Source organism: Corallococcus sp. AB038B, from assembly GCF_003668955.1.
GTDB classification, from domain to species: Bacteria; Myxococcota; Myxococcia; order Myxococcales; family Myxococcaceae; genus Corallococcus; species Corallococcus exiguus.
Window position 1 is genome coordinate 262,755 of record NZ_RAWO01000003.1, and the last position, 57,671, is coordinate 320,425.

Here is a 57,671-nt window from a genome sequence, read left to right on the forward strand (position 1 = left end):
CGTGGCGGGTGAAGGCATCCCGCACGCGAGCCACGTCGGACGCGCGCACCTGCACCACCGCGCCCAGCTCCTCGTTGAAGAGGGCCGCCACCGCGTCGCCACCCAGCGGGGCCAGGTCCACGTCCAGGCCGCAGTGGCCCGCGAAGGCCATCTCCGCGAGCGTGGCCCAGAGGCCGCCGTCGGAGCGGTCGTGGTACGCGAGCAGCACGCCCGCCGCATGGAGTTCCTGCACCGCGGCGAAGAAGCCCTTCAGCGCCGCCGCGTCGTCCACGTCCGGGCACTCCGGGCCCACCTGCTGGTGCACCTGCGCCAGCACGGACGCGCCCAGCCGCTGCCGGCCCTGCGCCACGTCCAGCAGCAACAGTCGCGTGTCACCCGCCACGTCCACCGGCTGCGGCGTCAGCGTGACGCGCGCGTCCAGCACCGGCGCGAACGCGGTGATGATGAGCGACAGGGGCGCTGTCACCGCCTTCTTCTGGCCGTCCTCCTGCCACTGCGTGCGCATGGACATGGAGTCCTTGCCCACCGGGATGGCGATGCCCAACGCGGGGCACAGCTCCATGCCCACCGCGTGCACGGCAGCGTAGAGGTTCGCGTCCTCGCCGGGGCTGCCCGCCGCCGCCATCCAGTTCGCGGACAGCTTCACGTCCGACAACTTCCCGATGCGCGCCGCCGCCAGGTTGGTGAGCGCCTCGCCCACCGCCATGCGCGCGGAGGCCGCCGCGTCGACCAGCGCCACCGGCGTGCGCTCGCCGAGCGCCATGGCCTCGCCCGTGTCGGACATCAGCGACGACAGCGTCACCGCGCAGTCCGCCACCGGCACCTGCCACGGCCCCACCATCTGGTCGCGCGCGGTGTGGCCACCCACGGAGCGGTCGCCAATGGTGATGAGGAATGACTTGTCCGCCACCGTCGGGTGCGACAGCACCGCGTGCGCCGCGGCCTTCAAGTCGGACGGGATGCTCAGCGGCGCGTGCTTCAGGGGGCGCGACGCGAACTCACGGTGCATGCGCGGCGCCTTACCGAAGAGGATGTCCATGGGCAGCACGATGGGCGTGTCCCCCAGCTCGCGGTCCGTGAGCGTGAGCACCTGCTCCGCCGTGGCCTCGCCCAGCACGGCGAAGGGGGCGCGCTCGCGCTCGCACAGCGCGGCGAAGCGCGCCAGGTCCTCCGGCGCCACGCCCAGCACGTAGCGCTCCTGCGCCTCGTTGCACCAGATCTCCACCGGGGACATGCCCGGCTCGTCGTTGGGCACCTCCCGCAGCTCCAGCCGGCCGCCCAGATCGTTGTCGTGCGCCAGCTCCGGCAGCGCGTTGGACAGGCCGCCCGCGCCCACGTCGTGGATGGAGCGCAGGGGGTTCTGGTCGCCCAGCATCCAGCACTGGTCGATGACCTCCTGGCAGCGGCGCTCCATCTCCGCGTTGTCCCGCTGCACGGAGGCGAAATCGAGGTCCGCCGCGCTCGCGCCCTGCGCCATGGAGGACGCCGCGCCGCCGCCCAGACCGATGAGCATCGCCGGGCCGCCCAGCACGATGAGCTTGTCGCCCGCGCGCAGCAGCGCCTTCTTCACGTGGCCCGCGCGGATGTTGCCCAGGCCGCCCGCCAGCATGATGGGCTTGTGGTAGCCGCGCACCTCCACGCCCTCCGGCGTGGGCACGTGCTGCTCGAAGCTGCGGAAGTAGCCGGTGAGGTTGGGCCGGCCGAACTCGTTGTTGAACGCGGCGCCGCCCAGCGGGCCGTCCACCATGATGTCCAGCGCGGACACGATGCGGTCCGGCTTGCCGTAAGGGGCCTCCCACGGCCGCGCGTAGTCCGGCAGGCGCAGGTGGCTGACGGAGAAGCCGGTGAGCCCCGCCTTGGGCTTCGCGCCTCGCCCGGTGGCGCCTTCGTCGCGGATTTCACCGCCCGCGCCCGTGGCCGCGCCCGGGTACGGCGAGATGGCGGTGGGATGGTTGTGCGTCTCCACCTTCATCATGATGTGGGCCGGCTCGCGCACGGTGCTCCACTCGCGACCTTCGCCCTGCGGGAAGAAGCGCTCCACCTCGAAGCCCTCGATGACGGCGGCGTTGTCCTTGTACGCGGACAGCACGCCGCCCGGGCTCTGGGCGTAGGTGTTCTTGATGGCCTGGAACAGCGAGCGCTCGCGCGGCGTGCCATCCACCGTCCACGACGCGTTGAAGATCTTGTGGCGGCAGTGCTCGCTGTTCGCCTGCGCGAACATCATCAACTCCACGTCGGTGGGGTTGCGCTGGAGTTCCGTGAAGCGCGCCACCAGGTAGTCGATTTCGTCCTCCGCCAGCGCCAGGCCCAGCTCGCCGTTGGCCTTCGCCAGCGCCGCGCGGCCTCCGCCCAGCACGTCCACGCGCGTGAGCGGCCGGGGCGAGTCTGTGCGGAACAGCACCTCCGCGTCCTCCAGCCGGGGCAGCACCGCCTGCGTCATCCGGTCGTGCAGCACCGCCTGCACGCCCTCCGCCTCGTTCGCGTCCAGCTCCCGGCCACCGGGGCCGGTGAGGAAGAACGCGATGCCGCGCTCCATGCGGCGCACCTGCGTGAGGCCACAGTGGTGCGCGATGTCCGTCGCCTTGGAGGCCCAGGGCGACACCGTGCCCGGACGCGGCACCACCAGGAGCAGCGTGCCCGTGCGCTCGCGCTTCGCCGTGTGGGGGCCGTACTCCAGCAGGCGCCCCAGCCGCTCCGCCTCGTCCTGCGTCAGCGCCGCCGACGTGTCCGCGAAGTGCACGAACTCCGAGTAGAGGGTGGCCACCGACGGCACCCGCTCCCGGCAACGGACGAGCAGCTTGGCGAGCCTGAATTCGGAGAGGGCCGGAGCCCCGCGCAGCGTGAGCATGAAGGTCCTTGCGAACGGGTGACGGGAGGTAACAGCGGGGCCGTCCTTATCACCGCGCCTCGCATCACAACGTCCGGAGTTCGTGCCAGGACGCCCGCACAGCACCCAGGTGGGTGAACCACCGCCGACGTGGGCGCTCCTCCGGCCTCAGCCTCCTTTCCAACACTCCCAGTCATCCAGGAATTCACATGTCAGTCAGCGCTCCATGCTTTGCTCGCAAGGCTTTACAGACTCGTTTCGTCACACTGGGGGCATGTCATGACGCGAAAGAACCGCTGGCTCCTCGCCGGCCTGACGTTCACGCTGTCCGCCTGTGGAGCGGGAGGTCCTGACGTCGAGGCGCCTGCCGCTCCTTCTGAAACCCGCCTGGGAGACCTGAAGTCAGCGCTGGGAGCGCTGCCCGGCGCGGAGGTGCGGGGAGTGCACGCGGACGGAGTGCCCCAGTTCATCCAGGGCGCGCTGGGTACGACGGGCCGGCCCGTCTCCGGCGCCAGCGCATGGCAGGCGCATGCGCTCCTGGAGCCCACCCTGCTGCGCGTGCTGCCCGCCTTCCGGCTGACGGCGAAGGACGTGGTGCCCAAGCGCATCCACACAGACGAGTTGGGCAACACGCACCTGCGCTACACGCAGACCAAGGGCGGGCTCCCCGTGGTGAACGAGGAGCTCATCGTCCACCTGGACGCGCGGGGTCGGGTGTACGCGGTGAACGGCACCGCGCGTGACGGCGAGCCCGCGCCGGCCCCCGCCCGCATCTCGCCAGAGGCCGCGAGCCAGGCAGCGCTGACGGCGTCCCCCGCGGGCAGCAGCGCGGGAGCGCCCCGAGAAGTCTTTGTCCGGCCTGACCCGGACGCGTCCCTGGTCCGCGCCTTCGAGGTGGTGGTGTCCGGACAGGACGCGGACGGCATGCCCCTGCGCGACCGCGTCTACGTGAGCGCGGCGGACGGCCAGGAGGTGCTGCGCACGCCGGAGCTCCACGCCGCGCGCAACCGCACGGTGTGCTCGGTGGGCGGCACCAACAACGGCACGTGCAGGATTGAAGGACAGGTGGCCACCGGCGACACGGCCATCGACAAGACGTACGACAACCTGGGCCTCTTCTACGACTGCTTCCAGGCGAACTTCGGCCGTGACTCGTACAACGGCATGGGCGCCCCGCTGCTGGCGCAGGTGCACTACGGCACCAGCTACGTGAACGCGTACTTCGACGGCGCGAAGCTGGTCTGCGGTGATGGCAGCCTGCCCCAGTTCGGGCAGCCGTGCGAGGACCCGGACATCGTCGTGCACGAGTTCATGCACGGCGTCACCGAGACCACGTCCGACCTCATCTACAGCGGCGAGTCCGGCGCGCTCAGCGAGTCGCTGTCGGACATCTACGCCGCCACCTGCGGCAGCTGGGCCTCGGGCACCTGGAGCACCGCGACGTCCGTGTGGCACATCGCGGAGACGGCCTGGACCCCCGGCACGTCCGGGGATGCCCTGCGCTACATGAACGACCCCGCGGCGGATGGCTCCTCCGTGGACTACGCCCCGGACCTGAACGGCGGCACGGACGTGCACTACGGCTCCGGCGTGGCCAACCTGGCGTTCAAGCTGATGGCCACCGGCGGCATGCACCCGCGAGGCAAGACGCTGGTGAACGTGCCAGCCATTGGCGTGGAGGCCGCGGCCCACATCTTCTGGTACGCCAACATGAACCTTTTCACCCGCACCACCAACCTCTACTCGGCCAGGTTGGCGACGCGGGTGGCGGCGCAGAGCCTGGGCTACAACACCGCCGTCCAGGACGCGGTGGATGCCGCGTGGAGCGCGGTGGGCGTGGGCGTCACGACGACGCCCTCCTGCATTCCGCTGCCCAACAACACCACGGTGTCCCTCATCTCCGGCAACGCCTCGTCGCAGAAGTACTACTGCTTCGACGTGCCGGCGAACACGCCCTCCACGGTGAGCATCTCCGGCGGCACCGGGGACGTGGACCTCTACACGCGCTTCGACTTCGCGCCCTCGACACAGATTTACGACTGCCGTCCCTACCTGACGGGCAACAACGAGACGTGCAACCTGGTGGCTCGGCCCATCGCCGGCCGGCAGTACATCGTGCTCCGGGGCTACACCGCCTACAGCGGCGTGAGCCTCTCCGTGGCTTACTGACGCACCGGGCGCTTCCCCCCTCACCGCGTACCCGCTGTGAGGGTGGGCGCCCAGGGGGCTGGCCTCCTCCCGGGCCCTGGGCGAAGAATGCGCGCCCGGGACCTGTTCAGGTCCCGGCAAGGACGGAGGGCCATGAGGGACGAGCGCGTCATCTTCAGCAGCAGCGTGGACAGCCTGTACCGCAAGGTGCTGGCCCCTTCCCTGACGCCCGAGCTGGTGGACCGGCTGCGCGCGCGGGGGCTGAACCTGCACGCCCCGCTGCTCGCCGCGTATCCCCTGGCCGTCTGGGTGGACTGCCTGGAGGACACGGCCCACACGCTCCACCCCGACCAGCCGGTGGAGCAGGGCCGGCGCCTGATGGGCCGGCGGATGGTGGAGGGCTACGCGCAGACGCTGGTGGGCGGCGCGGTCCTCACGCTGGCCCGCGTGGTGGGGCCCATGCGCTCGCTGGAGCGCATGCAGCACAACTTCCGCAGCGGCAACAACTACACGGAGACGCGCCTCACCGTGCTGGGCCCCGCCCAGGCGGACCTCTGGTTCAACGAACCGGAGGCCCTGGAGGGCTTCGTGGACGGCGTGCTGGAAGAAGGGATGTTGCGCGTGGGAGTCCAGGGCTTCACCCTGCACCGCACCCGCCACTCGCCCGATTCCGCCACCTATCACCTGGAGTGGGCCGACCGGTCCTCCTGACACCCAGCCTTCATGTCTTCCATCCTCTCGACGCTGCCCGCCCTCTACCAGGACCTCCTTCCGGCCTTCTTCCGCAAGGACGCGCCCACGGAAGAGAAGGCCACCTGCTCCAACTGCGCCATGAGCCGCGCCTCCGCGCAGGCCACGGTGGAGTCCGTGGACGGGGCGGAGCACCTGTTCCGGCCGGACACCAAGTGCTGCACGTACCAGCCGAGGCTGCCCAACTACCTCGTGGGCGCGCTGCTGTCGGATGACTCGCCGCAGATGGCGGAGGGGCGCCGGCGCATCGAGGCGAAAATCGACAGCCGCATCGGCGTGAGCCCGCAGTGGGTGAAGCCGCCCGCGAAGTTCAACCACCTGTACAAGAACGCGCACCAGTTCTTCGGCCGCGCGTCGTCGCTGCGCTGCCCGTACTACGCGCTGGAGTCCGGCGGCTGCACCATCTGGGCGTACCGCGAGTCCGTCTGCTCCACGTTCTTCTGCAAGTACGTGGCGGGCCGGGACGGCCAGCGCTTCTGGATGTCGCTCAAGACGTACCTGACGCTGGCGGAGTTCCAGCTGTCACGCCACGCGCTGCTCCAGCTGATGCCGGAGTTCCTCCTGGACGGCCGCGACAAGGCGGAGGTGGCCACCGGCCCGCTGTCCGTGGAGGACCTGGACGACGCGGCGCCCCCGGCGAAGGTGTACGCCGCGCTCTGGAAGGGGTACGCCGGGATGGAGAAGGACTTCTACCGAGCCTGCTACGACGCCGTGCGCGCCGTGTCCCGGGACGGGCTGGAGCGGATGCTGGGCCTGGACGGCACCATCGAACAGAAGGTGCTGGAGAAGCTGTACTCCCAGGCCACCGCGCCCGCGCTGCCGCGCGTGCTGCGCTTCAACCCGGAGGCGACGGTGAAGTGGCTGCCGGACGGCAGCGTCGCGCTGGGCTTCTACAGCGAATACGACGCGGTGGCGCTGCCCGGTGAGGCCTACTCGCTGCTGGTGGAGTTCACCGGCCAGAAGCCCGTGGAGGCCGTCCGCCAGCACCTGCGCGACCACAAGCAGGCGGACCTGGATCCCGACATCCTCCTGGAGCTGCACCGGCACCGCATCCTCATCGAGCCTTGAGAGCGTCGCGCTTCAGGGCTGGCCCGCGAAGGCGCCCACGTCGTGAAGCCAGCGAGCGACCTTCTGGGTGCGCTCCCACGCGGGCTCGGCGGCGACCAGGTGGTCCGCCAGCCACGCGCTGAAGGCCGGGTCTCCCGCGCGCAGCCACGCGGCGGACTCGGCCAGCTCATGGGCGGCGGCCTCCCAGGCGCGGCGCACGGCGCTGGCCACGGCCATCAGCTCCACGATGCAGCGGGTGAACACCTCCATGCCCACGGTGACTTCGTTGGCGCTGTCGCCGCAGGACAGGGCCAGCGCGCGCAGGTGGCCCAGGTCCTTGAGCAACCCCTGCTCCAGCGCGGCGGCGGTGCCCAGCCGGGCCTGGGCGGCGCGCTGGAGCAGCTCCACGTCCTCGCAGAGCTGGCGCCAGGCCGCGTCGTCCCCCGCGGGGAAGCCACCCCGGCGGCGCAGGCGCACGCCCACGGCCTGCCACAGATTGCAGAAGACGAGCACCTCCTCGACGCTGCGGCGCACGTGGGGCGGGATGTGGTCCAGGAAGTCCACCACGGAGGCGCGGGCCTCGCGGATGAACGCGTCACCCCGGGGCGTGGCCTCCACCACGCCGCGCGCGAGTTGGAGCACGCGCCAGGCCCACTGCAGGGCACGCTCGGAGGTGGTGAAGAGCACCTCGATGCCGGTACCCAGGGCGCCCGCGGCGTAGCTGGTGTCGGCGGTCGTTGGCGAGGGAACGGAGGGCGTCCCCTCGACTTCAGCGCGCACGTCGGGCGAGCGGGAAGCCGGTGTCCCCGCGTCCTCGCTGTCGGTGACGGTCCCGGGCCCGTGCGGCCCCGGCACCGTGTGCTCGCGCCCCATGTGCTTCTTCGCCCTCGTTCGCCGGTGGAAGTCCCCTCCTTCCGAATATCGCACGCCCCCTGAAAGCCTCCAGGCCTGGATGCGGGGACGTGCGATGCACCACAAGGCGCCCACCCCCACAGCCGGGATGAGCACCTCGGGATGTCCGGCACTGCGCAACCCCTACGCTCAGTGCAGGGTCGGGTTGTGCTTCAAGCGGCTGAGCCGGTCATGCGTCTGCTTCTGGGCCGGCAAGAGCTGCTGACGCGCGAAACTGCGGGCCTCGCCGTGGAGCTTGCCCACGTCGCGATTGTAGTCCGCCAGGCCGTGGTCCTCGCCCTGCTCCAGGGCGTCGATGGCGGCCTTCTCCCCCAGCAGGTCCGCTCCGCCTTGAACCACCTTGGCGAAGACGCCCCAGACGCCGGAGCTCTCCGCCGGATTGCCGCCCAGCTTCTGGATGCGTTCCTTGATGGCGTCGACGCGGGCCTCGTGGTCATGGAGGCAGGCGTCCACCTCCGTGCGAGCCAGGTCGCTCTTGATGTGCTTGCTCGCCTGCCGGTAGGTCTCCACGGCGGAGAGCTCACCGCGCAGGAAGGAGTTCAGCGTCTCGATGTCGGTATTGGCCATGACGTCATCTCCTTGGTTCCGGTGAACGGGAATCGACTGGCGCAAAGGTGGTGCGCCTCACCGGCCCGGCAACGAGCGCTGGCCTCCTCGTCCGCTGGGCAGGCGTCCGGAGGAGCGCCACGGGGAGGGCGGCCGTGGCAGACTCACGGGCGGCATGTGGAACTGGGTTCACCAGCTGGCGGAGTGGGCACGCGAGGACACGCCGTTCGCCGTCGTGACGGTGACGGAGTGCAAGGGCAGCACGCCCGCGCCCCCCGGCGCGAAGCTGCTGGTGCGCGCGGACGGCACCTTCCACGGCACCATCGGCGGAGGCCACCTGGAGCAGTTCGTGCTTCAGGACGCTCGCGCGTGTCTGGCCAGGGGCGAGGCGCGCACGTTCCGCTATCCGCTGGGCGCGAAGCTGGGCCAGTGCTGTGGAGGAGTCGTGGACGTCTTCGTCGAGCCCGTCAACCACGGGCCCCAGCTGTACCTCTTTGGCGCCGGCCACGTGGGACAGGCGCTGTGCCGCATCCTGGAGGGCACCCCCTTTCGCGTGCACCTGGTGGACGAGCGCGCCGAGTGGGTCCAGTCCCCGCAGGTGCCCGCTGGCGTGGTGCGCCATGAGGAAGCGTGGGACGAGTTCGCGTCGCGCGCGGTCTGGGACGAGCAGCGCACCTACGTGGCGGTGATGACGCACCGGCACGACGTGGATCAGGACATCATCGCCTTCGCCATCCAGAAGCCGGCCCGCTACATCGGGCTCATTGGCAGTGACACGAAGTGGGCCCGCTTCCGGCAGAGGCTGGAGGCGAAGGGGATGCCCGCCCGGCAGGTGGGCCGCGTCCAGTGCCCCATGGGGCTGCCCACCGGGGGAAAGTCACCGCAAGAGGTGGCCGTGAGCATCGCCGCCGGGCTGCTCCAGCTCCATCATGGACTGGCCCAGGAAGCAGGCGCTCAGCCAGCGCCCGTGCCCCTGCTATCCTCGGGGGAATGAGCACCCCCTTCGAATTCCGGCTCAACGGCCAGACGGTCCAGGTCGACGACGCGTCGCCCAACACCACCCTGCTGGATTACCTGCGCGCGCGCGGACTGACGGGCACGAAGCAGGGCTGCGCCGAGGGCGACTGCGGCGCGTGCACCGTGGCCATGGTGGACCGGGACGTGGGCGGCCAGAAGACGCTGCGCGCGTTCAACAGCTGCATCGCGCTGTTGCCCATGGTGGCCGGGCGCGAGCTCGTCACCGTGGAGGGCGTGGGCAGCCGCGCCGCGCCGCACCCCGTGCAGCAGGCCATGGTGAAGCACTACGGCTCGCAGTGCGGCTTCTGCACGCCGGGCTTCGTCGTCTCCATGGTGGAGGCGTACTGTCGCAAGGACGCGGGCTCTCCGGAGGCCATCGCGGATCAGCTCTGCGGCAACATCTGCCGCTGTACCGGCTACCGCCCCATCCGCGACGCGATGGTGGACGCGCTCGCCATCCGCGACGCGAAGGGCGCGGGCCCGGGGCTTCCCGGTGTCTCGCTGGAGGGGCCGCCCTCCCCCACCCCGCCCCTGCGCTACGAGGCGCGTGACGGCCTGTTCCTGCGCCCCACCACCTGGGAGGACCTGCTCGCGCTGCGAGCCCTGCACCCGGAGGCGATGCTCGTGGCCGGCGCCACCGAGCTGGGCGTGGACATCACCAAGAAGTCCCGCCGCTACCCGTTCCTCATCTCGACGGAGGGCGTGGAGGCCCTGCGCGCCATCCGCCGCGAGGAGGACGGCTGGTACGTGGGCGGCGCCGCGTCGCTGGTGGACGTGGAGGACGCGCTGGGCCACGAAGTGCCGGAGCTGGCGAAGATGCTCAACGTCTTCGCCTCTCGGCAGATCCGCCACCGCGCCACGCTCGCGGGCAACCTGGTGACGGCCTCGCCCATCGGGGACACGGCGCCGGTGCTGCTCGCGCTGGACGCCCGGCTGGTGCTCGCGTCCGTGCGCGGAGAGCGGACGTTGGCGCTGTCGGACTTCTTCCTCGCCTACCGCAAGACGGCGCTCCAGCCAGACGAGGTGGTCCGCTTCGTCGTCATCCCCCACGCCCCGGCGAAGGACAGCGGGCTCACGCGGCACTCGGACAGCTTCAAGGTGTCCAAGCGCCGCGAGCTGGACATCAGCATCGTCGCTGCGGGCTTCTGCATCGAGACAGACGCGCTGGGCCTCGTGCGCACCGCGCGCCTGGGCTACGGCGGCGTCGCGGCCACCCCGGCGCGGGCGAAGCAGACGGAGGCCCAACTCGTGGGTCACCCGTGGAACGCGGAGGCCGTGGCCCGCGTGCGCGCCACGCTGGAGCGCGAGTTCACGCCGCTCACGGACCTGCGAGGCAGCGCGGAGTACCGGCGCGGGCTGGTGGTGTCGCTGCTGGAGAAGTTCGCGTCCGGCGAGCGCAGCGCCGCGCTGGACGGACGCCCCCGCTTCGCCCCGGGCGCGCCTGTCGCCACCGCGGACGCGGGCCGCGAGCTGCGCCATGAGAGCGCGCTGGGCCACGTGACGGGCAGCGCGCAGTACGTGGATGACCTCGCGCAGCGCCAGCCCATGCTGACGGTGTGGCCCGTGCTGTCGCCGCACGCGCACGCGCGCATCCTCCGCCGCGACGCCAGCGCCGCGCTGAAGGTGCCCGGCGTGGTGAAGGTGCTGCTCGCGGAGGACATCCCGGGCATGAACGACACGGGCCCCATCCGCCATGACGAGCCGCTGCTCGCGAAGGACGAGGTGCTCTTCCACGCGCAGGTGGTGGCGCTCGTCGTCGGCGAGACGCCCGAGGCCTGCCGCGAGGGCGCCCGCCAGGTGGTGGTGGACTACGAGCCCCTGCCCGCGGTGCTCACGCTGACCGAGGCCCTGAAGCAGGGCAGCTTCCACACCGAACCGCACATCATCCGCCGGGGCGACGTAGACAGCGCGCTCGCCTCCAGCCCGAACCGGCTGGCCGGTGAGCTGACGATGGGCGGCCAGGAGCACTTCTACCTGGAGACGCAGGCGGCCTTCGCGGAGGTGGGCGACGAGGGCGACGTCACGGTGACGTCCTCCACCCAGCACCCGTCGGAGGTGCAGGCCATCATCTCGCACGTGCTGCACGTACCGCGCAGCCGCGTGGTGGTGAAGGCGCCGCGCATGGGCGGCGGCTTCGGCGGCAAGGAGACGCAAGGCAACGCGCCCGCCGCGCTGGTGGCGTTGGCGGCGGTGCACACGGGCCGGCCGGTGAAGTGGATGCTGGACCGCGACCTGGACATGGTCGTCACGGGCAAGCGCCATCCGTTCCACGCGGCCTGGGAGGTGGGCTTCGACGCCACGGGCCGGCTGCTCGCGCTCAAGGCGGACCTCACGTCCAACGGCGGTTGGTCCCTGGACCTGTCCGAGTCCATCACCGACCGCGCCCTCTTCCACCTGGACAACGGCTACTACGTGCCGACGGTGCGCTACACCGGCCGCGTGGCGAAGACGCACCTGGTCTCCAACACGGCGTTCCGAGGCTTTGGCGGTCCACAGGGCATGCTGGTGATGGAGGACATCCTGGCGCGCATCGCGGCCGCCCTGGGCCTGGCCCCGGAGGCCGTGCGCCAGCGCAACCTCTATGACGGCGTGGGCGACACCAACACCACGCACTACGGCCAGGAGCTGGAGGACAACCGGCTGCCGAAGCTGTGGAGCGACCTGATGGAGTCGTCCGACTTCGCGAAGCGCCGCGCGGAGCTGGAGGCCTTCAACGCGTCCAGCCCCCGCATCAAGCGCGGACTGGCCATCACGCCGATGAAGTTCGGCATCTCCTTCACCGCCACCTTCCTCAACCAGGCGGGCGCGCTGGTGCACGTGTACCGCGACGGCTCCGTGCTGCTGTCGCATGGCGGCACGGAGATGGGCCAGGGGTTGCACACCAAGATCCAGGGCGTGGCCATGCGCGAACTGGGCCTGCCCGCGGAGCTGGTGCGCGTGGCGCACACGGCCACGGACAAGGTGCCCAACACGTCCGCGACGGCGGCCTCCAGCGGCTCCGACCTCAACGGCGCGGCGGTGCGCGAAGCCTGCATCCAGGTGCGCGAGCGGCTGGCTCCGGTGGCCGCGCGCATGCTGGTGCAGTTGCACGGGCAGGCAGTGTCTCCGGACGCGCTGGTGTTCGAGGACGGGCGCATCGCGGCGGCGTCGCGGCCGGACCAGGGGCTGCCCTTCGGGACCGTGGTGGAGGAGGCCTACCGCGACCGCGTGGGCCTGTCCGTCACGGGCTACTACCGCACGCCGGGCATCGGCTACGACCGGACCCTGGGCCGGGGCAAGCCGTTCCTCTACTTCGCCTATGGCGCGGCGGTGAGCGAGGTGGAGGTGGACGGCGACACGGGCATGAAGCGCGTGCTGCGCTCGGACCTGCTGGAGGACGTGGGGGATTCGCTCAACCCAGGTCTGGACCGGGGTCAGGTGGAGGGCGCCTTCGTGCAGGGCATGGGGTGGCTCACCGGCGAGGAGCTGAAGTGGGACGCGAACGGACGGCTGCTCACGCACTCCGCCAGCACCTACGCGGTGCCCGCGTTCAGCGACGCGCCCATCGACCTGCGCGTGGCCTTGATGGAGCGGGCCGAGCAGAAGGGCACCATCCACGGAAGCAAGGCCGTGGGCGAGCCTCCGCTGATGCTGGCCCTGTCCGTGCGGGAGGCGCTGCGCGACGCGGTGGCCGCCTTCGGAGCGCCGGGCGGCGACGTGGACCTGCCCTCGCCCGCCACGCACGAGGCCCTCTTCCTGGCCATCCAGCGGCGCAAGGCGAGGGGCGCGGGGCTCCCGGTTCCGGAGGAAACGCGCGAGGTGGCCTGAGCCGGGCGGCGGGTGCGGCAACATGCCACGGCAAGCTTTCCCAGCCAGTGCGTTAGACGGGGGCACCTTCCAAGGATGATTGCCATGCGCTCCCTGCTCCGCTCCCGCCTCCTCCTTCCGCTGGCCCTCGTGGGCGCGCTCGGCTGTGGGGACGACGAACCCCAGACGCCCGAGCTGCTGACGGTGAACCTGCCTGTCGTCGCCCGCGTGGGCACGCAGGCCTTCGAGTGCGGCAAGACGTACACGAACGTCGGGACGACGGGGACGACCTACGAGCCCATGGACTTCCGCGTGTATGTCCACAACGTGCGGCTGGTGACGCGGGACGGGAAGGACGTGCCCGTGACGCTGACCGAGGACGGCACGTGGCAGCACTCGGGCGTGGTGCTGCTGGACTTCGCGAACAAGGACGGGCTGTGCACGCAAGGCACGGCGGCGATGAACGCGGCCATCAAGGGCACGGCACCCCAGGGTGACTACACGGGCCTGCGCTTCACGGTGGGCGTGCCGGAGGACGTGAACCACGGCGACCCCACGACGCTCGGTGCGCCGATGGATGATACGGGCCTGCACTGGAGCTGGCAGAGCGGCTTCATCTTCACGCGCATCGAGGGCCGCACGCAGGGCCTTCCCCAGCACGTCCTGCACCTGGGCAGCACGGCCTGCGCGCCGCCGCCCGAGGGCCAGACGCAGGGCACCGCCGGGTGCGCGAACAACAACCGTCCGGAGTTCCACCTGGCCGGCTTCGACGTGACGAAGACCAAGGTGGTGATGGACCTGGGCACGCTCTTCGCGGGCGCCAACCTGGACGTGAATGCGCCTGGCACGGCCGCGGGCTGCATGTCGTCCCCCACCGACACGGACTGCGGTGCCCTCTTCCAGCCCCTGGGGCTGGCCTTCGGCGGCCAGGCGGCGAACCCGGCCGCGCAGACCTTCATCCGGGCCGAGTAGCAGGAAGGACGTCCGACGTGGCACGACGACAAGGACAGGCGTGGAAGGCCCTGGCGACGGTGGCGTTGCTGGCCGCGGGCTGCGCGGATCCCTCGGGGCCCACCGAGGAGCCCGTGCCCTACGACTGGAAGCTGCCAGCGGGCTTCCCCACGCCGCGCGTGCCGGAGGACAACCCCATGTCGGAGGCGAAGGTCCAGCTGGGCCGGCGCCTCTTCTACGACAAGCGCCTGTCATTGAACGGCACGCAGTCCTGTGGCTCCTGCCACGAGCAGGCCCGGGCCTTCACGGACGGGCGTGTGCACGCGGTGGGCAGCACGGGACAGGCGCACCGCCGCAACGGACAGGGGCTGGCGAACGTGGCGTACGCGACCAGCCTCACCTGGGCCAACTCCGCGCTCACCACGCTGGAGGCCCAGGCGCTGGTGCCGCTGTTCGGGCGAGAGCCGGTGGAGCTGGGCTTCGCGGATCAACAGGACGTGTTGCTGGAGCGGCTGCGCGCGGATCCGGACCTGACGGCCCGTTTCGCGGAGGCATTCCCGAACGAGGCCACGCCGGTGTCGCTGGCCACGCTGACGCGGGCGCTGTCCGCGTTCGAGCGTTCGCTCATCTCCGGCACATCGGCGTATGACCGCTACCTGTACGGCAAGGAGGTGGACGCGCTGAGTCCCGCGGCGAAGCGGGGCTTGCAGCTATTCCTGTCCGAGCGCCTGGAGTGCGACCACTGCCACTCCGGCTTCAACTTCCAGGACGCGACCGTGCACGAGGCGACGAAGGAGCCGGTGCTGCCGTACCACAACACCGGGCTCTACAACGAAGACGGCCAGGGCGCGTATCCCGCTGGGGACACAGGCCTCTTCGAAATCACGTTCCGTCCGGATGACATGGGGCGCTTCAAAGCGCCATCGCTGCGCAACGTGGCCGTCACCGGGCCGTACATGCACGACGGCAGCGTGGAGACGCTCTCCGACGTGTTGGACCACTACGCGGCGGGAGGCCGAGCACGGGCGGCGAACGGCGGACAACCGAGCCCCCTGCAGAGCGCCTTCGTGCGCGGCTTCGAGCTGACGCCCGAGGAGAAGGCGGACGTCATCGCGTTCCTGGAGTCGCTCACGGACACGCCGTTCCTGACCGACCCGCGCTTCGCGGATCCCGCCACCGTGCCGTGAGCCGGTATCGTCATCGGCTGTGATTCAGCCATGGCGATTCCTCGTGGGAGCCACCGTGCGGCGGTGGGCGGTGCTGGCCTGCATGGCCCTGCTCATCGCGGGCTGTGCTTCGGCGCCGTCACACTGCGGAACCTGGAGCTACGGCACTCCGGCTGCGCGCTCGGCATGGCGCCCCTGGGCTGGAGGGGTCCGGAAGGCTTCCGCTGGGCCTCATGACGACAAGGGATGGGCCTGTGGCAGTCGGCCTGTGCCGCCTGGCTGGCCCGATCTGGACCGAAGCGAACAGCGCCTCGCACCCTTCCTGGCCTGTGCCTCGCCCGCGGCCTTCGTGGCCATGCAGCGAGGGGTGGACATGCCCCGGCTGGTGGAGTCCCTTGATGATTGGGATGCCGTCCGGCTGGGAGCGTTGGGGCCGTTGGACGCGAAGGCCTCCGGCATCCTTCAACGCAAGCGCGCCGCTTTTCTCGTCAGCGCGGTCGAGAAGTATGGCGCGCCACGCGCGGAGGTGTTCGCCCTCTTCATCCTCCACGCCACCTTCGATGACGAACTGCGCGAACTGGTCCAGCGCCTGGCCCGCGACAAGCAGCTCGGGGAGACCTTGGGCGGCATGCCCACCGTGCGCGAGGAGTTGCTGCGCAGGGGACTGAAGGTCACGACGTATCCAGAGCGGGAAGAGCAGGCCGGTGACGTCCTGCGAGGCCTGGGACGCGCGGGGCGGGATGCGCTGTCCAGCACCGACGTGAGCGCGGGGGCCCGCTACGTGGAGTTCTCCGCGAAGCGTGCGCAACTACCGCCGCCGTACCAGGAAGCGCTCGACGCGGTGGAGCGGGCCCTGATGGCAGGGCACTTTTCACCGGGCAACGTGGTGAGGGGCGGCTTCGACCACCTGACGTTCGGTGTCCCGATGGGCTTCTTCCACTTGCTCGCGGGAACGGCCCAGGGTGCAACGTCATTGGCGAAGGGCCGGTACGAACAGGCCACGCGAGAGCTGGCACCTGCCGCGTTCATGGTCGCGCTGTACGCGGGAGGCAAGGGCGCACGGGCCCTGCGAAGAGAACAGCCTCCCTTCGACCTGGAGGCACTCAAGGCGGCGGTGGAGCGGCTGGAGGACCAGTTTGGGGTGAACGCCACGCGGGAGCTGCTGCGTCAGCTCCGAGCGAGCCGGGAAGGCGCCCTCCTCGCCGCCGAGTGGGGAGAAGCGGGAGCGCTCGCGCTGCACGAGGCCCGAGGCAATCCGGCGAAGGCCCAGGCCCTCCTGGCGGAGGCAAGCCGTGAACGCCCGGGCTCCGCACAGAAGAGCACCGGCAGAAGTGGAGACGCCGCCGCGCTCTCGAAGGACTTCGCGGGAGTACCGCCGGAGGTCTTGGAGGCACGGCTCGCGCAGGTGGAATGGGAGGCCACGGGGCCACGGCTGTCCCGCGATGTGTCCTTCCTGAAGGAGCATCCACCTGAGAGGGATGCACCGCCGGGAGCCGAAGCTCACCCCCTCTGGACCGAGTACATGAGTTATCGCGAGGCCCGGCTCGCGGAACTGGAACGGGGCATACCCGCCAAGGGTCCGCTGCGATGGGAGGGCTACCTGGAGCTGCGCGGACAGTTCATCCGCGGGCTGATGTTCGAGCGAGACATGGTCGCCCAACTCCGAGCGGATGCGGCACTGCCGCGGGCACAGCGTCGGTGGCTCAAGGACTTCGATCAGCCCCGCATCGAAACGCACGTGGGTATGACGAAGGCGGACCTGCGCTTCGCGGACGTGCTGGTCGTTGAAACGAAGCCACCGTCAGGCCAACCACCACGCATGGAGACCTTCAGCTTCAAGAGCCGCGACCTGCATCTGCTGAGCTTGGGCGAGCTGACAGCTCAAATGAAGGCGGACGCGCGTGGAGCGGTCCAGTATTACGGCGAGACCGTGAACATCCGTCGGCCAGGACTCGAAGGAACGGTGCGAATCCAGAGGGTTCACCTTGTCTATGAAGGTGGCAGATTGAAACCTGCCAAGGGAAGCACGCTCAAAGGCGCGTTGGAGTCCGTCCTTAGCAACGTCGCTGGCGTGGAGGTCGTAATTCAGTGACAGACGACAACCTGCTGCTCTCGTTCAATGGCGCCTGCAACACACTCGCGGATCACAACGGTGAATTGGCGCCGCTGCTCACCGCGCTTGAGTCAGGTGCAGGTCCATGGATGCCGGACATCACCCAGGGGAAACGGCGGCAGCCTTACACACGCACGGCGGTCGTGAAGGCCCTGACAGAATCACGAGATGAGCGAACCACCTCCGTCGGACTCCACCGCACGACGGGGCCCAAGCTGGACATGGAGATTCTGCTTCGCTTTCCACCTCTTCCTCCGAGCCTTCGCATCTGGATCGACGTCAACCCGATTGACCTATTCGCGGAGGAAGCCCGCTGCCAGGCGTTCGTGGAGATGGTCCGTGCATGGGCCATCCACTATCCCGTCACCCACGCCTCGGCTCACAGCGTGGCGGACAGGGAACTGGCGGACTTCCCCAATTTCGGCCGGGACGACGAGACGACCTACCAGGACGGCTTCGATAAGATCTACGAAGTCTGCTGGCTCAACGTCTTCGGCGCGAAGCTCGTGGACACTGTCGGCCGCGAGCGCATGCGCTCCACGCCCGCCCACCGCGTCGAAGAACTTCCCGACGGCTCCATCCTCCTCGTCACCTGGCCTACCGCCGCGGACTTCGCCACTGAGGCCGCCCGCGTCGCGCAGGCCCACGCGTGGGTCCACCTTCGGCCGGACCTCGACTTCGACACGGTGATGGCCATCCTCCGCGAACGAAGCGCGACCCTCGCCCCCGTCGAGCCCCGCTTCGCTCCGGACGTCGCCGCGCTGCTCTCACGCCTCCCCGAATACGTATCCCTGGCCCAGCACCAGCGGCGCATCGCGGAGCTCAATGCCTACGTCCCGCCAGAGCCAGACGAATGGCTCCCCCTGGACGCGGCCCTGCCGTCAGACGTGGCCGACCCGAAGGCCGCCCTTGATCAGTACGCATACTTCGCGGAACGCCTCGTGGCGCTGCTCCACACGCCGGTGCCCTCCGTGTTCAAGGCGTCCCCCGAATCCCTGACGGACATCGACGTCCACTTCTGGAAGGAGACCTTCCCGGACACCTTCGAGCGGCACAACATCGAGGCCATCGCCGTCCCCGCCGTGGGTGCCTACCTGGGCGAAGTGCTGGTCAAACACCTGGGCGGACAATGGCTCCCACGCAAGCAATGGATGGAAGCCCAGGTCCGAGTCGGTGACCGCGTGTGGCTGCCCTTCGCTCGCGCGCACCGCTACATGCGGTCCACGCAAGCGCTGTTGGACCACTCCCTCACCCAGCTCTACCGCGTCGCCGAACGCCACGCCCGCTACTGAGCGGGCGGCTTGAGGTCGTCCGGCAACCGCTCCAGCGGAGGACGCTCCAGCGCCCCCGGCCGCTCGATGCCAGAGGCCGTACCCGCGTCCTCCACGATGGTGCCCCCATCGCTCTGCCCCGTGGGCGGCGGCGAGGGCTTGTCCGAACAACCGGCGAGAACACCGACACACAACACGAAGATCCAGTGGCGCATGGTCGCTCCTAGTACTTCACCCAGATGACCGTGCCCGGATGGATCTGCGTGAGCGCGGTGACACCAGACTCCTTCTCGATGAGCGCCTGCGTGACACGGTTGAAGCTGTACGCCTGCGTGCCAGACCAGACAATGAGCGCGTCCTTGAACACGGTCAGGTCATGCACGTGCTCCTCCACCGTGTACTGGTTCCAGCCCGGCAGCCGAGAGGGCATCAGGTAGAGCGACGGCGCCGGGTTCTCCGAAGGCCCCGTGCCCGCGTCCCCATCGTGGTTGTGCTCACCGCCCGCGGTGCTCGTCCACTCCACCACCGTCAGCGTGCCAGCCTGCGTGCTGCACGTCTGCGTCGTGGGGAAGAACAGCGTGGTGAACGGCTTCGAGGGCAGCTTCATGCGCAGCCCCAGGTGGAAGAAGTGCGTGTCCGCCGCCTTCACGTTGCCCGTGGGCTTCGTCCACGTCACCGCCGTCACGTTGCCGGACGCATCCTTCTCCACCTCGGCCGTGCCGAACACGGAGTCCACCGGGCGCACGTTCGTGACGCCCTCCGGAATCTGGACCCGCATCTTGTATGTGTCCGCGCCGTCACAGCCGTGGCTCACCGTGATGTCAGCCTCGAAGGTCGCCCCGGCATAGGGAGGCGTGGCACCCGCCACCGCCGCGTGAGCGAAGACGGACGAGGACAGCAGCGAACCCGCGACAAGACACAGCGGCCCCAGGGAAGACTTCATCGGGTGACTCCGGGAAGAAAGGAACATCCCGGATATCAGCCTCCCGTGGCGCGAACGCTGCGGTCATTTGTCGCAGCGTCCGCACCGGGCATCCTCACGGCAGCGCGATGCGCCCCGGAGCGTTCTGGGCGCCCTGCTCGGTGTGACAGCTGTTGCAGTCCCCGTTGCTCTGCGGCGTGGCCATCATCCGCGACGTGCCATCCGGCCCTACCAGCCGCGCCCGGTACGGCATCGGGAAGGACGGCTGGAGCGTGGTGGACATGAAGTTGCCCGCGGAGTTCGGCACCAGCGTGAGCCGCACCTGATCCTCCAGGTCCAGGATCTCCACCTTCACGTTCGACGGCTCCTGCAGCCGCGGATCACACCCGTCCGCCTCGTGGAGCGTCGGGAACACCGTGCCCATGAAGAAGTACGCCACGGAGGGCGCCTGCTCCAGGTGGCAGCTCCGGCAGGCGATGCCGGGCGCCATGTAGGCCCCGGTGCCGCTCGCCTCGGACCAGATGCTCCCGCTCGCGCACGTCGTGGGCGCGGGACCAGCGGGCAGGCTGCCGCAGGTCCCCGCCGGCATCCCCGACTCCAGCCACCCCATGAGCAATGCCCGCTCCGCTTCCGGCATCGGCGGCTCGGAGGCCGGCGGCATCGGAGACTGCGCGTCCTTCATCCGCGTCAGGCTGCGCTGCCCCATGCTGCTCTGGGCGTCCACCATCGAGGCCCGCTGGAAGTCGGAGCGCGCCAGCAGCGCCATGGGCGCGTACGCCTTCGCGGGCGTGGTGTGGCAGTACGCACAACGCTCCGCGATCACGGCCTGAACGTCACAGGGAAGGCTGTCGGGGCCTGGATCCACCACGCCCGCGTCCAACACCACCGCCATTGCCGGCTCGGCGGAACACCCCAACGCGCCACACAACAACAGCGCCTTCCACGTCCACCGCATCACGTCCCGACTCCATCCCGGCATGGCTTCCACACTCCCGGGCGGCGTCTACCACGCGCGCAGTGCTCCCCCGTGCGGCAAAACCGCGCAGGGCCATGTCGGACCCACCCCGTATCCTCCTCAAACACTCATCAGACGAATTCAAGGAATCCCATTTTCACTGGCAATTCCCAGACACAGACAGCCGCCGGGCGATCCCACCGAGGCCAGACGCTCGCGGGGAGGCGGACCCATACACTCCGCGTGTTCCCGTCGCATGATCCGATGTGTCACGTTTACACGGACACCGCGCGCACTATCCCGCGAACAGGGGAGGTCCCCGGGTTTCCGACCTTGGGGGTCATTTGAATGTTCCTCCATTCGCGCGATGAAGTGACGGGCGGCCCAGACGCTCTCCGAATTCCGTCACCATGAAATTCGCACCCTGCTCTGCTCCTGAATCACGAGCTCCCCGCCGTGCCCGCGGGCCGGCAAGGCTCCAATGTGGGTGGGGGGGATTGCTCGCGCCCGCGCCAGGCGATACATGCGCGAGACAACGCCCCTTCACGGCGGGTGCTGATTGCGACTGACCTCTTGAATCCCTGTCTTGCCGGGAGACAGCAGCCCCCCGGCCCCTGAATCCGCGTCTCCGTGCTTCCCGTGCACGGAACACCCCCGCCTCCCAGGAGTCGCGTCAATGCCCACTGGAACCACGCCCGGTTCTTCCCCGGTCCCCGAGTTTGCGTTTTCCACCCTGGTTGAATTGCTTCGCGTTCGCGCAAGCACCCAGGGCGACCGTCGCGGATTTACGTTCCTGCTGGACGGGGAAACGGACGAAGCGCACCTGACGTACGCGGAGCTGGATCAGAAGGCTCGCGCGATCGCGGCGGCGCTCCAGGCGCGCGGCGCCCAGGGCCAGCGGGCGCTGCTGCTGTATCCGCCCGGGCTGGACTACATCGCCGGGTTCTTCGGCTGTCTGTACGCGGGCGTGATCGCGGTCCCCATCTATCCGCCGGACCCCATGCGCCTGGCGCGCACGCTGCCGCGCCTATTGGCCATCAGCCAGGACGCGCAGGCCACCATCGCCCTCACCACCGACTTCATCTACGGCATGGGGGAGATGCTCTTCGAGCAGGCGCCGGAGCTGCGGGAGCTGCACTGGATCGCCACGGATACGCTGGACGCGGAGGTCGCCGAAGGGTGGAAGGACCCCGGCGTGGCCACGGACACGCGGGTGTTCCTCCAGTACACGTCCGGCTCCACGTCGTCGCCCAAGGGCGTGGTGCTGACGCACGGCAACCTGCTGCACAACTCGAAGCTGATCCACTCGTGCTTCGGTCACTCGACGCAGAGCCAGGGCGTCATCTGGCTGCCGCCGTACCACGACATGGGCCTCATCGGCGGCATCCTGCAGCCGCTGTACGGCGGCTTCCCGGTGACGCTGTTCTCGCCGGTGGACTTCCTCAAGCGCCCCATGCGCTGGCTGGAGGCCATCTCCCGCTACAAGGCCACCACGAGCGGCGGGCCGAACTTCGCGTTCGACCTGTGCGTGCGCAAGTCCACGCCTGAAGAGCGCGCGAAGCTGGACCTGAGCCACTGGGACCTGGCCTTCAACGGCGCGGAGCCCATCATGCCGGACACGCTCCGGCGCTTCGCGGAGGCGTTCGGTCCGCAGGGGTTCCGCTCGGAGGCCATCTATCCCTGCTATGGCCTGGCGGAGGGCACGCTCATCGCCTCTGGCGGTGACAAGCGCGAGCTACCCGTGCAGCGCACCGTGGACGGGGGCGCGCTGAAGGACAACCGCGTGGTGGCGAAGGAGGCGGCGAGCCCCGGCGCCCAGACGCTGGTGGGCTCCGGCCGCAACCTCACGGATCAGCGCCTGGTCATCGCGCATCCGGAGACGGGCGCGCCTCTGGCCGCGGGCCAGGTGGGCGAGATTCGCGTCGCCGGGCCCAGCATCGCGCAGGGCTACTGGGGCCGCGATGAGCAGACGCGGACCACCTTCCAGCAGCCGCTGGCCGGAACGGGTGATGCAACGCCGTTCCTGCGCACGGGTGACCTGGGTTTCCTCGCGGACGGCGAGCTGTTCGTCACGGGCCGACTGAAGGACCTGATCATCATCCGCGGGCGCAATCACTACCCGCAGGACATCGAGCGCACGGTGGAGTCCGCCCACCCCGCCATCCGCCCCGGCTGCACGGCGGCGTTCTCCATCGAGCAGGACGACGAGGAGCGCCTGATCGTCGTGACGGAGGTGGACCGCCGAGCGGTGGAGCGTGACGGCGTGGACCTGGACGCGCTGGCGCAGGGCATCCGGCAGGCCGTGGCGGCCGGACATGATCTGCAGGCCCAGGGCGTGGTGCTGCTGGGGCCGGGCGCCATCCCGAAGACGTCCAGCGGCAAGATTCAACGCTTCGCCACCCGCGCGGAGTACGTCGCGGACACGCTGGAGGCGCTGCACAAGAGCGTCATCGCCGCCGCGCCCGCGCCGGTGCCCGAGGCCGTGAAGACCGCCGCTCCGGAAGCCGCCGCCGCGCCCGCGCCCGTGGGGCCGGACACCAGCATGCTGCAGAAGATGCTGGCGGTGGTGACGGACGTCACCGCGCGCCGGGCCATGGTCGTGGTGTTCCTCCAGGAGCAGGCCGCGCAGGTGCTGCGGCTGCCCACCGCGCAGGTGGACGTGCAGAAGCCGCTGCATGCCTACGGCGTGGACTCGCTGATGGCGGTGGACTTCAAGAGCGCGGTGGACGCGGGGCTGGGCATCGACCTGCCGCTGTCGGACGTGCTCCAAGGCGTGTCGCTGTCGAAGCTGGCGGAGGTCGTGGTGACGCTGATGTCGGCGCCCCCGTCCCAGCAGTCCTCCAGCGCGGTGGCCGCCTCGTCCGCCACCGGTGACGCGCCCCTGTCCGGCGGACAGCAGGCGCTGTGGTTCATGCACCAGCTCGCGCCGGACAGCGCCGCCTACCACGTGCCCGTCGCGGTGCGCGTGCGCGCGGGGCTGGACGCCAACGCGCTGAAGGGCGCCTTCGAGGCGCTGGTGGCCCGCCACCCTGCCCTGCGCACCACGTTCGTCATGGCGGCCACGGGACCCGTGCAGCGCGTGCACGCGGAGCTGCCGCTGGACTTCACCACCACGGACGCGAAGGGCTGGAGCGACGAGCAGGTCGCGGAGCACCTGTCCGCAGAGGCCCGCCGCCCGTTCGACCTGGAGAAGGGTCCGCTCCTGCGCGTGCGGCTGGTGTCGCGGTCCGCGGAGGACCACGCGCTGCTCATCTCGATGCACCACATCGTCACCGACTTCTGGTCGCTGGCGGTGATGGCGGAGGAGCTGGACGCGCTCTACCCGGCGCTCAAGCTGGGCAAGCGGCCCACCCTCGCGCAGCCCGCGCGCACCTACGCGGATTACGCGCGCTGGCAGTCGGAGATGCTCACCGGTGCTCGTGGCCAGGCGCTGGAGAAGTACTGGCGCGAGCAGCTGTCCGGCACGCTGCCGGTGCTGGACCTGCCGACGGACCACCCGCGTCCCCCGGCGCAGACCTTCAACGGCCGCGTCCACACCACCCGGCTGGACGCGAACGTCGCGAGCGCGGTGAAGGCGCTGGCGCGCGACAACGGCGCCACGCCGAACATGGTGCTCCAGACGGCGTTCCAGGTGCTGCTGCACCGCTACACCGGCCAGCAGGACTTCACGCTGGGCGTGGTGAGCGCGGGCCGCGGACGCGCGGAGCTGGCGGGCATCACCGGCTACTTCGTCAACCCGCTGGTGGTGCGCACGCGGCCGTCTCCGTCGCTGTCCTTCACGGACTACCTGGCCCAGACGCGCCAGACGATGTTGGGCGCGCTGGAGCACCAGGACTACCCCTTCAGCGCGCTGGTGGACCGGCTGCAGCCGGTGCGGGACCAGAGCCGCTCGCCTCTGTTCCAGGTGATGTTCGTCTACCAGCGCGCCTCCAAGCTGGACGAGCGCGGCCTCACGCCCTTCGCCCTGGACATCCCGGGCGCGAAGTCCACCGTGGCGGGCCTGCCCATCGAATCGCTGCTGCTGTCGCACGGCGGCGCGCAGTTCGACCTCACGCTCACCATGGGCGAGGCGGACGGCGAGCTGGTGGCCTCCTTCGAGTACAACACCGACCTCTTCGAGGCCGGCACCATCGAGCGCATGGCCGGGCACCTGGCCACGCTGCTGTCCGGCATCGCCGCCCAGCCGGGCCGCGCGCTCGCGGGGCTGCCCCTGCTCACGCAGGGCGAACAGCAGCAGCTCCTGGAGACGTGGAAGGGTCCGCGCGTGCCGCTCACGCAGGCGGACATGCTGCCCGCGCTCTTTGCGGCGCAGGTGGCTCGCACGCCGGACAACGTCGCGGTCCTCTTCAAGGACGCGCAGCTCACCTACCGTGAGCTGGATGCACACGCGGGGCAGCTGGCCGCGTGGCTGCGCGGCGTGGGCGTGAAGCCGGGCGACATCGTGGGCATCTGCCTGGAGCGTTCGGTGGAGACGCTCGTGTCGGTGCTGGCCGTGATGGCCGCGGGCGCGGCATACGTGCCCATCGACCCGGCCTACCCCTCCGAGCGCGTGGCCTTCATCCTGGGCGACACGCAGGCGCCGGTGCTCATCACGCAGTCCTGGCTCCAGCGCACGCTGCCCTCCGGCATGTCCGCGCGCACGCTGTTCGTGGACCAGCCGCTGGACGGCGCGCTGTCCTCCGCTCCCGCCGCGACGGTGGCGGCCGGGGACCTGGCGTGCCTCGTCTACACCTCCGGCTCCACCGGCCAGCCCAAGGGCGTGATGCTGGAGCACGGCGGCCTGGCGAACCTGGTGCGCTCGTTCGTGGAGTCCTACGCGCCTGGCGCGACGGACCGGATGCTGCCGCTCACATCGGTGGCCTCCGCCAGCTTCGTGGGCGAAATCCTCCCACTCCTGTGCACGGGCGGCGCGCTGGTGCTGCCCACCGAGGATGAGATCCTCGACCAGGAGAAGCTGTACCAGCTCATCACCCGCCACACCGTCACCATCGTGAGCACGGTGCCCGCGGTCATCGCCGGGCTCAACGCGCGCCTGGAGCAACTGCCTCCGCTCAAGCTGGTGCTCTCCGGCGGCGAGGCGCTGGTGGCCAGCGACGTGGAGAAGCTGCTCGCCACGGTGCCGGTGGTGAATGGCTACGGCCTCACGGAGACCACCGTGTGCTCCACCTACCACCGCATGGCGGTGGAGGACCTGCAGGGCCACGCGTGGGTGCCCATCGGCCGGCCCGTCATCAACACGGACGTGTACGTGCTGGACGCGGAGCGCAACCTGCTGCCCGTGGGCGTCGCCGGTGAGCTGTACGTGGGCGGCCTGGGCGTGGCGCGCGGGTACTGGAAGCGGCCGGAGCTGACCACGGAGCGCTTCGTCGCGAACCCGTTCGGCTCCGACAAGGGCGAGCGCCTGTACCGCACGGGCGACCGCGCGCGCTGGCTGCCGGACGGCGTGCTCACGTTCCTGTCCCGCGCGGATGATCAGGTGAAGATCCGCGGGTTCCGCATCGAACTGGGTGAGGTGGAGGCCGCCGTGCGCCGCCACCCGGCCGTGAAGGACGCGTTCCTGATGGCGCGCGAGGACTCGCCCGGCGACAAGCGCCTGGTGGCCTACGTGGTGCTGGGCGAGCCCGCGCCCACGCACTCGGACCTGAACACCTTCCTCGCGGAAGGACTGCCGCCGTACATGCTGCCGTCCGCGTACGTGCCGCTGTCCGCGCTGCCCCTGTCGCCCAACGGCAAGGTGGACGCGAAGGCGCTGCCCGCGCCGGAAGGTGCGCGCCTCGCTTCCGGCGTGGCCTACGCCCAGCCGCAGAGCGCGGTGGAGCGCAGCGTGGCGGCCATCTGGGCGTCGGTGCTCAAGGTGGAGCGCGTCGGCCTCAACGACAACTTCTTCGAGCTGGGTGGCAACTCGCTGCTCATCGCGCAGGCCCACCGGCGGCTGAAGGAGGAGCTGGGCGCGGAGCTCGCGCTGGTGGACATGTTCAAGTTCACCACGGTGAGCGCGCTGGCCCAGCACCTGGCGAACAAGGGCGAGGACTCGGGCGCCGCCTCCCAGAAGATCAAGGACGAGGCGGAGCGCCGCCGGGCCGCCCAGGCGCGGCGTCAGCAGGCGCGCGGCCGTGGCAAGTAACCAACGACTTTCAGGCACACCCCAAGATTTCGAAGGACGGCTCCATGAGCACTGAAACTCCCGAAGTGGATGGCATCGCGGTCATCGGCCTGGGCGGCCGCCTTCCCGGTGCGAAGACCATCTCCGAGTTCTGGAAGAACCTCACCGGCGGCGTGGAGAGCATCACGTTCTTCACCGATGAGGAGCTCATCGCGGAGGGCGCCGACCCCGCGATGGTCCGCGCGCCCAACTACGTGAAGGCCCGCGGCACGCTGGGCGACACGGATCAGTTCGACGCGGCCTTCTTCGGGATGAACCCCCGCGAGGCCGCGCTGATGGACCCGCAGCACCGCGTCTTCCTGGAGTGCGCGTGGGAGGCCATGGAGGCCGCCGGCTACAGCCCGGAGCGCCAGCCCGGCCGCGTGGGCGTGTTCGGCGGCATGAGCATGAACACGTACCTGCTCTCCAACCTGTACTCGCACCTGGCGCACGTCGCGTCGGTGGAGAGCCTCCAGGCGTCCATCGGCAACGACAAGGACAGCCTCACCACGGAAGTGGCGTACCGGATGGACCTGAAGGGGCCGGCCGTCACGGTCCAGTCCTCGTCCTCCACGTCGCTCACGTGCATCCACTACGCCTGCCAGAGCCTGCTGTCGTTCGAGTGCGACATGGCCCTGGCCGGCGGCGTGTCCATCCACTTCCCGGAGAAGGCGGGCTACCTGTACCACGAGGGTGGCACCACGGCGCCGGACGGCCACTGCCACACGTTCGACGAGGAGGCCGCGGGCTTCGTCGCCGGCCACGGCGCGGCGGTGGTCGCGCTCAAGCGCCTGTCGGACGCGCTCAAGGACGGCGACACCGTCTACGCGGTGGTGCGCGGCTCGGCGGTGAACAACGACGGCTCGCAGAAGGTCAGCTACATGGCCCCTGCCGTCGCGGGCCAGGCGGAGGTCATCGCGCTGGCGCAGGCGGTCGCGGGCGTGGATCCGGACTCCATCGGCTACGTCGAAGCGCACGGCACGGCGACCAAGGTCGGTGATCCGATCGAGGTCGCGGCGCTCACGCAGGCCTTCCGCCAGGGCACGGACAAGAAGAACTTCTGCGCGCTGGGCTCGGTGAAGAGCAACATCGGCCACCTGGACTCGGCGGCGGGCGCGGTGGGCTTCATCAAGGCGGCCCTCACGCTGCACCACAAGGTGATTCCGCCCAGCCTCAACTTCAAGAAGCCGAACCCGGCTTGCGACTTCCCCAACAGCCCGTTCTACGTGAACACGGAGCTGCGCGACTTCCCTCGCGGTGAGACGCCGCGCCGCGCGGGCGTCACGTCGCTGGGCATGGGCGGCACCAACGCGCACGCCATCCTGGAGGAGGCGCCGGAGCTGCCCGCCACCGACAAGGCCCGCCTGCCCGCGCAGGTGGTGCTGCTGTCGGCGCGCACGGAGAACTCGCTGGAGGTCGCCACCGACCGGCTGGCCGCGCACCTGCGCGAGAACCCCAACGTGGACCTGGCGGACGTGGCGCACACGCTCCAACTGGGCCGCAAGCGCTTCGGCAAGCGCCGCGCGGTGGTGGCGCGCACCACGGCGGAGCTGGCCTCCGCGCTGGCGGAGCGCACCCCGGGCCGCGTCTTCTCCGGCAGCGCGGAGAACAGCGGCCGTCCGGTGATGTTCATGTTCTCCGGGCAGGGCTCGCAGTACGTGGACATGGGCCGCGAGCTGTACGAGACGGAGAAGTCCTTCCGCGCCCAGGTGGACACCTGCGCGGAGAAGCTCAAGCCGCACCTGGGCCTGGACCTGCGCACGGTGATGTACCCGGCCGCGGAGTCGCGCGAGCTGGCGTCGGAGCGCCTCAAGCAGACGGGGCTCACGCAGCCCGCGCTGTTCGTCATCGAGTACGCGCTGGCGAAGCTCTGGGAGTCGTGGGGCGTGACGCCGCACGCGATGGTGGGCCACAGCATCGGGGAGTACGTGGCCGCGTGCCTCGCGGGCGTGTTCACCCTGGACGACGCTCTGGCGCTGGTGGCCGCGCGCGGCCGGCTGATGCAGTCGCTGCCCGCGGGATCCATGCTCGCGGTGTCCCTGCCGGAAGAGCACGTCACGCCCATGCTGCCGGAAGGCCTGTCCGTGGCGGCGGTGAACAGCCCGGCCACGTGCGTGGTCGCCGGCCCCACGCCGCTGGTGGACGCGTTCGGGGAGACGCTGAAGCTCCAGGGTCTGGCTTCGTCGCGGCTGCACACGTCGCACGCGTTCCACTCCGCGATGATGGACCCCATCCTGGACTCCTTCCGCGAGGCGGTGCGCAAGGTGGCCCGGAAGGCGCCGACGAAGCCCTACCTGTCCAACGTCACCGGCACCTGGGTGACGGCCGAGCAGGCCACGAGCCCCGACTACTGGGCGAAGCACCTGCGCGGCGCGGTGCGCTTCGCGGACGGCGTGGCGGAGCTGCTCAAGGAGTCCGACGCCATCCTGCTGGAGGTGGGCCCGGGCAACACGCTCGTCACGCTTGCGCGGCAGCATCCGGACAAGGGCTCGAAGCACGCACTGATCAACTCGCTGCGCCACCCGAAGGAGCAGGTCGCGGACCTGGACCACGTGCTGGCCACGCTGGGCCGGCTGTGGCTGGAGGGCGTGGAGGCGGACTGGGACGCGTTCCGTGGCGGTGAGAAGCGCCGCCGCATCGCGCTGCCCACGTCCCCCTTCGAGCGTCAGCGCCACTGGGTGGACCCGCGCAAGGAGACCGCCGCCGACGGCGAGCGCGCCGAGTGGGCGTCCGCGGATCAGAAGCAGCCCGTGGCCCGCTGGTTCTACCTGCCGTCGTGGCAGCGCGCGCTGCCGTCGCCTCAGGGCACCTGGAGCGAGAAGAAGGCCACCTGGTGGCTGCTGCTCCCGGACGACTCCAACGAAGGCGTGGGCGCGCGGCTCGCGCTGAAGCTGGGCGAGGCCGGCCAGGACGTGGTGCGCATCACCCCGGCCGCCGTCACCGCGAAGCATGACGAGCACCACTGGTCGCTCGCGCTGGGCGGCGAGGCCACGGTGCTGGAGGCGCTCACCGCGCAGGGCCGCGCCCCGGACCACGTGCTGCACCTGGGCACGCTGGGCCTGGGTGACGCGCACGGCGAAGCGGACTTCGAGTCCGCGCTGGGCAAGGGCTTCCTGGGGCTTCTGTCCCTGGCGCAGGCCCTGGGCCGTCAGCCGGGCACCCGTCCCGTGTCGCTGGTCGCGGTGACGAACCGCATGCAGGCGCTGGGCGACGAGGCGCCGAACCCGGAGCTGGCCACGGTGCTGGGCCCGGTGCGCGTCATCCCGCAGGAGTACGGCCACCTGTCCGCGAAGGCCGTGGACGTGCGCCTGCCGCCGTCCGGCAGCTGGCAGGAGACGGCGCTGGTGGAGGCCCTGCTGTCCGAGGCCGCCACGCCGTCCAAGCTGGAGACCGTCATCGCGTACCGGGGTGGGGCCCGCTGGGTCCAGCACTTCGAGCACGTGCCGGCGGACGCGCCGCGCGCCGCGCAGTTGCCGCTGCGCGACGGGGGCGTGTACCTGCTCATCGGAGGCTTCGGCACGCTGGGCTTCTCCCATGCGAAGTCGCTGGCGAAGCGCGCGAAGGTGAAGCTGGTGCTCGCGGGCCGCACGGCGCTGCCGGAGCGCTCGCAGTGGGACGCGCACCTGTCCGCCCATGGCGAGGACGACGCCGTCTCCCGCCGCATCCGTCAGGTGCGGGAGCTGGAGACGCTGGGCGCCCAGGTGCACACCGTGTCCGTGGACGCGGGCAACAAGGTCCAGGTGAAGGAGACCGTGGACGTGGCGCTGACTCACTTCGGCGCACTGCACGGCGTGGTCTTCGCCGCGGGTGACGTGGGCCAGGCGCTCTTCCGCGCCATCCCGGACACCCGGCCCGAGGACGTGCGCGACACCTTCCACGGCCGCGTGCGCGGGCTGTACGCGCTGGAGGAGGCGGTGCGCGGACGCGCGCTGGACTTCTGCGTGCTGTCGTCGTCGCTGGCGGCGGTGCTGGGTGGCCTTGGCCTGGCGTCGTACTCGGCGGCCACGTCCTTCATGGACGCGTTCGCCACGAAGCAGGCGCAGACGTCGCCGGTGCCGTGGATGAGCGTGGGCTGGGACGCGTGGCAGTACGAGTCCCGCGCGGGCGGTGCGCAGAGCCCGTTCGGCGCGCTGGCCATCACGGCGGCGGAAGGCGAGGACGCCTTCGAGCAGCTCTTCCAGTTGGGAGCCGTGTCGCACGTGGCCGTGTCCACGAGCAACCTGCGCGCCCGCGCGCGCAAGTGGGCCCAGCCGGCCGCCGCGCAGGAGCAGGCGGAGGCGAAGCAGGAGGCGGGTTCATCCCTGGGCACCACGCCCCGGCCCGCGCTCCAGAACGCCTACGTGCCGCCTCGCGACGAGCTGGAGGAGAAGATTGCCCGCCTCTGGCAGACGACGCTGGGCATCGACCAGGTCGGCGTGCACGACAACTTCTTCGAGCTGGGTGGCAACTCGCTCGTCGGCGTGAAGCTGATTGCCCGCGTGCGCGAGCAGTTCGGCGTCGCGCTGCCGGCCGTCACCCTCTACGAAGGCCCCACCGTGGGGGCGCTGGCCAAGCTGCTCAAGGCCGCCAGTGGCACCGAGGACACGGAAGCCGCGCCCGAGGAGACCGAGGCGCTCAGCCGCGGGGAGCGCCGCCGTGCGCGCCGCACCAACCGCCGGGGAGACAGCGCCTCCGACGAGGAGTAGCCGTCCCCTCTCCCACCTTTCGCCGCCCGAGCACACCCCATGTCCGCTGAATCGAACATCGACGCGCAGGCCATCGCCATCGTCGGCATGGCCGGACGTTTCCCCGGCGCTCCCGACCTGGACTCCTTCTGGAAGAACCTGCGCGACGGCGTGGAGTCCATCCAGCCCGTCCCCGACGCGGAGCTGGAGAAGCTGGGCGTGGACCCCGTCCTTCGGAAGGACCCGCGCCACGTGAAGGCCAGCGCCGCGCTCGCCGGCATGGAGCTGTTCGACGCGGGCTTCTTCGGCTTCACGCCCCGCGAGGCGGAGCTGATGGACCCGCAGCACCGCGTTTTCCTGGAGTGCGCGTGGGAGGCGATGGAGAAGGCGGGCCACACGCCGGAGGGCTTCGACGGCTCCATCGGCGTATTCGCGGGCGCGGCCACCAACACGTACCTGGTGTTCCACCTGGTCCCCAACTTCGACCAGTTGAGCGGCATGGACCAGGTGCAGATTGACGTGAACAACGGCGGCGACTTCCTGGCCACCCGCGTCGCGTACAAGCTCAACCTGCGCGGCCCCAGCTACTCCATCACCAGCGCGTGCTCCACGTCGCTCGTCGCCACGCACGCGGCCTGCCAGAGCCTCTTGAATGAGGAGTGCGACCTGGCCCTGGCCGGTGGCGTGTCCGTGCACGTGAAGCACCCGGAGGGCTACCCCTTCGTGCCCGGCGGCATCGTGTCTCCGGACGGCCACTGCCGCGCGTTCGACGCGAAGGCGGAGGGCACGGTGTTCGGCAGCGGCGTGGGCGTGGTGGTGCTCAAGCGGCTGGCGGATGCGATTGAAGACGGCGACCACATCCACGCCATCATCAAGGGCAGCGCCATCAACAACGACGGCGCGCTGAAGGTGGGCTTCACCGCCCCCAGCGTGGAGGGCCAGGCCACCGTCATCACCGAGGCCCTGGGCGCGGCGGGCGTTGCGCCGGAGACCATCGGCTACCTGGAGGCGCACGGCACCGGCACGAAGATGGGCGACCCCATCGAGGTGCGTGCGCTCAACAAGGCGTTCAAGTTCCGCTCGGCGGCGGCGAAGGCGAACCCGCCGAAGATTCCGGTGGGCTCGCTCAAGAGCAACATTGGCCACCTGGCCAACGCGGCCGGCGTCTCCAGCCTCATCAAGGCCGTGCTGACGCTGGAGCAGCGGCAGATTCCGCCCAGCCTCCACGTGACGGAGGTGAACCCGGAGATTCCGTTCGCGGGCGGTCCGTTCTTCGTCAACACGAAGCTCACCGACTGGCAGGCGAACCCCAAGCATCCGCGTCGCGCGGGCGTGAGCTCCTTCGGCGTGGGCGGCACGAACGCGCACATCGTGTTGGAAGAGGCGCCTGTCCTCCCCGCGTCCGGTGCGTCCCGTCCGGCGCAGCTCCTGGTGCTGTCCGCGAAGAGCGACGCGGCGCTGGATGCGGCGACGAAGAACCTGGCCGCGCACCTGAAGGCGAATCCCGCGCAGGCGCTGGCGGACGTGGCCTTCACGCTCCAGACGGGCCGTCAGGCCATGGCGAAGCGGCGCGTGCTGGTGTGCCGCGACCGCGACGACGCACTCGCCGCGCTGGAGGTGGAGGGCAGCCCCCGCCAGTGGACGAACACGCCGGACGTGCACGAGCGGCCGGTGGCCTTCCTGTTCCCCGGCCAGGGCTCGCAGTACGTGGGCATGGCGCGCGACCTGTATGCGTCCGAGCCGACCTTCAAGCGGCACCTGGACGCGTGCGCGGACAAGTTGACGCCGCACCTGGGTCTGGACCTGCGCACGGTCCTCTTCCCGGATGCATCCAAGGCGGAAGCGGCGACGCAGGCGCTGACGCGCACGGAGCTGACGCAGCCCGCGCTCTTCGCCGTGGAGTACGCGCTGGCGAAGCTGTGGATGGCCTGGGGCGTGAAGCCCTCCGCGATGCTGGGCCACAGCATCGGTGAGTACGTGGCCGCGTGCCTCGCGGGCGTGTTCAGCCTGGACGACGCGCTGGCGCTGGTGGCCGCGCGCGGCAAGCTGATGCAGGGGCTGCCCTCGGGCGCCATGCTGTCCGCGAAGCTGGACGAGTCCGCGCTCAAGCCGCTGCTCCCCGCGAACGTCAGCGTGGCGGCCGTGAACGCGCCGGGCTTCACCGTCGTGGCGGGCCCCTCCGACGCGGTGGACGCGCTCCAAGCGAAGCTGGAGGCGCAGGGCGTGGAGGTGTCGCGGCTGCACACGTCGCACGCGTTCCACTCCGCGATGATGGACCCCATCCTCGCGCCCTTCACCGAGCGCGTGCGTCAGGTGAAGCTCAACGCGCCCACCCTGCCCTTCCTGTCCAACGTGACGGGCACCTGGATTGAAGCGGCGCAGGCGACCGACCCGGGCTACTGGGCCACGCACCTGCGCCAGGCCGTGCGCTTCTCCGCGGGCCTCCAGGAGCTGTCCCGCAAGTGGCCGCAGGCGGCGCTGCTGGAGGTGGGTCCCGGCACGGTGCTCACCACGCTGGCGAAGCAGCAGCCGGGCGCGGAAGGCCGCGTACTCATCTCCTCCACGCGCCACCCGCGCGAGCAGGCGCCGGACCTCCAGGTGCTCCTGGGCGCGCTGGGCCGGCTTTGGCTGGGCGGCGTGACGGTGGACTGGAAGGGCTTCGCGGGCAACGAGCAGCGCCGCCGCGTGCCGCTGCCCACCTACCCCTTCCAGCGCGAGCGCTACTGGATCGACGCGAAGCCGCTGGGCGGTGGTGCCCGTACGGACGCGCCCGCGTCGCTGGCGAAGCGCTCGGACGTGGCGGACTGGTTCTACGCGCCGTCGTGGAAGCTGTCCCCGCTGCCCAAGGCGAAGGACGCGGCGGGCGCGGGCTGGCTGGTGCTCGCGGACGACACCGGAGTGGCGGAGGCCCTGGCGCCGAAGCTGGAGGGAGACGTCTTCCGCGTCGTCCCCGGCGCGCGCTTCGAGCAGCGCCCGGACGGCACGTTCACGGTGGACCCGGCGCGCCGCGAGGACTTCTGCGCGGTGCTGGAGGCGCTGAAGAAGCAGGGCCGCGCGTTCTCCAACGTGGTGCACCTGTGGAGCCTGTCGCGCGAGCCCCTGTCCCAGGAGAAGTCGCTGGACCTGGGCTTCCACAGCCAGCTGTTCCTCGCTCGCGCCCTGGGCGACACGGGCCACATCGAGCCGCTCACCTGGTCCGTGGTGACCAGCCGCTCCGCCCGCGTGGAGCAGGCGGACGCGCAGCTGCCGGAGCAGTCCCTGCTGGTGGGCCCCTCGCGCGTGCTGCCGCAGGAGTACCCGAACCTCGCGTGCCGCTTCGTGGACGTGGTGCCCGGCGACGCAAGCGCGGTGGCGGACCGGCTGACCGCGGAGCTGCGCGCCGAACCGCGTGACGCGGTGGTGGCCCTGCGTGGCCGCCAGCGTTGGGTGCAGACCTTCGAGCCCGTGCGCCTTGAGGCGGCCGGCGCGGAGGTGCTGCGCGACGGCGGCGCGTACCTCATCACCGACGGCCTCACCGGCATCGGCCACGCGCTGGCGTCCGAGCTGGCCACGGTGCACCACGCGAAGCTGACGTTGGTGGAGACGGCGGACTTCCCCAGCCGCGGCCAGTGGACGGCGTGGGTGGAGAAGCACGGCGTGGAGGACGCAGTGTCCCGCCGCATCCAGCGCGCGCTGGCCCTGGAGCGCACGGGCGTGGAGATGCTGGTGCTGCCGGCGTCCCTCACCGAGGTGGAGTCCATGCGCGGCGTGGTGGACGCGGCGGTGGCGCGCTTCAGCCGCATCGACGGCGTCATCCACGCGGCGGGTGGCATGCAGGGCGCCACGCTGGGCACCATCGCGGAGACGGGGCCGGACGAGTGCGCCTGGCACTTCCGCCCGCAGGTGCACGGCGTGCGGGTGCTGGAGCAGGTGCTCCCGAAGGAAGGCCCCGCGTTCTGCCTCCTCGTGTCGTCGCTGTCGTCCGTGCTGGGCGGCCTGGGCCAGGTGGCGCAGGCCTCCGCCAGTGCCTTCATGGACGCCTTCGCTGAAGCGCGCACGGAGGGCTTCGCCTACCCGTGGCTGAGCGTGGACTGGGACGCGTGGCAGTTCGCGGACGCGCAGGCCATGGCGGAGCTGTCTCCCACGCTGGCCCAGTTCGCCATCCAGCCCGCCGAAGGCCTGGAGGCGCTGCGCCGCGCGCTGTCGCATGGCGAGAGTGGCCGGCTGGCTGTCTCCACCGGTGACCTGGCCGCGCGCCGCCGTCAGGGGCCTCGCGCCGCGAAGACGGAGAAGGGCAAGAAGGACGCGGCGAAGGGCAACAAGCACGCGCGGCCCTCCATCCTCACGCCCTACGCGGCGCCTCGCACGGAGCTGGAGAAGACCGTCGCGGGCATCTGGGAGCAGGTGCTGGGAATCGGCGGCATCGGCATCAACGACAACTTCTTCGAGCTGGGCGGCCACTCGCTGCTGGCTACGCAGCTGCGCAACCACATCCATGCGGTGCTGAAGGTGGACCTGTCGCTGCGCGGCCTCTTCGAGACGCCCACCGTCGCGGGCGTCGCCGGGCGCGTGGAGCAGGAGCTGGGCAAGCGCGCGGCCTCCACGGAGAAGCCTATCGCGGAGCGCCTGCGCACCGCGTTCCCCACCGAGCGCCCCGCCCTGCTCACCGAGTACCTGCGCCACCACATCTCCGAAGGCCTGCGCATCCCGCTGGACAAGCTGCCCGCCGACGGCAGCCTCAAGGGCTACGACCTGCACGCGCTGGGCGCGGAGCTGGAGTACGACCTGCGGCAGGACTTCAAGTTCCAGCTCTACCCGCACGAGGTGCAGGCGCACCCGTCCATCCCGGAGCTGTCCAAGTACCTGCTGGTGGAGATGGACCGCCTGCAGGACCCGCAGCGCTTCGCGGAGAACAAGCCGCTGTCCGCGTATCCGCTCAAGCCTTATCGAGCCCAGACGTCCGGCATGCAGCGCACCAACACGGCGAAGAAGAACCCGCCCATGGTGTTCGTGCACTCCAGCCCGCGCGCGGGCTCCACGCTGTTCCGCGTGATGCTCGCGGGACACCCGCGGCTGTTCTGCCCGCCGGAAGTGAACCTGCTCTTCTTCGAGGGCATGCGCGAGTGGCGCGAGAACATCGGCTTCGGCAGCGAGATGGAGTGGACCACGGGCGGCCTGCAGTGGGCGCTCATGGAGCTGGAGAAGCTGGACTCGCCCGCTGGCGCCGCGCTGGTGGACCGGCTGGTCGCGGATGACGTGTCCGCGCAGGACGTCTACCGCCGCCTCCAGGAGAAGTCCTCGCCCCGGCTGCTCGTGGACAAGACGCCCACGTACGCCATGGACGTGGAGACGCTGGAGCGCGCGGAGCGGATGTTCGAGGGCAACAAGTACATCTACCTCTACCGCCACCCGCTCCCGGTGATGGAGTCCATCCTCCGGATGCGCTTCGACCGCCTCTTCGCCGCCGGCCTCTTCGGCGACGCGGACGTGGACCCCTACGTGGTGGCGGAGACGGTGTGGGCCCTGTCCAACCGGAACCTGCTCAACTTCTTCGACGGCATCGGCCGCGAGCGCTGCCACTGGGTGCGCTACGAGGACCTGGTCGCGGACCCCACGAAGGTCATGACCGGCGTGGCCCGGTTCCTGGGGCTCGAGTTCGACGAGCGCATGGTCCAGCCGTACGACGGCAAGAAGGACCGCATGATGGGCGGCCTGGGCGACCCGAACATCCTCCAGCACCAGGGCATCGAGAAGAAGATGGGCGAGTCCTGGAAGCGGATCAAATGGCCCCGCCCCTTCGACGCCTCCACCCACGCGGTGATTGAACGGCTGGGCTACTCCGTGGAGGGCGCCACGCCCACGCAGCCGCTGGTGACCGCGCAGCCGGTGGCCACGCCCGCCGCGAAGCAGAAGGTGTCCGCGGCGGAAGCGGAGAAGTTGCTGGAGAACATGGACCAGCTGTCGGACGAACAGGTGGCGGAGCTGCTCGCGGTGCTGGAAGACGCGGGTGGCGGTGACGGTGGTAGCAGCAGCAGCGAGGACGCGGCCTGAACATGACGCCCGAAGAGAAGCGAGCACGCCTGGCGCAGCTGCTGAAGGACAAGTCGCGCCCTGCCTCGAAGCAGGCGCCCCTGTCCTTCGCGCAGGAGCGGATGTGGTTCCTGGACAAGTGGAGCCCCGGCAGCGCGGCCTTCCACATGCCCACCGCGGTGCGCCTCACCGGCGCCGTGGACACGGACGCGCTGCGCCGCGCCCTGGCCCTGCTGGTGGAGCGGCACGACACGCTGCGCACCACCTTCCAGGAGCGCGAAGGCGGCGGCGCGCAGGTCATCGCGTCCACGGGCGAGGTGCCGCTGGAGGTGATGGACCTCCAGGGACTGCCGGTGACCGAGCGCGAGGCTGAGGCCCAGCGGCGCGTGGTCACGCTCGCGCAGCAGCCGTTCAGCCTGGAGCAGGGGCCGCTGCTGCGCGCGGTGCTGATGCTCCTGGGCAACGGTGAGCAGGTGCTGCTGGTGGATCAGCACCACATCGTCTCCGACGGCTGGTCCATGGGCGTGCTCGTGCACGAACTGGCCGTGCTGTACCGCGCGTGCCTGGAGGGCCAGCCCTCGCCGCTCAAGCCCCTGCCCCTGCAGTACGCGGACTGGGCGGCGTGGCAGAAGGAATGGCTCCAGGGCGCGGAGCTGGAACGCCAGCTCACCTACTGGAAGAACCGGCTCAACCCCAACGCGCTGCTGGAGCTGCCCCAGGACAAGCCGCGTCCGGCGCTGATGAGCTCCAAGGGCGAGCGGCAGGTGATGCACCTGTCCCCCGCCCTCACCCAGGCGCTCAAGGCGCTGGGCCAGCGCGAGGGCCGCACGCTCTTCGTCACGCTGCTGTCCGCCTTCAACGTGCTCCTGTCGCGCTACACCGGGCAGGACGACATCGTGGTGGGCACGCCCATCGCGGGCCGTCCGCGCGCGGAGGTGGAGGGGCTCATCGGCCTGTTCGTGAACATGTTGGCGCTGCGCTCGGACCTGTCCGGCAAGCCCACGTTCAAGGAGCTGCTGAACCGCGTGCACGAGTCCACGCTGGACGCGTACGCGCACCAGGACATCCCCTTCGAGCGACTGGTGGACGCGCTCAAGCCGGAGCGGCACCTCAGCCACTCGCCCATCTTCCAGGTGATGTTCGTCCTGCAGAACGCGCCCATGCCGGCCCTGGAGGCCCCGGGCCTGGTGATGGAGGCGAAGCCGGTGGACACCGGCACTACGAAGTACGACCTGTCGCTCCTGCTGGTGGACCTGCCGCAGGGCCTGCGCGTCATCGCCGAGTACAGCACCGACCTGTTTGAGCGCTCCACCGCGGAGCGGCTGCTGGGCCACTACCTGACGCTGCTCGAAGGCATCGTCGCGCAGCCGGACCTGCCCATCTCCCGCCTGCCGCTGCTGCCCGATGCCGAGCGGCAGCGCGTGATGAAGGACTGGAACGACACCGCCGTCACGCACCCGAAGGACGCGACGCTGACCTCGCTCATCGAGGCGCAGGTGGCGCGCACGCCGGACGCCGTCGCCCTGGAGTTCGAGGGCAGCCACCTCACCTACCGCGAGCTGGATACCCGCGCGAACCAACTGGCGCACGCGCTGCGCAAGCACGGCGTGGGACCGGAAGTCCGCGTGGGTTTGTGCGTGGAGCGCTCGCTGGAGATGGTGGTGGGCCTCTTGGGCACGCTGAAGGCGGGCGGCGCCTACGTGCCGCTCGACCCCGGCTATCCGCAGGAGCGCCTGGGCTGGATGCTGGAGGACGCGCGTCCGCCGGTGCTCCTGGTGCAGGAGCGGCTCCTGGCGCGGCTGCCGGCGTCGGATGCGAAGGTGGTGAAGCTGGACACGGGCTGGGAGGAGATTGCCCGCGAGCCCACCACCGCGCCCGCGCCGACTGCCACGCCGGACTCGCTGGCGTACATCATCTTCACGTCCGGCAGCACGGGCCGCCCCAAGGGCGCGATGAACGCGCACGGCCCGGTGGTGAACCGACTGCTGTGGATGCAGTCCGCCTACCGGCTCACGCCGCAGGACGTGGTGCTCCAGAAGACGCCGTTCAGCTTCGACGTGTCCGTGTGGGAGTTCTTCTGGCCCCTGATGACGGGCGCGAAGCTGGTGGTCGCGAAGCCCGGCGGACACCAGGACCCGGGCTACCTCAAGTCGCTGATTGCCTCCGCGTCCGTCACCACGCTGCACTTCGTGCCGTCCATGCTCCAGGCCTTCCTGGACGAGCCGGGCGTGGCGGAGTGCACGTCGCTGAAGCGCGTGGTGTGCAGCGGTGAAGCGCTGCCACTGGAGTTGAAGGAACTGTGCCTGCGCACGCTGCCCGGCGCGGGGCTGCACAACCTCTACGGCCCCACCGAGGCCGCGGTGGACGTGACGTTCCACACGTGCCAGGCGAACGACGGCCGCCGCTCCGTGCCCATTGGCCGGCCGGTGGACAACACGCAGATCCGCATCCTGGACGCGGAGTTCCAGCCGGTGCCCCAGGGCGCGGCGGGCGAGCTGTACATCGGCGGCGTGCAGGTGGGACGCGGATATCTGGCGCGGCCCTCGCTGACGGCAGAGCGCTTCATCCCGGATCCGTACGCGACGGTGCCGGGTGCGCGCATGTACCGCACGGGCGACGTGGCGCGGTGGCTGCCGGACGGCGAAATCGAGTACCTGGGCCGCGCGGACTTCCAGGTGAAGATCCGCGGCCTGCGCATCGAGCTGGGCGAGATTGAGTCCTCGCTGGAGAAGCACCCCACGGTGCGCCAGGCGGTGGTGCTCGCGCGCGAGGACCGGCCGGGCCAGAAGCGGCTGGTGGCCTACGTCACCGGCAAGGACGCGAAGCCGGAGGGCGCGGCGCTGCGCACGTACCTGCTGGAGCGACTGCCCGAGTACATGGTCCCGTCCAACATCGTGGTGCTGGAGCGCATGCCGCTCAGCCCCAACGGCAAGGCGGACCGCAAGGCGCTGCCCGCGCCGGAGTCCGGTGGCGCGGATCCTTCGCGGCCCTTCGTGGCGCCGGGGACGGCCATCGAGCAGCAGATCGCCCAGGCGTGGAAGGACCTGCTCCACGTGGAGCAGGTGGGCCTGGACGACCCCTTCTTCGAGCTGGGTGGCAACTCGCTGCTCGCCCTCCAGCTCCACCGCCGACTGACGGCGGAGCTGGGCGTGACGCTGGCGCTCACGGACCTCTTCCAGTACCCCACCGTGCGGGCATTGGCGGCGCGGCTGTCGCGCCGGGAGGACACGCCCTCGGAGGACGCGGCGCAGGCAGGCCGCTCCCGTGCCGAGGCGCGACGCACGGTCAACCGCCGCGCGGGAGCCTCGCGCGGTCGGGTGGAAACGGATGGAGACGCGGATGAGTGACACAGTGGGTGGTGGCGAGGAGCGCATCGCGATCGTCGGCCTGTCGGGCCGCTTCCCGGGTGCGCGGACGTTGGAGGGTTTCTGGGAGATGCTCCGGCGCGGTGGCGACGCGCGCCGCGTACCCACGGACGCGGAGCTGGACGACGCGGGCGTTCCCCAGGCCCTGCGCTCCCATCCGCAGTGGGTGCGCTCCAGCTACGTGCTGGAGGGCGCCACTGAGTTCGACGCGGGCCTCTTCGGCTACAGCCCGCGCGAGGCGGAGCTGATGGACCCCCAGCAGCGCATCTTCATGGAGTGCGCGTGGGAGTCGCTGGACAACGCCGGCTACGACCCGGGCCGCTTCAAGGGCGCGGTGGCCGTCTACGCGAGCGTGAGCCTGAGCTCGTACCTGCTGCGCGCGCTGATGCGGCAGCCGGACCTGATGGACGCGGCCGGTTCGTTCGGCGTGATGCTGGCCAACGACAAGGACTACGTGGCCACGCGCGTGTCCCACCGGCTGGGCCTGCGAGGCCCTTCCGCGACGGTTCAGACAGCGTGCTCCAGCTCGCTGGTGGCGCTCCACCTGGCGTGCCAGAGCCTGTTGTCCGGCGAGAGCGACATGGCGCTCGCGGGCGGCTCGTCGGTGTCCTTCCCGCAGACGGCGGGCTACCTCTACCAGGAGGGGATGATCTTCTCGCCGGACGGCTACTGCCGCGCGTTCGACTCGAAGGCCAACGGCACCGTGCGCGGCGCGGGCGCGGCGGTGGTCGTGCTCAAGCGTCTGTCCGACGCATTGAAGGACGGCGACACCATCCACGGCGTGCTCCTGGGCACGGCGGTGAACAACGACGGCGCGGGCAAGGTGGGCTTCACCGCGCCCAGCGTGGAGGGCCAGGCCGCGGTCATCGCGGAGGCGCTCGCCATCTCCGGCGTCACCCCGGACGACATCCAGTACGTGGAGGCCCACGCGACGGGCACCCCGCTGGGCGACCCGATTGAAGTGGCCGCGCTCAACCAGGCCTTCGGCGGCAAGGAGACGGGCCAGAAGCGCGTGGCGCTGGGCTCGCTCAAGGCAGCCATCGGACACCTGGACGCGGCGGCAGGCATCGCGGGCGTGGTGAAGACGGTGCTCGCCATGGAGCACGGCGAGATTCCCGCGAGCCCCCACTTCCAACAGGCCAACCCCGTCATCGACTTCGACGCGGGCCCCTTCTTCGTGCCCTCGCAGCCCCGGCCGTGGACGTCCGCGAACGGGCCGCGTCGCGCGGGCGTGAGCGCCTTCGGCATCGGCGGCACCAACACGCACGTCATCCTGGAGGAGGCCCCGAAGAGCGCCGCCCCCGTGCCGTCCCGCCGCGCGTGGCACGTGCTGCCCCTGTCCGCCCGCACGCCCGCGGCGCTGGACGCGGCGACGGAGCGGCTGGCCGCGCACCTGGACGCGAATCCGAACGTGTCCCTGGCGGACGTGGCCTACACGCTCCAGGTGGGCCGCCACGCGCACGAGCACCGCCGCGCGGTGGTGGTGAAGGACGTGGCGGATGCGAAGGCGGCGCTGCGGGACGCTCGGCGGCTGCTGGGTGGCTCCGGTACCAATACGCGCCGGCCGGTGGTGTTCCTCTTCTCCGGCCAGGGTTCGCAGTACGTGGACATGGGCCGTGGCCTCTACGAGCAGGAGCCCGTCTTCCGCACGGAGGTGGACGCGTGCGCGGAGAAGCTGAAGCCGCACCTGGGCCTGGACCTGCGCACCGTGCTCTATCCGCCCGCGGAGGGGCGCGAGAAGGCCACCGAGCAGCTCAAGCAGACGTCCCTCACGCAGCCCGCGCTGTTCGTCATCGAGTACGCGCTCGCGAAGCTGTGGGCGTCGTGGGGCGTGACGCCGCAGGCGATGGTGGGCCACAGCATCGGTGAGTACGTGGCCGCGTGCCTGTCGGGCGTGTTCAGCCTGGACGACGCGCTGGCGCTGGTGGCCACGCGCGGCCGGCTGATGCAGTCCCTGCCCTCGGGCTCCATGCTGTCCGTGCGGATGACGCCAGAGGCTCTGGCGCCGCTGATGGATGCGCGCATCTCCGTGGCCGCCGTGAACGCGCCGGGCTTCACCGTCGTGGCGGGGCCCACCGACGCGGTGGACGCGCTCCAGGCGAAGCTGGAGGCGCAGAAGGTGGAGGTGTCGCGGCTGCACACGTCGCACGCGTTCCACTCGCACATGATGGACCCCATCGTGGAGGAGTTCCGCCAGGCAGTGGCGAAGGTCGCGCGCAAGGAGCCGAAGGACGTCTACCTGTCCAACGTCACCGGCACATGGGTGACTCGCGAGGACGCGGTGAGCCCGGCGTACTGGGCGCGGCACCTGCGCGACGCCGTGCGCTTCCAGGACTCGGCGACGTTGCTGTTGAACGACCCCGAGCACGTCTTCCTGGAGGTCGGTCCCGGCAACGCACTGGCCACGCTGGTGCGCCGCAACGCCCCCGAAGGCACCTTCCCGTCCATCCTCTCGACGCTGCCCGCGCCTCGCGACGCCCAGCAGGACGCGCTCACGCACGCCGCGGAAGCGTTCGCGAAGCTGTGGCTCGCGGGCGCGAAGTCGACTGCCGGCCGCGCCTACAAGGGCGAGGCCCGCCGCCGCATCCCCCTGCCCGCCTACCCCTTCCAGCGCGAGCGCTACGACCTGCTCAAGGGCCCGCCGCCCGCGCTGCCTCGCGCCGCCGCCGCGCGGGCCGCGACGACGCAGGGCGTGGAGTTGACCGTCCCCTCGTGGCCGCGCACGCGCGCCTCGCCGCAGGTGCCGTCGCTTGCCGGTCAGCGCTGGCTGGTGCTGGAGGCGGACACGCCGGTGGCTGCACGCGTGTCGGAGCGGCTGCGCCAGTCAGGCGCGGACGTGGTGTCACTCGTCGCGGGACAGGGCGCGTCGGATCCGGTGACGAAGCGCTTCGCCGTGGATCCGGCGTCTCCGGACGCGCTGGGCGAGCACCTGGAGCGCCTTCGTGGTGAGGACTGGACGCCCGCGCACATCGCGTACCTGTGGCCGCTGGTGAAGGAGCCGCGCGACCTGGAGTCCGGGCTCGCGACGTCGTTCCACGGGCTGCTCGCGCTGGCGAAGGCCGTGGGCCCGGGCGCGGCGAAGACGCCCGTGATGCTGGACGTGGTGACCACCGGCGCCCATGACGTCACGGGTGAAGAGCCGCTGCTGCCATGGCAGGCGGCCGCTGTCGGTGCCAGCCGCGTGCTGGCGCAGGAGTACCCCGGCCTCACCGTGCGCGCCGTCGACGTCACCTGGCCCGCGCCTGACGAATCCGCGTCGGGCCCGTGGCTGGAGCGGATGGTGACGGAACTCGCCACCGGCAAGGACCCCGTGGTCGCGCTGCGCGGTCCGTATCGGCACGTCGAGGCGTTCGAGACCATCGACGTCCCGGCCTCCACGGAGCAGACCGGCCTCAAGGACGGCGGAGTCTACGTCATCGTCGGTGGCCTGGGCCGCGTGGGCCTTGCTCTCGCGGAGCAGCTCACGCAGGCGGTGAAGCCGAAGCTCGTGCTGCTGTCTCGCCGCACGCTGCCCGCTCCCGGAGAATGGGACGCGTGGCGCGCGGGCCATGACGCGCAGGACGCGACGTCCAAGGCCATCGACCGCATGCGCGCGCTGGAACGCTCGGGCGCACAGGTCCTGGCGCTGCGCGCGGACGCGGGCATCCCCGGTCAGCTCGACAAGGCGCTCCAGGTCGCGGAGACGAAATTCGGCCGCATCGACGGCGTCTTCTACGCAGCCGGCGACGGCGGCATGGCCACCCGCATCTCCGTGGCCGAGGCCACGCCGGAGGCCACCACCCCGCTGCTGTCCGGCCGCTTCGGAGGCCTCACGCAGCTGGCGGAGGCCCTGTCGTCACGGCAGCCCGACTTCGTCGTCGTGCAGTCCTCCCTCACCGTGGTGCTGGGCGGCATGGCGGTCAGCGCGGTGGCGGCGGCACATGCCGGCATGGACGCGGTGGCGGCACGGCAGGCCCGGATGGGCGGCACCCGCTGGTACACCGTGGACTGGGACGTGTGGGGCGTGGGCGAGGGCTTCCGTCCCGACGCCGTCATCTCCCCCTCCGAGGGCTTCCGCCTCCTGCGCGCGCTGCTCACCCAGCCCACCGGTGGACGCTTCCTCGCGTCGCTCGGGTCGCTGGAGGCTCGCCGTCAGGTGGCTCGCGACGGTGCCTCCACCTCACGCGCGGGCGGAAGCGCCAGCGGCAAGCACCCGCGTCCCCCGCTGGCCAACGCCTTCGTCGCTCCGCGCGACGAGACCGAGGAGAAGGTCGCCGCGCTCTGGCAGGATCTGCTGGGCGTGGAGTCGGTGGGCATCACCGACAACTTCTTCGAACTGGGCGGCCACTCGCTGTTGGGCGTGCAGCTGCTGTCGCGCATCCGCGAGGCCTTCCAGGTCGAGCTGTCCATGCGCGCCCTCTTCGAGTCCCCCACCGTGGAGGTGATGACGGTGGCCATCGTGGAGGCGAGCGCCAGTCAGCTCGACCCCGAAGCCCTGGAAGCCATGCTCGCGGAGCTGGAGCAGAGCTGAAATCCCCCTAGGAACGCCGGGCCCGCGCGCACTCCCGTAGTACGGTGCGCGGGCCCTTGACCCTCCTGCCCCCCAGGAGAAAGAGACTTGGAATGAGCCTCGCGCAACGCCTGACCATCACCCAGCCCATGCGGGTCTTCTGGATCACCTGGTTCGGCCAGCTCATCTCGATCCTCGGCTCCGGCCTCACGTCCTTCGGCGTGGGCGCGAAGGTCTTCCTCGACACGCGCTCCACCACGCAGTTCGCGCTGCTGTCCTTCTTCGCGCTGGCGCCCATGGTGGTGCTGTCCCCCATCGCGGGGACGCTCATCGACCGGTGGGACCGCCGCCGCGCCATGCTGCTGGCGGACCTGGGCAACGGCTTCACCACCATGCTCATCTTCGGCATGTTGATGGCCAGCGACCGGGGGATGTTCAAGCTCGAGACCTGGCACTTCTACCTGCCCGTCTCCCTGGGCTCATGCTTCGGCGCCTTCCGCTGGCCGGCCTTCTTCGCCACCGTGACGCTCATCGTGCCCAAGCAGCACCTGGGCCGCGCCAACGCCATGGCGGAGGTGGCCAGCGGCGCCAGCCAGATCCTCTCCCCCATCATCGCGGGAGCGCTCATCGACAGCGTGGGCCTGGTGGGCGTGCTGACGGTGGACGTCTGCAGCTTCTTCATCGCCGTCACCACCCTGCTGATGGTCCGCTTCCCTCGGCCCACCGTCTCCGCGGAGGGCCAGCAGGGCAAGGGGTCGCTGCTCACGGAGATGAAGCAGGGCTGGAGTTTCATCAGCGCGCGCAAGGGGCTCTTGTCCCTGATGGCCTTCACCGGCGTGGCCGTGCTGTGCATGGACCTGGTGGTGCTGCTGATCACCCCCCTGGTGCTCGCCTTCACGGACATCTCCACGCTGGGCCGCATCGCGTCCATCGCGGGCGTGGGCGCGCTCCTGGGCGGCATCGGCATGGGCGTGTGGGGCGGCCCCAAGAACCCGCTGTACGGCATCCTCGGCTTCCATGCGTTTTCGGGCGTGGTGCTCTTCATGGCCGCGCCGTCGCCCAGCGTGGCGCTGGTCGCCGCCGCCGCCGCGCTCTACCTGTTCACCATGCCGCCCGTGATGGCGGGCATCCAGTCCATCTGGCAGCGCAAGATTCCCTCGGACCTCCAGGGTCGCGCCGCCGCCGTGAAGCGGATGGTCATCCTCTGCGTCTCGCCGTTCGCGAGCCTCATCGCGGGGCCGCTCGCGGATGACATCTTCGAGCCCGCCATGCGCGAGGGGGGCGTGCTCGCCAGCACCATGGGCCGCCTGCTGGGCGTGGGCCCGGGGCGCGGCATCGCCGTCATCTTCATCGTCCTGGGCCTGCTGACGCTCGCGAACGTCACGGTCGGGTGGCTCAACCCGCGCCTGCGCAACCTGGACAAGGAGCTGCCGGACGCGCTCCCGGACACGCCGCCCGCCGCCCCTGACGCCACCACCCCCAACGCCCCCACCGCCGGAGCCTCCGCGTCATGAGTGCCTTCACCCAGGTCCTGCGCATGCTGCGCATGCTGCCGTCCGCCATGGCCGTGGCCACCCCGGGCGTGGGCCCCTGGCTCGCCCGCCGACGCTGGACGCGCGAGGAAGGCACGCTCACCCTGCCCGGCCTGCACGGCAAGGTGGAGGTGCTGCGCGACACGTGGGGCGTGCCTCACATCTTCGCCAGTGACGAGCACGACCTGTTCTTCGCCCAGGGCTACGTGCACGGGCAGGACCGGCTGTGGCAGCTGGAGATGGGCCGCCGGCTGGTGGACGGACGGCTCGGGACCCTGCTGGGCCCCATGGGCGTGGGCGCGGACAAGTTCCTGCTCACCATGGGACTGCGCGACATGGCCGAAAAGGCCTGGGCGCAGGTGGACCCGGAGGCGCGCGCCATCCTGGAGGCCTACAGCGCGGGCATGAACGCGCGCATCGCCGCGGAGCCGCTGCCCTACGAGTTCACCGTGATGGCCACGGCGCCCGCGCCCTGGACGCCCGTGGACTCGCTCGCGCGCGGCAACATGCTGGCGCTGATGCTGGGCGGCAACCACCGCATCGAGCTCTTCCGCGCGCGGCTGGTGGCGGCGGTGGGCGAAGACGTGGCCAACGCGCTGCTGCCGCAGAACGCGCCGGAGACGCCCCTCATCGTTCCGAAGGAGGCGCGCCTGCCGGGCCTGAAGAATGTGAAGGCGATGTCCGGCCTGGACAGCGTGGACGATGTGTTGGGCGACCCCAACATCGTCTCCGGCAGCAACAACTGGGTGGTGCACGGCCAGCGCACGAAGAGCGGCCAGCCGCTGCTCGCCAACGACGTGCACATCCCGCTGAGCATGCCGTCCACCTGGTACGAGAACGGCCTGCACGGCGGCCGCTTCCAGCACGTGGGCTTCTCCCTGCCCGGCGTGCCCATGCTGATTGTCGGCCACAACGGGAAGGTGGCCTGGGGCATGTCCAACCTGGGGCCGGACACCCAGGACTTCTACATCGAGAAGTTGGACGACCCGAAGGCGCCCAAGAAGTACCTCTACCAGGACGTCTGGCACGACCTGGAGGTGCGCCGCGAGGAGATCCCCGTCAAGGGCGGCGCGCCCGTGGTGCTGGAGGTGCAGAGCACCCGCCACGGCCCGCTGATGAATGTCGTCATGGCGGAGGACCTGAAGGACAGCGAGCCCCTGTCGCTCAGGTGGGCGCACCGGGAATGCCAGCCGCTCATCAACGCCGTGCTCAAGCTCAACCTGGCGACGGACTGGGAGTCCTTCCGCGCCGCCATGAAGTGCTGGGAGGGGCCGGGCCAGAACTTCGTGTACGCGGACACGGCCGGCAACGTCGGCTACCAGGCCACGGGGAAGATTCCCATCCGCCAGGGCCACCAGGGCCTCATCCCCATGCCGGGCTGGACGGGCGAATCCGAGTGGACGGGCTTCATCCCCTTCGAGGAGCTGCCCGCGTCCTTCAACCCGCCCGCGGGCTACGCGGCCACGGCGAACAACAAGATTACGTCCGACGACTACCCGCACCTCATCGCGCACAACTGGTTCCCCGGCTACCGCGCGAAGCGCATCACCGACCTGCTGGAGGCGGGCACGCAGCACACCGTGGAGTCCATGCGGGACATCCAGGCGCAGACATACTCGCTGCCCGCGGAGACGCTTCGCCCCTACTTCCTGGCGGCGGCGCTCCCGGCGGACGACCTCCAGCGCCAGGCGGTGGACGCGCTGAAGGCGTGGGACCTGCGCTTCGAGCCGAAGGCCGTGGGCGCCACGGTGTTCCAGGCCTGGTACATCGAAGTGCTGCGCAAGCTGCTCCAGCACAAGCTGGAGCCGTCGCTGGTGAAGGAATACCTGATGGGCCAGTACGAACGGCACGGCAGCCTGCACATGCCCTTCGTCATCGGCCTGATGTCCCAGCCGGACAGCGCCTGGTGGGATGACCCGAAGACGCCGGAGAAGGAGACGCGCGACGACATCCTCCGCGCGGCCCTGGGCGTGGCCATCGCGTGGCTTACGAAGACGTATGGCCCGAAGCCCGAGGCGTGGGCCTGGGGCCAGGTGCACCAGCTGACCTACGCGCACCAGATGCTGGGCGGGCCCGCCATCCCCGGCCCCATCCGGCGCGTCTTCAACAGCCGCCCGGTGCCGGCCCGGGGCGACAACTACTCCGTGGACGGCGCGTCGTTCGTCTGGAGCAACCCCTTCAAGGTGGTCCACGGCACCGCGCTGCGGATGATCGTGGACCTGGGGGATTTGTCCCGCTCCGTGTCCATCCACTCGCCGGGGCAGTCGGAACACCTGTTCCACAAGCACCGCGACGACTTGATGGAGCTCAACCGCAAGGTGGAGTTCCACCCCATGCTCCACACGCGCCAGGCCGTGGAGCAGCACCGCGAGGCCACGCTGACGCTCACGCCCGCGGTGGCCCTGGCCAAATAAAACAACCCGGACTTGAAGGCCGTCACTCCCCCCGGAGCGACAGGCCTTCAGGCCCGGGTTCCATTGCTTTCAGGCTCCAGCGGGAGCCGGCACTCGTATTCGCGTCGAATTCCCCCTCAGAAACTCGACGCTTCCCCCTTCTATGTGCCAGCCCCTGCGGTCCCCCCCATTTCCCGCGCATGCCGCGGTGAGCTAAGAAGTCCCCCGACTCCGTGACTCACCGTGTTGCTGCTGCGCGGGCCCCCCTGCTTCCCGTGCTGCGATGAAGGAACAGTACCGGGACCCTCTGTTTCGATCTGTGAAGCGGCCCACAAGCCCGGTGTGAAGGCGTTCACACCCGCCGGACTTGTCCACCGGGCCTGGATGGGAGGCTTCCCTACCTGCATCCAGGGATTCCGGGCAGAATGGACCTCCCCCCATGTCCTACGCGCAGCTGCTGGCCGAAATCCCCATGTTCGAGAGCCTCGGCCGGGAGGACCTGGAGAACATGTCGTCGCTCCTCCAGCCCCGGCGCTTCGCGAGGGGGGAGGTCATCTTCCACCGGGGGGACGTGGGCACCGCGCTGTTCATCATCCGGCGCGGCCAGGTGGCCATCCGGCTCTCCTCCAGCGAGGGGCGCGAAATCACCCTGGCGCTGCTGGACCGGGGGGACGCCTTCGGAGAGCTGTCATTGCTGGATGGCGAGATGCGCTCCACGGACGCGATGGCGCGCGAGGAGGCCCACCTCCTGACGCTCCAGCGCGATGACTTCCGGCGCTACCTGGAGACGCGGCCGCAGGTGAGCCTGGCGCTGCTGGCGAACATGAGCCGGCTGGTGCGGCGCACGACGCAGCTCGTGTACGACTCGGCCTTCCTGGACGCGCGAAGCCGGCTGGTGCGGGTGCTGCTGGAGCTGGCGAAGACGCAGGGGAAGCAGGCCCCCGACGGGCTGGTCATCACCCCGAAGCTCACGCAGTCGGAGCTGGCCAACTTGTGCGGCGTCACCCGCGAGAGCGTCAACAAGTGGCTGCGCTACTACGTGCGCGAGGGGATGCTCAGCTTCGAGGGCGGGCAGATCATCCTCCTCCAGCCGGAGCGGCTGGGCCAGGACGCCGAGTAGCCGTCAGCCGCGCACGCGGAAGAGGGACAGGGGCTCGTCGCGGCCCTTCACCAGCACCGGGTCCAGGGGCTCCAGCGCGAAGGCGTCCGCGTCCAGGAGCGCTCGCGTGGCGTCCGTCACCAGCACCTCGCCCGGGCGCGCGACACCGCACACGCGGGCCGCGACGTTGGTGGCGTCTCCCACGGTGGCGTACTGGAGGTAGCGCTCCGAGCCGATGTTGCCCGCGGCCACCGGGCCAGAGTTGAGCCCGATGTGCACCTGAATCTCCGGCACGCCTTCCGCTCGCCAACGGGCGTTGAGGTCCGCCAGGGCCTGCTGCATCTCCACGGCCGCGCGCACGGCCCGGTCCGCGTCGTCCGGCCGGGCGAAGGGGGCGCCCCACACGGCCATCAGCGCGTCGCCGATGTACTTCTCCAGCGTGCCCTCGTGGCGGAAGACGACGTCCGCCATCACCGGGAAGTACGCGTTGAGCATGTCCACCACCTGCCGGGGCTTGAGGCGCGAGGACATGGCGGTGAAGCCGGTGATGTCGGAGAAGAGGATGGTGACGTTCGCCTCGCGCACCTCCAGCGGCACGCCTCGCAGGGCCTTCAGCTGGCGCACGACGTCTGGCGGGAAGAAGCGCTGGTAGGCGTTTCGCAGCACCGCCTCCTCCTCCAAGCGTCGCGCCAGGTGCGCGTGGTCCAGCGAGATGGCGGCCTGGTTGGCGAAGGCGGTGAGGAACTCCAGGTCCTCGTCGGTGAAGAGTCCTCCCTGCGTGAGGCTGTCCAGGTACAGCACGCCCAGCACCGCGTCCCGCGTGCGCAGGGGCACGCACAGCGAGGCGCGGATGGACTGGCGGAAGACGGAGTCCGCGCCCACGAGCCGCGCGTCGTCCTGCGCGTCGGTGAAGAGGGCCGCCACGCCGCGCGAGTGCACGTAGTCCACGATGTGCTGGCTGTAGAAGCGCTCCGGCAGCGCCCCACCCCTCGCGCCACGGGACACACGTGGCTCCAGCGTCCCCGTGTCGCGGTCCACCAGCAGCACCGCCGCCCGGTCCACCGCCCAGATTTGAAAGACGAGCTGGAGCACGCGCTCCAGCAGCCCGTCCACCGGGCCCGGGGACGAGAGGATCTGGCCCACCTTGAGCAGCACCTGGAGCTTGTCGCGGGTGCGGTCCGGCGAGCGCGTGTCGAGCAGGGCCTCCATGGTGGATCCGCCGGAGAAGCGCGTCTCCAACGGCTGCGTGCGCAGCGGGCCCCAGCCGTCCGGCAGCGGCGTGTCCGGGGACACCAGCCGGAAGAACACCTCGCCGCAGCGAAAGGACTGGCCGTGGCCCAGTTCCTGGCGCGACACGCGGTGCGGCCCCACGAAGCTGCCGTTCTTGCTGTCCAGGTCCACCAGCACCACGCGCCCGCCCGTGCGCTCCAGCCTCGCGTGGCGCCGCGACAGGCTGGGGTGCGGCACGCGGATGCCGTTCTCCTCGGTGCGGCCGATGGTGGTGGTGCCCTCCGGCAGCATCACCACCCGTTCATCCACCTGGCCTGGATTGAGGATGACGCGCATGGGCTCAAGACCGCATGGAGGGGACGGGCTTCAGGTGGGCCCCTTGGCCGTGAAGGCACCGGGCCGGGGCGGGGATGCGGGCGCTTCCAGGACGGCGGGGGCCACCTGTTCGGAGGTGCGGTCCGCGGAGGACTCGGACTGGCTGCCGTGGCGGGCCACCACCTCGCGCACCGCGAGCGGCTGGCCTCCGGGCCCCGGCAGGCGGCGATCCCCGGCGAGCCGGCAGTCGAAGGCGTCCTGGAGCCGTGCGGCCAGCGTCTCGCTTACCAACACCTGGTCGCGCGCGGCCACGGTGGCGAGCCGGGCCGCGGTGTTCACCACATCGCCCAGCACCGTGTGGTCCAGGCGCCCTCGCCCGGCCGCGCCCACGTTGCCGGACAGCACCGGCCCGGTGTCCACGCCCATGCAGACGCCGTGGGCGTACGGAGACGCGTCACCGCCGCTCCACGCCAGGCCCTGCAGGCGCTGCTTCACCGCGAGGCAGGCGTCCAGCGCGCGCGACACGTGGCCTTCGCCCTGGAAGATGGCCATCACGGCGTCGCCCAGGAACTTGTCCACCACGCCGCCGCGCGACTCCAGCTCCGGGAGGATGACCTCGAAGTTGGCGTTGAGCCGGCGCAGCGCGGACTCCGGCGGGTGCTCGCGGGTGACGGCGGTGAAGTCCGCGACGTCCAGGAAGGCCACCGTGGCGTCCACCTGCTCGCCCGCGAGCGCGCCGGGGCCACGCACCAGCGGCAGCACCCGGTCCACGATGCCGCCGTGGACGAACATGCGCAGCAGCGCGTTCTCCTCCGTGGAGCGCACCGCTCGGCGCAGCTCCGCCACGTGGCGCACCGTCTTGGCCAGCGTGGACTCCAGGTCGTCCAGGTCCACCGGCTTCACGAGAAAGTCGAACGCGCCCCGGTTCATCGCCGTGCGCAGGTTGGGCAGGTCGCCGTACGCGGAGACCATGACGACCTTCACCAGCGGATCCACCTCGCCCACGCGCGACAGGAAGGTGAGCCCGTCCATGCGCGGCATGTTCAGGTCACACAGCACCGCGTGCGTGTCCGGGTGCTGGCGCAGGGCCTCCAGCGCCTCCTCGCCGTCGCGCGCGAAGACGAAGCGGTAGACGCCGTCGCGCACGTGCCGGCGGAAGCGCTGGCGCATGAGCAGTTCCACGTCCGGCTCGTCGTCCACCACCAGCACCGTGGCGGCCTGCCCGGCGCGGCCCGCCTCCACCAGCGCGACGAAGGCCGAGGCCAGCTCCCGCGCGGAGGTGAAGCGCTGCGCGAGCGTCGGGTGCAGGGCGCGCTGGAAGAAGGCGTCACCGCCAGCGCCCAGCTCCGGCACCAGCTGCGAGACGGGCACCGCGGGCGGGTGGAAGGCGCCGCGCAGGAGCGCACCCACGGATTCAGGCCCGTAGGGGAACTGGCCGGTGAGGGCGCGGTAGAGCACCACCGCGAGCGACCAGAGGTCCGCTCTCGCGTCCAGGTCCGGGTCGGCGCGCAGCTGCTCCGGGCTCATGTAGCGCAGCGTGCCGGTGAGGCCCTCCGCCTGCGCGGGCGCGCTCGTGGGGATGAGCGAGCGCGCGAGCCCGAAGTCGAGCACCTTCACCACCTCCTCCCCGTCCACGTGGGCGAGGAAGAGGTTGGCGGGCTTCAAGTCGCGGTGGACGAGCCCCGCCGCGTGCGCCGCCGCCAGCGCCCGGGACACCGGCGTGACGAGCGCGGCCACGCGGGCCGGGGACAGGCGCCCCTGCTGGGTGAGGCGCGTCTCCAGGTCCTCGCCCTCCAGCAGCTCCATGACGATGTACGGCATGCCGCCGTCCACGCCGGAGTCGTGCACCTGCACCACGTGCGGGTGGCGCAGCCGGGCCACGGCCTGGGCTTCCTGTTCGAAGTGGCGGTGGGCCTCTGGCGTGCGCGCGACGACGTCGGAGGCGATGAGCTTGAGGGCCACGTGCCGCTGGAGTTGCAGGTCGACCGCGCGCCAGATGGCACCCATGCCACCGCCGCCAATCCTGCGCTCCAGCGCGTACCTGCCGCCCAGTGGGCGCCCGGTGTCCATCGGCCCTGTGTCTCCGTCCCGGCGGGCACGGCCTGGCGCGCGTGCCTCGCGAAGCCGGGAATGATGGCACACTTGACCCCTCCCCTGGCGTGCCCATTCGGTGCCGAGCCCGAAGCCCCGGGGCCCGGCTGCACGCCCGGTGTGGGAGGAGGAACGTCAGGTACGGGTCAGCGCCTGGGCGAGCCGGGGCAGGACCTCCCCCGCTCGCGCCTCCACGCGCACATCCGCGAGGCCGTCGCCCCGGCTCTCCCCGATGTTGAGGATGCCAATGGGCATGTGCCGCTCCGCCGCGCGCGTGACGAAGCGATAGCCGGAGTAGACCGTCAGCGACGAGCCCACCACCAGCAGCGCGTCCCCCTCCTCCACGAGCGCGAACGCGTCCTGCACCAGCGGCGCCGCGACGTTGTCCCCGAAGAACACCACGTCCGGCTTCAGCGTCCCGCCACAGCGCGTGCACGCGGGGACGCGAAAGCCCTCCACGGCCTCCTGCGACAACTCCGCGTCGCCGTCCGGACGCAGCTCCACGACGGTGTGCGCGAAGTCCGGATTGAGGCCCAGCATCCGCGCCTGGAGCGACGCGCGAGGCTCCTGCGCGCCACACGCCAGGCAGCGCACCCGCGACAGCGCGCCGTGCAGCTCCAGCACGCGCTCACTGCCCGCCGCGTGGTGCAGGCCGTCCACGTTCTGGGTGATGAGCCCGGGCACCACGTCCGCCTTCTCCAGCGCGGTGAGCGCGAAGTGCGCGTCGTTGGGCCGGGCGGTGGTGAAGCGCGGCCAGCCCAGCAGGCTGCGCGCCCAGTAGCGCTGACGCACCTCCGGCTGGTGCAGGAACTCGCGGTGCTGGATGGGGTTGCGCACCTTGTGGCGCGTCTCCGGGCCGCGATAGTCGGGGATGCCGGACTCGGTGCTGATTCCGGCTCCGGTGAGCACCACGACGCGGCGTCCGCGCAGCAGCTTGGCCAGGGCGTCCACACCCGCGTCCGGCGGGAGGGCGGCGACAGGGGAGTCCGTGAGGAGCGTCATTCCACCCTCCGTATAACGTGGCCCATTCGTGCTCGCTCCAGGGCCTTGGCGCTTCTGACGAGGCGATTACCGGACGAGCGCGTCCCTGGCGGGGTCCGCGGGCTTTGGCGTGGCCATGGCGGCCTTGATGTCCCTGCGCGCGGCGGGGGGCAGCTTGGCGATCCAGCGGTCCATCGCCTGGCGCAGCTCCGGCACGGAGGACTCCTCGTCGGGGAGCGATGCGGCCTCCTGGCGGGCCTCGGCGGCGAGCCGGACGGCGCGGGCCGGGTCCTGCTTCGCGTCCCACAGCGCGCGGGCCAGCATGTAGCGCGCGGCGGGGCGCTCCGCGGGACGGGGCCGGGCGCGTTCCCAACCGGCGACGGCCTGCTCCAGCGGGGCCAGCGCCTCGCGCGGACGGCCGAGCACCATGTACGTGCGCCCCAGGTCCACCAGCGCCCCCGTCCAGCCGCCGTTCACGTCGTCTGGCAGGGACGTCTGGAGCGCGGCGGCGCGCTGGAAGTACGGCAGGGCCTGGTCCGGCTGGTTGCGGTAGCTGAGCGTCTGGCCCATGCCCCGGAGCACCAGCGCCAGCGTGGGGTGGTCCGGGCCCAGGCTCTTTTCCACCTGCTCGAGCGCCGTGGAGAAGCGCTGGGTGGCCTCCTCCAGCCGGCCCATGTGCACCAGCAGCGTGCCGATGTTGTTGACGATGATGGCCACCGTGGAGCTGTCGCGCCCCTCCGTCTTCTCCGCGATGCTCAGCGCGCGTTCGTAGAGGGGCAGCGCCTCCTCGCGCTTGCCCTGGTACTGGAGCGCCAGCGCCAGGCTGTTGAGCGCGTCCGCCACCTGCGGGTGGTCCTGGCCCAGCGAGCGCTCCAGCAGCGCCAGCGCGCCCCGGGCCAGCCGCTCCGACTGAACGAAGTCGCCCTGCTGCCAGCGAACGCTGGCCTGCTCCAGGCGGATGCGCGCCACGTCCGGGTGCTCGGGCCCCAGCGCTCCGCGCACGGTGCCCAATGCGCGCTCGTACAGGCCCAGGGCCTCCTCCGCGCGCCCCTGTGAGCGGCGCACGGTGCCCAGCTCCACGCGCACGTCCGCGACCTCCAGGGCCTCCGGGCCGAAGCGCTTCTCCAGGAAGGACAGCGCGCGGGTGAGCTGCTCGTGGGCCTCCGGGTAGCGGCCCTGGCGTGACAACAGCCGGCCCAGGTTCATGGCGAGCGCGCCGGCCAGTTCCCTGCTGGCGCCCAGCCGCTCCACCGCGGCGCTGGCGCGCTCCGCGGCCTGCTGTCCCTGGACGTAGTGGTCCAACCGCTCGCCCGTCACGCGCACCGCCAACGTCCACGCCCGGGCGGCGGCGTCGTCGTTGCGGCCGGCCTCCGCGGTCCACGCGGCCTGGAGCACCGTGGCCTCCGCGCCCCGGTAGTCCCCGGCCCCGTCCTTCAACTCCGCGAGCAGCAGCAGCGCGTCCGCGGCTCCGGACCAGTCCCCCGCGGCGCGTGCCGACTGGGCCACCGGCTCCACGCGCGCCACTCCCTGCGAATAGCGGCCGGCGGCGCGCAGCGCCCTTGCGTCCACGAGCGCCTGGAGCAGCGCCACCGTGCGGTCCCTGGCCGCGGGGTCATCGGATGAGGAGTGGCCGCGCGACGTCAGCGCCTCCACGTCCGAGCAGCCCGCCAGCGGCGTCAGCCCCTCCACCGCGCGGGGTGCCCGCTCCACCAGGTCCGGGTCCGCCTGCGTGAACAACTGCGTGAGCGCGGCCACGTCCGCGAGCCGCGCGTCCAGGCAGCGCATGCGCAGCGCCATCACCGCTTCGCTCTGCTCGTGGCGCACGCGGGTGGCCTCGCAGGCCGCAGTGCGGGTCGTCACCCACGCGGCGGTGTACGAGTCCAGCCCCCGGCGCACGTGCCGGAAGGCGTCATGCGCGAAGCGGCGCTCGGTGCCGACGAAGGCCGCCTCCACCGCGTGCTGCCGGGACGCGTCCCACACGCCGTCCATGGCGCGGGCGGCACCCTCGCAGCCCGTGACGTCGCGGCGGTTGAGGACGTGCGTGAGGCCCACCGCGGACAGGAGCAGCAGCGACGCGCCCGCCACGCGCAGCCGCCGCGTCCGGCGCGCCGCCGGGTCCGCATCCAGCGCGGCGATGAGCGCCTCCATGGACGCGTGGCGGTCCTCGGGCTTCACCGACAGGCCCTTCACCACCACCTTGCGCAGCCACTGCGGCACGCCGGAGTGCCGGGGCACGCTCTTCACGCGCCCCGCGTGCACCGCCTGGGACAGCTCCTCCACCGTGGCGCCCGCGAAGGGGCGCTCGCCGTAGAGGCCTTCGTAGAGCGCGACGCAGAAGCCGAACTGGTCGCTGCGCGCGTCGGTGCGCTCCTCCGGCGGGAACTGCTCCGGGGCCATGTAGGCGGGCGTGCCGCCCTCCATGGCTCGCGGATGCGCGGGGCTTCCCGGCAGCACCGGCGGGACCACGGCGCCGAACATGATGCGCGACAGGCCGAAGTCGGTGACGCGCACGCGGCCATCCTGGGCCACGAGGATGTTCTCCGGCTTCACGTCGCCGTGCACGACACCCACCGCGTGCGCGGCGGCGAGCCCCCGGGCCACGGCGAGGAAGACCTCCACCACCTGGCGCCACGGGTGCGGGCCGTCGTGCTCCCACTTGCGCAGCGTGTGCGCGTCCACCAGCTCCATGGCCAGGAAGACCTGCCGGCCGAAGGTGCCCACGTCGAAGACGGAGACGACGTGCGGGTGGGAGACGCGGGCCATGGCCTGCGCCTCGCGCAGCACCTGCGTGCGTCCGGCCTCCGCACCCAGCCCCAGCGCCTCCACCTGGAGGAGCTTGAGCGCGACGCGGCGGTCCAGCTCCGGGTCATAGGCGGCGTACACGACGCTCATCCCACCCACGCCCAGCATCTCCAGGATGAGGTAGCGCCCCACCGCCGTGCCGCGCGCG

General features: G+C 70.9%; 27 protein-coding genes (2 of these 27 cut by a window edge). 17 read left to right on the forward strand and 10 right to left on the reverse strand.

Features of this window, described 5'->3' with window-relative positions; translation table 11 throughout:
* Nucleotides 1-2,848, reverse strand: the 5' portion of a protein-coding gene (gene purL / locus D7Y04_RS17395) for a phosphoribosylformylglycinamidine synthase (protein ID WP_121760032.1). The gene continues 1,049 nt to the left of window position 1, outside the view; the window shows 2,848 of its 3,897 coding nt (coding positions 1-2,848); its start codon is at nucleotides 2,846-2,848; its stop codon lies beyond the left edge, outside the window.
* Nucleotides 2,849-3,106: 258 nt separating this feature from the next.
* Between purL and D7Y04_RS17400 the strand changes: the two genes are divergently transcribed.
* The 3 genes from D7Y04_RS17400 to D7Y04_RS17410 all read left to right on the forward strand — a co-directional run bounded on the left by D7Y04_RS17400 (nucleotide 3,107) and on the right by D7Y04_RS17410 (nucleotide 6,793).
* A complete protein-coding gene (locus D7Y04_RS17400; protein WP_121760033.1) occupies nucleotides 3,107-4,996 on the forward strand; it encodes a M4 family metallopeptidase in 1,890 nt (629 codons plus the stop codon).
* Between the two features lie 132 nt (nucleotides 4,997-5,128).
* A complete protein-coding gene (locus tag D7Y04_RS17405; RefSeq protein WP_121760034.1) occupies nucleotides 5,129-5,686 on the forward strand; it encodes a DUF2378 family protein in 558 nt (185 codons plus the stop codon).
* Between the two features lie 12 nt (nucleotides 5,687-5,698).
* A complete protein-coding gene (locus D7Y04_RS17410) occupies nucleotides 5,699-6,793 on the forward strand; it encodes a hypothetical protein (RefSeq protein ID WP_120597894.1) in 1,095 nt (364 codons plus the stop codon).
* Between the two features lie 12 nt (nucleotides 6,794-6,805).
* On the opposite strand, the gene D7Y04_RS17415 is transcribed toward D7Y04_RS17410, so the two are convergent.
* Both D7Y04_RS17415 and D7Y04_RS17420 read right to left on the reverse strand, forming a co-directional pair.
* Nucleotides 6,806-7,645 carry a hypothetical protein gene (locus D7Y04_RS17415; RefSeq protein WP_120597893.1) on the reverse strand — a complete coding sequence of 280 codons (840 nt, stop codon included), beginning with the start codon at nucleotides 7,643-7,645 and terminating at the stop codon, nucleotides 6,806-6,808.
* A gap of 168 nt (nucleotides 7,646-7,813) precedes the next feature.
* Nucleotides 7,814-8,251: a DUF2383 domain-containing protein gene (locus tag D7Y04_RS17420; protein ID WP_120597892.1), complete on the reverse strand. Its 438-nt coding sequence runs from the start codon at nucleotides 8,249-8,251 to the stop codon at nucleotides 7,814-7,816.
* A 154-nt stretch (nucleotides 8,252-8,405) separates the two neighbouring features.
* Between D7Y04_RS17420 and xdhC the strand changes: the two genes are divergently transcribed.
* The 6 genes from xdhC (at nucleotide 8,406) to D7Y04_RS17450 (ending at nucleotide 18,555) form a co-directional block, all read left to right on the forward strand.
* Nucleotides 8,406-9,224, forward strand: a complete 819-nt coding sequence (gene xdhC / locus D7Y04_RS17425) for a xanthine dehydrogenase accessory protein XdhC (protein WP_121760035.1) — start codon at nucleotides 8,406-8,408, stop codon at nucleotides 9,222-9,224.
* On the forward strand, nucleotides 9,221-13,054 hold the full coding sequence (gene xdhB, locus D7Y04_RS17430) for a xanthine dehydrogenase molybdopterin binding subunit (protein ID WP_121760036.1): 3,834 nt from the start codon (nucleotides 9,221-9,223) through the stop codon (nucleotides 13,052-13,054). The genes xdhC and xdhB overlap by 4 nt, the downstream gene beginning before the upstream one ends.
* 84 nt (nucleotides 13,055-13,138) lie before the next feature.
* Nucleotides 13,139-14,005: an MbnP family copper-binding protein gene (locus D7Y04_RS17435; RefSeq protein ID WP_121760037.1), complete on the forward strand. Its 867-nt coding sequence runs from the start codon at nucleotides 13,139-13,141 to the stop codon at nucleotides 14,003-14,005.
* Nucleotides 14,006-14,022: 17 nt separating this feature from the next.
* Nucleotides 14,023-15,171, forward strand: a complete 1,149-nt coding sequence (locus tag D7Y04_RS17440) for a methanobactin export MATE transporter MbnM (protein ID WP_121760038.1) — start codon at nucleotides 14,023-14,025, stop codon at nucleotides 15,169-15,171.
* Nucleotides 15,172-15,505: 334 nt separating this feature from the next.
* A complete protein-coding gene (locus D7Y04_RS17445) occupies nucleotides 15,506-17,242 on the forward strand; it encodes a hypothetical protein (RefSeq protein WP_233601493.1) in 1,737 nt (578 codons plus the stop codon).
* Nucleotides 17,239-18,555: a hypothetical protein gene (locus tag D7Y04_RS17450; protein ID WP_121760039.1), complete on the forward strand. Its 1,317-nt coding sequence runs from the start codon at nucleotides 17,239-17,241 to the stop codon at nucleotides 18,553-18,555. The genes D7Y04_RS17445 and D7Y04_RS17450 overlap by 4 nt, the downstream gene beginning before the upstream one ends.
* Here D7Y04_RS17450 and D7Y04_RS17455 read toward each other — a convergent pair.
* The 3 genes from D7Y04_RS17455 to D7Y04_RS17465 all read right to left on the reverse strand — a co-directional run bounded on the left by D7Y04_RS17455 (nucleotide 18,549) and on the right by D7Y04_RS17465 (nucleotide 20,414).
* Nucleotides 18,549-18,749, reverse strand: a complete 201-nt coding sequence (locus D7Y04_RS17455) for a hypothetical protein (RefSeq protein WP_120596107.1) — start codon at nucleotides 18,747-18,749, stop codon at nucleotides 18,549-18,551. The genes D7Y04_RS17450 and D7Y04_RS17455 overlap by 7 nt on opposite strands.
* A gap of 8 nt (nucleotides 18,750-18,757) precedes the next feature.
* A complete protein-coding gene (locus tag D7Y04_RS17460; protein ID WP_121760040.1) occupies nucleotides 18,758-19,477 on the reverse strand; it encodes a YcnI family protein in 720 nt (239 codons plus the stop codon).
* Between the two features lie 94 nt (nucleotides 19,478-19,571).
* On the reverse strand, nucleotides 19,572-20,414 hold the full coding sequence (locus tag D7Y04_RS17465) for a hypothetical protein (RefSeq protein WP_147477126.1): 843 nt from the start codon (nucleotides 20,412-20,414) through the stop codon (nucleotides 19,572-19,574).
* 739 nt (nucleotides 20,415-21,153) lie between these two features.
* On the opposite strand from D7Y04_RS17465, the gene D7Y04_RS17470 reads away from it, so the two are divergent.
* The 8 genes from D7Y04_RS17470 to D7Y04_RS17505 all read left to right on the forward strand — a co-directional run bounded on the left by D7Y04_RS17470 (nucleotide 21,154) and on the right by D7Y04_RS17505 (nucleotide 50,125).
* Nucleotides 21,154-26,535, forward strand: a complete 5,382-nt coding sequence (locus D7Y04_RS17470) for a non-ribosomal peptide synthetase (RefSeq protein WP_158627531.1) — start codon at nucleotides 21,154-21,156, stop codon at nucleotides 26,533-26,535.
* Nucleotides 26,536-26,579: 44 nt separating this feature from the next.
* Nucleotides 26,580-31,238 (forward strand): type I polyketide synthase, encoded by a 4,659-nt coding sequence (locus tag D7Y04_RS17475; RefSeq protein WP_121760043.1) that lies wholly within the window; start codon nucleotides 26,580-26,582, stop codon nucleotides 31,236-31,238.
* Between the two features lie 39 nt (nucleotides 31,239-31,277).
* Nucleotides 31,278-37,247, forward strand: coding sequence for a type I polyketide synthase (locus tag D7Y04_RS17480; protein WP_121760044.1), 5,970 nt, complete (start codon nucleotides 31,278-31,280; stop codon nucleotides 37,245-37,247).
* Between the two features lie 2 nt (nucleotides 37,248-37,249).
* A complete protein-coding gene (locus D7Y04_RS17485; RefSeq protein ID WP_121760249.1) occupies nucleotides 37,250-40,573 on the forward strand; it encodes a non-ribosomal peptide synthetase in 3,324 nt (1,107 codons plus the stop codon).
* Nucleotides 40,566-45,101 carry a type I polyketide synthase gene (locus tag D7Y04_RS17490; RefSeq protein ID WP_158627532.1) on the forward strand — a complete coding sequence of 1,512 codons (4,536 nt, stop codon included), beginning with the start codon at nucleotides 40,566-40,568 and terminating at the stop codon, nucleotides 45,099-45,101. The genes D7Y04_RS17485 and D7Y04_RS17490 overlap by 8 nt, the downstream gene beginning before the upstream one ends.
* Nucleotides 45,102-45,193: 92 nt before the next feature.
* Nucleotides 45,194-46,594, forward strand: coding sequence for an MFS transporter (locus tag D7Y04_RS17495; RefSeq protein WP_121760046.1), 1,401 nt, complete (start codon nucleotides 45,194-45,196; stop codon nucleotides 46,592-46,594).
* Nucleotides 46,591-49,026: a penicillin acylase family protein gene (locus D7Y04_RS17500; RefSeq protein WP_121760047.1), complete on the forward strand. Its 2,436-nt coding sequence runs from the start codon at nucleotides 46,591-46,593 to the stop codon at nucleotides 49,024-49,026. The genes D7Y04_RS17495 and D7Y04_RS17500 overlap by 4 nt, the downstream gene beginning before the upstream one ends.
* A 418-nt stretch (nucleotides 49,027-49,444) precedes the next feature.
* Complete coding sequence (locus tag D7Y04_RS17505; protein ID WP_120563505.1) at nucleotides 49,445-50,125, forward strand: Crp/Fnr family transcriptional regulator; 681 nt, start codon at nucleotides 49,445-49,447, stop codon at nucleotides 50,123-50,125.
* A gap of 3 nt (nucleotides 50,126-50,128) precedes the next feature.
* Here D7Y04_RS17505 and D7Y04_RS17510 read toward each other — a convergent pair whose 3' ends face one another.
* From D7Y04_RS17510 to D7Y04_RS46540, 4 genes are all read right to left on the reverse strand, one after another.
* On the reverse strand, nucleotides 50,129-51,670 hold the full coding sequence (locus D7Y04_RS17510; RefSeq protein WP_121760048.1) for an adenylate/guanylate cyclase domain-containing protein: 1,542 nt from the start codon (nucleotides 51,668-51,670) through the stop codon (nucleotides 50,129-50,131).
* 30 nt (nucleotides 51,671-51,700) lie between these two features.
* Nucleotides 51,701-53,719 (reverse strand): protein kinase, encoded by a 2,019-nt coding sequence (locus D7Y04_RS17515; RefSeq protein ID WP_121760049.1) that lies wholly within the window; start codon nucleotides 53,717-53,719, stop codon nucleotides 51,701-51,703.
* Nucleotides 53,720-53,875: 156 nt separating this feature from the next.
* Nucleotides 53,876-54,742, reverse strand: a complete 867-nt coding sequence (locus D7Y04_RS17520; RefSeq protein WP_120598650.1) for an NAD-dependent protein deacetylase — start codon at nucleotides 54,740-54,742, stop codon at nucleotides 53,876-53,878.
* A gap of 66 nt (nucleotides 54,743-54,808) precedes the next feature.
* On the reverse strand, nucleotides 54,809-57,671 hold the 3' portion of the coding sequence (locus tag D7Y04_RS46540; protein ID WP_121760050.1) for a tetratricopeptide repeat protein. It continues 266 nt past the right edge of the window; 2,863 of the gene's 3,129 nt are visible here — the last part of the coding sequence; the start codon falls outside the window, past its right edge; it ends in the stop codon at nucleotides 54,809-54,811.

Bases quoted from the DNA above. Each gene is read 5' to 3' on its own strand.
- D7Y04_RS17420 (WP_120597892.1), bottom strand. From the start codon at position 8,251: ATGGCCAATACCGACATCGAGACGCTGAACTCCTTCCTGCGCGGTGAG.
- D7Y04_RS17410 (WP_120597894.1), top strand. From the start codon at position 5,699: ATGTCTTCCATCCTCTCGACGCTGCCCGCCCTCTACCAGGACCTCCTT.
- D7Y04_RS17500 (WP_121760047.1), top strand. From the start codon at position 46,591: ATGAGTGCCTTCACCCAGGTCCTGCGCATGCTGCGCATGCTGCCGTCC.
- D7Y04_RS17490 (WP_158627532.1), top strand. From the start codon at position 40,566: ATGAGTGACACAGTGGGTGGTGGCGAGGAGCGCATCGCGATCGTCGGC.
- D7Y04_RS17510 (WP_121760048.1), bottom strand. From the start codon at position 51,670: ATGCGCGTCATCCTCAATCCAGGCCAGGTGGATGAACGGGTGGTGATG.
- D7Y04_RS17460 (WP_121760040.1), bottom strand. From the start codon at position 19,477: ATGAAGTCTTCCCTGGGGCCGCTGTGTCTTGTCGCGGGTTCGCTGCTG.
- D7Y04_RS17520 (WP_120598650.1), bottom strand. From the start codon at position 54,742: ATGACGCTCCTCACGGACTCCCCTGTCGCCGCCCTCCCGCCGGACGCG.
- D7Y04_RS17475 (WP_121760043.1), top strand. From the start codon at position 26,580: ATGAGCACTGAAACTCCCGAAGTGGATGGCATCGCGGTCATCGGCCTG.
- D7Y04_RS17445 (WP_233601493.1), top strand. From the start codon at position 15,506: ATGCAGCGAGGGGTGGACATGCCCCGGCTGGTGGAGTCCCTTGATGAT.
- xdhB (WP_121760036.1), top strand. From the start codon at position 9,221: ATGAGCACCCCCTTCGAATTCCGGCTCAACGGCCAGACGGTCCAGGTC.
- D7Y04_RS17405 (WP_121760034.1), top strand. From the start codon at position 5,129: ATGAGGGACGAGCGCGTCATCTTCAGCAGCAGCGTGGACAGCCTGTAC.
- xdhC (WP_121760035.1), top strand. From the start codon at position 8,406: ATGTGGAACTGGGTTCACCAGCTGGCGGAGTGGGCACGCGAGGACACG.
- D7Y04_RS17480 (WP_121760044.1), top strand. From the start codon at position 31,278: ATGTCCGCTGAATCGAACATCGACGCGCAGGCCATCGCCATCGTCGGC.
- D7Y04_RS17415 (WP_120597893.1), bottom strand. From the start codon at position 7,645: ATGGGGCGCGAGCACACGGTGCCGGGGCCGCACGGGCCCGGGACCGTC.
- D7Y04_RS17400 (WP_121760033.1), top strand. From the start codon at position 3,107: ATGACGCGAAAGAACCGCTGGCTCCTCGCCGGCCTGACGTTCACGCTG.
- D7Y04_RS17505 (WP_120563505.1), top strand. From the start codon at position 49,445: ATGTCCTACGCGCAGCTGCTGGCCGAAATCCCCATGTTCGAGAGCCTC.
- D7Y04_RS17455 (WP_120596107.1), bottom strand. From the start codon at position 18,749: ATGCGCCACTGGATCTTCGTGTTGTGTGTCGGTGTTCTCGCCGGTTGT.
- D7Y04_RS17485 (WP_121760249.1), top strand. From the start codon at position 37,250: ATGACGCCCGAAGAGAAGCGAGCACGCCTGGCGCAGCTGCTGAAGGAC.
- D7Y04_RS17495 (WP_121760046.1), top strand. From the start codon at position 45,194: ATGAGCCTCGCGCAACGCCTGACCATCACCCAGCCCATGCGGGTCTTC.
- D7Y04_RS17515 (WP_121760049.1), bottom strand. From the start codon at position 53,719: ATGGACACCGGGCGCCCACTGGGCGGCAGGTACGCGCTGGAGCGCAGG.
- D7Y04_RS17435 (WP_121760037.1), top strand. From the start codon at position 13,139: ATGCGCTCCCTGCTCCGCTCCCGCCTCCTCCTTCCGCTGGCCCTCGTG.